Annotated in this window: 43 protein-coding genes (1 of these 43 running past the window's edge); 20 read left to right on the top strand and 23 right to left on the bottom strand. The window is 36.8% G+C overall.

The genetic code is table 11. From position 1 onward, the window contains the following. The 4 genes from AACZ30_RS00610 to AACZ30_RS00595 all read right to left on the bottom strand — a co-directional run. A protein-coding gene (locus AACZ30_RS00610) for a PfkB family carbohydrate kinase (protein WP_339646671.1) crosses the window boundary here: on the bottom strand, positions 1-651 show its 5' portion. 273 nt of this gene lie to the left of the window's left edge; the window shows 651 of its 924 coding nt (coding positions 1-651); the start codon lies at positions 649-651; its stop codon lies beyond the left edge, outside the window. Then, complete coding sequence (locus AACZ30_RS00605) at positions 641-1,804, bottom strand: SIS domain-containing protein (RefSeq protein ID WP_339646669.1); 1,164 nt, start codon at positions 1,802-1,804, stop codon at positions 641-643. The genes AACZ30_RS00610 and AACZ30_RS00605 overlap by 11 nt, the downstream gene beginning before the upstream one ends. A 145-nt stretch (positions 1,805-1,949) precedes the next feature. Then, a complete protein-coding gene (locus tag AACZ30_RS00600) occupies positions 1,950-3,362 on the bottom strand; it encodes an arylsulfatase (RefSeq protein ID WP_339646667.1) in 1,413 nt (470 codons plus the stop codon). A gap of 31 nt (positions 3,363-3,393) precedes the next feature. Then, positions 3,394-6,513 carry a glycoside hydrolase family 2 TIM barrel-domain containing protein gene (locus AACZ30_RS00595; RefSeq protein WP_339646664.1) on the bottom strand — a complete coding sequence of 1,040 codons (3,120 nt, stop codon included), beginning with the start codon at positions 6,511-6,513 and terminating at the stop codon, positions 3,394-3,396. 268 nt (positions 6,514-6,781) lie between these two features. Here AACZ30_RS00595 and AACZ30_RS00590 point away from each other — a divergent pair, with 268 nt between their 5' ends. The 8 genes from AACZ30_RS00590 to AACZ30_RS00555 all read left to right on the top strand — a co-directional run bounded on the left by AACZ30_RS00590 (position 6,782) and on the right by AACZ30_RS00555 (position 20,335). Continuing rightward, entirely contained in the window at positions 6,782-9,790 is a 3,009-nt protein-coding gene (locus tag AACZ30_RS00590) for a TonB-dependent receptor (protein WP_339646661.1), read from the top strand. Positions 9,791-9,801: 11 nt separating this feature from the next. Next, positions 9,802-11,496, top strand: a complete 1,695-nt coding sequence (locus AACZ30_RS00585; RefSeq protein ID WP_339646660.1) for a RagB/SusD family nutrient uptake outer membrane protein — start codon at positions 9,802-9,804, stop codon at positions 11,494-11,496. A 167-nt stretch (positions 11,497-11,663) separates the two neighbouring features. Continuing rightward, positions 11,664-12,965 (top strand): DUF3472 domain-containing protein, encoded by a 1,302-nt coding sequence (locus AACZ30_RS00580; RefSeq protein ID WP_339646658.1) that lies wholly within the window; start codon positions 11,664-11,666, stop codon positions 12,963-12,965. A gap of 42 nt (positions 12,966-13,007) precedes the next feature. Then, positions 13,008-13,952: an NAD-dependent epimerase/dehydratase family protein gene (locus AACZ30_RS00575; RefSeq protein WP_339646655.1), complete on the top strand. Its 945-nt coding sequence runs from the start codon at positions 13,008-13,010 to the stop codon at positions 13,950-13,952. 124 nt (positions 13,953-14,076) lie between these two features. Next, positions 14,077-14,733 (top strand): hypothetical protein, encoded by a 657-nt coding sequence (locus AACZ30_RS00570; protein ID WP_339646653.1) that lies wholly within the window; start codon positions 14,077-14,079, stop codon positions 14,731-14,733. A gap of 49 nt (positions 14,734-14,782) precedes the next feature. Beyond that, the gene (locus tag AACZ30_RS00565) at positions 14,783-15,898 is read left to right on the top strand and encodes a DUF4091 domain-containing protein (RefSeq protein WP_339646651.1); all 1,116 of its coding nucleotides are present in this window, start codon (positions 14,783-14,785) and stop codon (positions 15,896-15,898) included. Between the two features lie 186 nt (positions 15,899-16,084). Continuing rightward, on the top strand, positions 16,085-17,329 hold the full coding sequence (locus tag AACZ30_RS00560; RefSeq protein WP_339646649.1) for a sugar MFS transporter: 1,245 nt from the start codon (positions 16,085-16,087) through the stop codon (positions 17,327-17,329). 450 nt (positions 17,330-17,779) lie between these two features. After that, positions 17,780-20,335, top strand: a complete 2,556-nt coding sequence (locus AACZ30_RS00555; RefSeq protein ID WP_093302445.1) for an adenosylcobalamin-dependent ribonucleoside-diphosphate reductase — start codon at positions 17,780-17,782, stop codon at positions 20,333-20,335. A gap of 241 nt (positions 20,336-20,576) precedes the next feature. Here AACZ30_RS00555 and AACZ30_RS00550 read toward each other — a convergent pair whose 3' ends face one another. From AACZ30_RS00550 to pabB, 10 genes are all read right to left on the bottom strand, one after another. Next, a complete protein-coding gene (locus AACZ30_RS00550) occupies positions 20,577-23,147 on the bottom strand; it encodes a hypothetical protein (protein ID WP_339646644.1) in 2,571 nt (856 codons plus the stop codon). A 9-nt stretch (positions 23,148-23,156) separates the two neighbouring features. Further along, entirely contained in the window at positions 23,157-24,053 is an 897-nt protein-coding gene (locus tag AACZ30_RS00545) for a TIM barrel protein (protein WP_075326297.1), read from the bottom strand. A gap of 250 nt (positions 24,054-24,303) precedes the next feature. Then, entirely contained in the window at positions 24,304-25,008 is a 705-nt protein-coding gene (locus AACZ30_RS00540; RefSeq protein WP_339646640.1) for an NUDIX domain-containing protein, read from the bottom strand. Positions 25,009-25,067: 59 nt separating this feature from the next. Further along, positions 25,068-26,657, bottom strand: coding sequence for a solute:sodium symporter family transporter (locus AACZ30_RS00535; RefSeq protein ID WP_075326295.1), 1,590 nt, complete (start codon positions 26,655-26,657; stop codon positions 25,068-25,070). 70 nt (positions 26,658-26,727) lie between these two features. After that, the gene (locus tag AACZ30_RS00530) at positions 26,728-27,723 is read right to left on the bottom strand and encodes an aldose epimerase family protein (RefSeq protein WP_339646638.1); all 996 of its coding nucleotides are present in this window, start codon (positions 27,721-27,723) and stop codon (positions 26,728-26,730) included. Between the two features lie 10 nt (positions 27,724-27,733). Further along, a complete protein-coding gene (locus tag AACZ30_RS00525) occupies positions 27,734-29,557 on the bottom strand; it encodes a DUF885 domain-containing protein (RefSeq protein ID WP_339646635.1) in 1,824 nt (607 codons plus the stop codon). Between the two features lie 3 nt (positions 29,558-29,560). Then, positions 29,561-31,408 carry a CocE/NonD family hydrolase gene (locus tag AACZ30_RS00520; RefSeq protein WP_339646632.1) on the bottom strand — a complete coding sequence of 616 codons (1,848 nt, stop codon included), beginning with the start codon at positions 31,406-31,408 and terminating at the stop codon, positions 29,561-29,563. Positions 31,409-31,560: 152 nt separating this feature from the next. Beyond that, entirely contained in the window at positions 31,561-33,579 is a 2,019-nt protein-coding gene (locus AACZ30_RS00515) for a cytochrome c biogenesis protein CcdA (protein WP_339646629.1), read from the bottom strand. Beyond that, positions 33,576-34,886 (bottom strand): tRNA lysidine(34) synthetase TilS, encoded by a 1,311-nt coding sequence (tilS, locus tag AACZ30_RS00510; RefSeq protein ID WP_339646627.1) that lies wholly within the window; start codon positions 34,884-34,886, stop codon positions 33,576-33,578. Before tilS ends, AACZ30_RS00515 begins: the two co-directional genes overlap by 4 nt. Positions 34,887-35,007: 121 nt before the next feature. Next, positions 35,008-36,312 carry an aminodeoxychorismate synthase component I gene (gene pabB / locus AACZ30_RS00505; RefSeq protein WP_339646624.1) on the bottom strand — a complete coding sequence of 435 codons (1,305 nt, stop codon included), beginning with the start codon at positions 36,310-36,312 and terminating at the stop codon, positions 35,008-35,010. Between the two features lie 212 nt (positions 36,313-36,524). On the opposite strand from pabB, the gene AACZ30_RS00500 reads away from it, so the two are divergent. Further along, complete coding sequence (locus AACZ30_RS00500; protein ID WP_075326288.1) at positions 36,525-37,475, top strand: sterol desaturase family protein; 951 nt, start codon at positions 36,525-36,527, stop codon at positions 37,473-37,475. A 2-nt stretch (positions 37,476-37,477) separates the two neighbouring features. On the opposite strand, the gene AACZ30_RS00495 is transcribed toward AACZ30_RS00500, so the two are convergent. Beyond that, positions 37,478-38,014 carry an NAD(P)H-dependent oxidoreductase gene (locus tag AACZ30_RS00495; RefSeq protein ID WP_339646617.1) on the bottom strand — a complete coding sequence of 179 codons (537 nt, stop codon included), beginning with the start codon at positions 38,012-38,014 and terminating at the stop codon, positions 37,478-37,480. A 345-nt stretch (positions 38,015-38,359) separates the two neighbouring features. On the opposite strand from AACZ30_RS00495, the gene AACZ30_RS00490 reads away from it, so the two are divergent. The 3 genes from AACZ30_RS00490 to AACZ30_RS00480 all read left to right on the top strand — a co-directional run bounded on the left by AACZ30_RS00490 (position 38,360) and on the right by AACZ30_RS00480 (position 41,767). Then, positions 38,360-39,709 carry a DEAD/DEAH box helicase gene (locus AACZ30_RS00490; protein WP_339646614.1) on the top strand — a complete coding sequence of 450 codons (1,350 nt, stop codon included), beginning with the start codon at positions 38,360-38,362 and terminating at the stop codon, positions 39,707-39,709. Between the two features lie 8 nt (positions 39,710-39,717). After that, complete coding sequence (locus AACZ30_RS00485; RefSeq protein WP_339646612.1) at positions 39,718-40,590, top strand: aldose 1-epimerase family protein; 873 nt, start codon at positions 39,718-39,720, stop codon at positions 40,588-40,590. A gap of 82 nt (positions 40,591-40,672) precedes the next feature. Then, positions 40,673-41,767: a DUF748 domain-containing protein gene (locus AACZ30_RS00480; protein WP_339646609.1), complete on the top strand. Its 1,095-nt coding sequence runs from the start codon at positions 40,673-40,675 to the stop codon at positions 41,765-41,767. A gap of 105 nt (positions 41,768-41,872) precedes the next feature. Here the strand turns inward: AACZ30_RS00480 and AACZ30_RS00475 are convergent, their stop codons facing one another. Together AACZ30_RS00475 and ytxJ are read right to left on the bottom strand one after the other, a co-directional pair. After that, positions 41,873-42,121, bottom strand: coding sequence for a hypothetical protein (locus AACZ30_RS00475; protein WP_208224972.1), 249 nt, complete (start codon positions 42,119-42,121; stop codon positions 41,873-41,875). 92 nt (positions 42,122-42,213) lie between these two features. Then, entirely contained in the window at positions 42,214-42,603 is a 390-nt protein-coding gene (gene ytxJ, locus AACZ30_RS00470; RefSeq protein ID WP_339646605.1) for a bacillithiol system redox-active protein YtxJ, read from the bottom strand. A 181-nt stretch (positions 42,604-42,784) separates the two neighbouring features. Here ytxJ and clpB point away from each other — a divergent pair, with 181 nt between their 5' ends. After that, positions 42,785-45,391 carry an ATP-dependent chaperone ClpB gene (gene clpB, locus AACZ30_RS00465; RefSeq protein ID WP_339646602.1) on the top strand — a complete coding sequence of 869 codons (2,607 nt, stop codon included), beginning with the start codon at positions 42,785-42,787 and terminating at the stop codon, positions 45,389-45,391. Positions 45,392-45,462: 71 nt separating this feature from the next. On the opposite strand, the gene AACZ30_RS00460 is transcribed toward clpB, so the two are convergent. Next, complete coding sequence (locus AACZ30_RS00460) at positions 45,463-45,648, bottom strand: CsbD family protein (RefSeq protein ID WP_075326281.1); 186 nt, start codon at positions 45,646-45,648, stop codon at positions 45,463-45,465. Positions 45,649-45,767: 119 nt separating this feature from the next. Here AACZ30_RS00460 and AACZ30_RS00455 point away from each other — a divergent pair, with 119 nt between their 5' ends. Together AACZ30_RS00455 and AACZ30_RS00450 are read left to right on the top strand one after the other, a co-directional pair. Further along, positions 45,768-46,862: an esterase-like activity of phytase family protein gene (locus tag AACZ30_RS00455; protein ID WP_339646597.1), complete on the top strand. Its 1,095-nt coding sequence runs from the start codon at positions 45,768-45,770 to the stop codon at positions 46,860-46,862. A 2-nt stretch (positions 46,863-46,864) separates the two neighbouring features. Continuing rightward, positions 46,865-47,407 (top strand): phosphoglycerate mutase family protein, encoded by a 543-nt coding sequence (locus AACZ30_RS00450; RefSeq protein WP_339646594.1) that lies wholly within the window; start codon positions 46,865-46,867, stop codon positions 47,405-47,407. Between the two features lie 61 nt (positions 47,408-47,468). Here the strand turns inward: AACZ30_RS00450 and AACZ30_RS00445 are convergent, their stop codons facing one another. Then, positions 47,469-48,854 (bottom strand): NAD-dependent succinate-semialdehyde dehydrogenase, encoded by a 1,386-nt coding sequence (locus AACZ30_RS00445; protein WP_075326278.1) that lies wholly within the window; start codon positions 48,852-48,854, stop codon positions 47,469-47,471. Positions 48,855-48,984: 130 nt separating this feature from the next. Further along, positions 48,985-49,728, bottom strand: a complete 744-nt coding sequence (locus AACZ30_RS00440) for a DUF6503 family protein (RefSeq protein WP_208224965.1) — start codon at positions 49,726-49,728, stop codon at positions 48,985-48,987. 161 nt (positions 49,729-49,889) lie between these two features. On the opposite strand from AACZ30_RS00440, the gene AACZ30_RS00435 reads away from it, so the two are divergent. From AACZ30_RS00435 to AACZ30_RS00415, 5 genes are all read left to right on the top strand, one after another. Continuing rightward, positions 49,890-50,324: a lipocalin family protein gene (locus AACZ30_RS00435; RefSeq protein ID WP_075326276.1), complete on the top strand. Its 435-nt coding sequence runs from the start codon at positions 49,890-49,892 to the stop codon at positions 50,322-50,324. 89 nt (positions 50,325-50,413) lie between these two features. Beyond that, positions 50,414-50,878, top strand: a complete 465-nt coding sequence (gene smpB / locus AACZ30_RS00430; protein WP_208224964.1) for an SsrA-binding protein SmpB — start codon at positions 50,414-50,416, stop codon at positions 50,876-50,878. Positions 50,879-50,885: 7 nt separating this feature from the next. After that, positions 50,886-52,064 (top strand): MFS transporter, encoded by a 1,179-nt coding sequence (locus tag AACZ30_RS00425; RefSeq protein ID WP_075326274.1) that lies wholly within the window; start codon positions 50,886-50,888, stop codon positions 52,062-52,064. Positions 52,065-52,129: 65 nt separating this feature from the next. Continuing rightward, positions 52,130-54,619: a DUF5686 and carboxypeptidase regulatory-like domain-containing protein gene (locus AACZ30_RS00420; protein WP_339646588.1), complete on the top strand. Its 2,490-nt coding sequence runs from the start codon at positions 52,130-52,132 to the stop codon at positions 54,617-54,619. Positions 54,620-54,701: 82 nt separating this feature from the next. Then, on the top strand, positions 54,702-55,955 hold the full coding sequence (locus AACZ30_RS00415; RefSeq protein WP_339646585.1) for a hypothetical protein: 1,254 nt from the start codon (positions 54,702-54,704) through the stop codon (positions 55,953-55,955). Between the two features lie 113 nt (positions 55,956-56,068). On the opposite strand, the gene AACZ30_RS00410 is transcribed toward AACZ30_RS00415, so the two are convergent. Genes AACZ30_RS00410 through AACZ30_RS00400 form a run of 3 tightly spaced genes read right to left on the bottom strand, consistent with a single transcriptional unit; the run spans position 56,069 to position 57,558 of the window. Beyond that, the gene (locus AACZ30_RS00410; RefSeq protein WP_339646582.1) at positions 56,069-56,503 is read right to left on the bottom strand and encodes a DUF5606 domain-containing protein; all 435 of its coding nucleotides are present in this window, start codon (positions 56,501-56,503) and stop codon (positions 56,069-56,071) included. Between the two features lie 60 nt (positions 56,504-56,563). After that, positions 56,564-57,154 (bottom strand): peptide deformylase, encoded by a 591-nt coding sequence (gene def / locus AACZ30_RS00405; RefSeq protein WP_075326270.1) that lies wholly within the window; start codon positions 57,152-57,154, stop codon positions 56,564-56,566. Between the two features lie 41 nt (positions 57,155-57,195). Next, a complete protein-coding gene (locus tag AACZ30_RS00400; RefSeq protein ID WP_208224960.1) occupies positions 57,196-57,558 on the bottom strand; it encodes a four helix bundle protein in 363 nt (120 codons plus the stop codon). Positions 57,559-57,671 lie beyond the last annotated feature (113 nt).

The following is a 57,671-nucleotide window of genomic DNA, read 5'->3' as shown; positions in this document are numbered from 1 at the left end:
ACGGGTTAAAGCCACTAGCTCTACCCTGCCGTTCAATGTCTTCAACAAATCTTCCATATTAGCACTACCACAAAGACTCCTGGCTTCGTGCTCATTAAGGTGCAAACCAAAAAAACCTATTTCAAGTGCATTTTGAAGCTGTTTACCGGTACAATCAAGTATGCTTCGCTTGCCAAAATTCTTTCCTATCTGGATTAATTCTGCATAGGTATCTGCAGAAATTCCCCTGGGCCAGGAACCAGCCATACAAATAATGCTGGTATGTTCAATTAAACGTACATATCCCTGTTTAAAATCTTCCCAGTTCTTTTTGGTTAAGCTGGGTCCCGGTTCTAAAATCTCGGTATTATTAAATGATTTATTTTCCGATAAAAATGTATAACACTTCCTATTATTGTTTTTTAAACTAACTCCATTTATATAAACACCCCTCTTTAAGCATTGCTTTTTTATCCATTCTCCAGAGGATCCACCCCAAAAGGCGTATAACATAGATTCTGCTCCTAGTTCTGCAAGGGCAAGGGCTATATGGGTGGCTTTACCGCCTGGATATTCTTTTATATTTGATATTCTATTTGATTGCCCGGCGACAAGATTATTCATCCAGGCATAACTATCTATAGAAGGATTAGGACAAAGATTAAGAATCATGCTCTATTTTTTCAGGATATTCATATATTTTCACGCCTTGCACTACCCGGCTTATTGCTCCAGAAATCGAGGGGTTATCGGGATTTAGACCTAATTGTAAAGATTTATAATATCCCATAATCTGGCCTACCAGAGTTGCAGGTACAATATTTAACTGCTGATTTGAATTTAAATTTAAATCTATATTAAGACAGGAATGGAGGGCTTTATCTTCTGAACGACCAATATTTACACATTCTATCGTTCTGGGATCTTTTGCAATAGATTTTGCAAGATCTAATTCATATTTATAAACATGGTCACTAGGCGAGAAAAGATAAACCAATAAGGTTTGTTCATTAGTCACTGCACGCGGACCGTGTCTAAAACCTAAAAAGGAATCATGCTTACAAATAATCTGACCATCTGTTAACTCCTGAAGTTTTAAATGACATTCCCGGGCAATTGCTAGCATAGGTCCAGAGCCTAAAAATACCACACGTTCAAAATATTTAGCCGAAATTTCTTTAAATGCCTTTGCACTATCCAGAAGAAGATTCCCCTGGTTCATTATTCGTTGCAATTCCAGTTTATGACTTTCCAAATTCTTTAGATCACTAATCAGTAGTATACTTAGTAACATTGAAGTAAAACTCCCAGTCATTGCAAGGCTTTTGTCATTCGCTTTTTCAGGGAGTAAAATGGCTAAAGCGGTTTGTGTATTAGCTCTGGTATATTTAAATAGCTCCCCTTCTTTATTACAGGTAATCACTAAATGAAAAATTTCAGAGCAAAAACTATCGGCTAAATTTACAGTTTCAACACTTTCCGGACTGTTACCGGAACGAGCAAAAGAGATTAAAAGCACCGGATGATCTTTAGGAAAAAAAAGCTCAGGATGGGTGACTAAATCGGTTGTAGCAATGGCCCGTGTAGTACGTTTGCTGTTTTTTTGAACCAGCCCTTGAGCTGCTTCTCCTACAAAAGCTGAAGACCCCGCCCCGGTTAAAATTATTTCTAAACCATTCTTATTCAAGATGGGTTCTAAAAAAGCTTTGATTTCTTTTTGTTGTGTTTGAATTAGATCAAAAACCGATTGCCATAATTCTGGTTGACCTTCTATTTCTTGTTTGGTATGTGAGACACTTTGTTCTCCTGATTTATTCTCCTTCATATATGTTATAAGTTACCTCCAACTTTCTTTTTTCAAATAAAACAAAAAAAATTGAAAACGAAAAATTTTTTTTCGTTTTATAGATTTTTTTAGAGTTTTAATTAACGAAACGAAAGTTTTGTTTTAGATATTAATGGTATTTTTTCTAAAAATTAAAGTTCTTGTTCGGTGTTCTTACAGAATCCATTAATTGCGATAGTTCAAGAGTTTTTTGAGGATATACTTCTGCGAGATTCGTTTGTTCCCCTGGATCTGATTCAATATTAAATAGCGCTACCGGAGCATTTGGATTTTCATTTACATTAAGACGAATAACTTTCCAGTCTTCTTTTAATAAAGCTTGTTTCCCACCAAATTCGTGAAACTCCCAGTATAAATATTCATGTTCTTTTTGTTCTTCTTTACCTTGAAGTGTTGGTAAAAAAGAAAGGCCGTCAATTGAATTTCCTTTAATTTTGGCCTCCGTAATTTCTGCAAGAGTAGGATAAACATCCCAAAATGCTCCTTTAAAATCGCTGGTACTACCGGCTTCTACTACTCCCGGCCACTGAACAATAAATGGCTCCTTAATTCCTCCTTCATATAAATCTCTTTTCACTCCACGATAATCACCGCTACTTCTAAAAAAGTCAACATCAGCCTGTCGCCGCCCGCCTTCCAGGTGAGTACCGTTATCACTAGTGAAAATGACTATTGTGTTCTCTTCAAGCCCCTGTTTCTTTAGTTGTGTTATCACCTTCCCTACGTAAGCATCTATACTTTCCACCAACGCCGCATAGGCCGCTTTAGGATATTCTTGTGAACCGTAATGCCGTCCTTCAGGCCAGGCTTTCTCCGGCTCGTATTTGCTTGAGCCATCTTGGTTTAAATGTGCCTCCATATATGTGTTAGGGACAACAAGTTCTGCGTGAGGAATGGTAAACGATAAATACAGGAAAAATGGATTATTTTTTTTCCGTTCTTCAATAAAGTTAACTGCAGCATCGGTAAACAGTTCATTGGCGTAACTATTAGGAGGGGTTTTCTCTTTAGTTAACAGTCCGTTTTCTATCACATCCAACGAATCGGGTTGTTGATAATGGGCGTCTACGTGGTGCAAATGGCCAAGAAATTTATCCCAGCCCCTTTTTTCGGGTGAACCAGTGCTGCCGGCAAGTCCTAGCCCCCACTTCCCATACATTGCAGTGGTATATCCCTGCTTCTTTAAAATTTCGGGGATAATTTTCTTGTCGGGATCTAGCGGAAATTCTCCATTCCCTCTTACTTCTGTATTCCCAGTATGTTGCCCTGTTAATAAGGCTGCTCTAGACGGTGCACAAACGGTACTACCGGCATAAAAATTTTCAAATTTTCTCCCATTTGCCGCCATTTGGTCAATATTGGGAGTTTTAATAATATCCTGACCATAGACCCCAATATCTCCAATACCTAAATCATCAGCCATAATAAAAACGATGTTAGGCATTTGTTTCTGTGATTTCTCTTTTTGCTGTTTACCTGTGCCTCCACAAGCCATAAAAAGAAGACTTAACAACAATAGACGAATTAGTTTTTTCATTTTAAATTTTTAAGCCTGTTAATAATCCTTGTTATTCCAGGGGAGAAATTATATAGCTATACTCATAATCCTGAAAAGGTATGCGGTATTTTTCTAAAGCAAGACTACCCCAGCTATTAATGCCTGCCACGCCCATTTGTTTGAGATCTACATCGAGATGAATTACATCATCTTCTTCCAATAGTCGCGAATGCTCCTGGCTCTTTTTTGCCGATGGATAAAGTTGTTCTAATGAATAAGGCAATGCGGAAACATTTAATAGCTTATCAATATAATCTATTTTTATTCCTTTTTTCTTTCCTTGAGAAACTGTTGCCCAACGTACATCTGTTTTATTCCCCGATTCCTGCGGACGGATATATGGATGATATTGATCTTTTACCAGGCCTTTATAAATTCCTACCATAGCGCTAAATTTTCTATCGGCATAGCTTTCCCAGGGGCCACGTCCATACCAACTGAAGTCTTCCAGGTCCTTAGGTAATTGCATAGAATTTCCTACCTTCAACAATAATTTATGATCTCCCCCAAGGGCTTTAAAACTATTCGTTACTTTTATTTTCGCGTTATCATATAACTCGAATGTTTGAATAAATTCAGCATCATCATTGAGTAAAGAATAGTGTACTTCTATTAGATACTCTCCACTTTTAAGGTTTTCATGTCTAAAATTCTTAATTTTTAAACCAGGGACTTTGAGATAATCCAAACTTTTATTTAAGCCTGCACCAAAATCATTATCAACTAAGGGTCGAAAAAGAGAAAGTTCAGGTCCTTTTTCAATAAGGATATCTCTCTTATATTCATAATCAAAAAATCTACCTGTTTTTTTATCAAATTTCACAGAAAACCTTCTTTTTGAGATTTTCAAAATTTCTTCAGTTTCTTCTACATTAAAGGTCGTCGGGTTTAATTTAGGCGCAGTAGATACGGGTTTAGTAATAGCAAATTCATCTTCTGCTAAAAGTGTACCTGCTTTCATTAAATTTTCATCACTGGCAAGTTTAGCTTTAATATGTACTCTGAATTCGGCAGTGGTATCCGTTGGAATTTCAAAATCTAATGGAATTTCAGTTATATTTTGCGGAGCAAGAGATATGGGCGTCACATTAGTTGAGTTTACTATTTCTCCATTTTTAAGCAAATCTATTTCATATTTAAAATTAGCTAGATCACGAAAAAAATGCTTATTAGTAATTTCTATACTTCGATTTGCATTATTAAATTCGAAGCCAATTTCCTGATGTACTTTTCTAACCTCATACGCATGAGGATTCCAGGTACGATCTGGCATAATCACCCCATTAACTAAAAAGTTATTATCGCTGGGGGTTTCTTCTGGACCCCAATCGCCACCATAACTAAAAATTTTCTTTCCATCTACTTCTTTGTAAACCCCCTGGTCTACCCAATCCCAGATATAACCGCCCTGTAAGCCATCATATTCTTCGATAACCTCCCAGTATTCTTTAAAGTTACCCATACTATTACCCATGGCATGTGCATACTCACTCATAATATACGGACGTTCCAAACCATTTTCAGCATAATATTTCATGGTATTGGGGTGAGGATATTGCGGGACAATTATATCTGTATTCCATTCGGTAGTGGAACGTTCGTATTGAACCGGCCGTGTAGGATCAAAAGCTTTAATCCAATTGTAAGCTTTATAAAAATTATAACCATTCCCGGCTTCGTTCCCCATACTCCAGGCCACAATAGAAGGAAAGTTTTTATCCCTCTCTACCATCCGTTTAATTCTAAGCATATGCGCGTGCTCCCATTCAGGATCATTTCCCAGGGTACGTTCAGGATCATAATACATCCCGTGAGATTCTATATTTGCTTCATCAATGACGTAAAAACCGTATTGATCACATAACTCGTACCAACGAGGGTCATTGGGATAATGAGAAAGTCTAACCGCATTTATATTAAGCTCTTTCATTATTCTTATATCGGTAAGCATTTGCTCCTCGGTAACCACATGGTGAGTTTCAGGATGAGATTCATGCCTATTTACTCCTTTAAACAAAACAGGCTTCCCATTAACCAAAAATTGATTTCCTTCTACTTCATAAGTTTTAAAACCAACTTTTTGGTTAATACTTTCTATAGTATTTCCTTTTGGTGATTTTAAATTAATAATGAGATCGTATAAATAAGGAATCTCCGCCGACCAGGAATTCACATTCTTTATTTCCTCTTCAAAACGCAGCATGGTTTTCCCTTTTTTACGCTTTAAGCCAATAGTGGGTTTTTCTTCTTTATAGAGAAGAATACCATTCTTGTCCTTTAAAAGAACCTCAACAATATTCTCACCCTGATCGGTATTAGTTCGATTCCAGAGTTCAATATCAAAGTTCAATTCTCCGTCTCGATAATTATTAATTAACCCACTTTTTACAAAAAGATCGTAAAAATGTACCTGGGGACGCGAATACAAATAAACATTCCTCTGAATCCCACTAATTCGCCAAAAATCCTGCGCTTCCAGATAACTACCATCACTCCAACGTCTTACTTCCAGCGTAATTAAATTTTCACCTGATTGAAGATAATTTGTCAATTCAAACTCTGACTCCAGCTTACTATCTTCCCCCATACCAACATACTCACCATTCACATACAGCTTAAACGCAGATTTTACTGCTCCTAAATGGAGAAAAACTTGTTGATCTTTCCAGGATTCCGGCAGTTTAAAATTACGACGGTAAATGCCTGTTGGTTGTTTTTTGTTTTCTATAAATGGAGGATTTGGATTATCTACCGCAAACTCAAAAGGATGGTTCACATATATGGGAGTGCCATACCCATTAAACTCCCAATTAGCTGGAACTTTAAAATCATCCCATTCTGAATCATCGAAACTTTCGCTTTGAAAGTTTTCAGGAAGATATTTATAATGTTCTTTCCAGAAAAACTTCCAGGTGCCATTAAGATCTAGAAATCTATTTGATTTTGATTTATCTCTGAGATGGGCAAGTTCTTCATTTTCAAAAGGAAAATAGGAAGCCCGCATAGGTAAGCGGTTCTCTTCCTGATAATTCGGATTTTGGAAGACATCTACATGATTTTGGTGTTGGGCAAATATCGATGTGAAACAAAACAGAAAGAAAAAGGAAACAGAAAAAATTATCTTTATCATTACAAAATATTTTAAAAAACAATGTTACGAAATTTTTTATTTTTCATTATATCAATTTTTTAAATTTTACAAATACTTTTCTTATACATACTATTATTATTCTTCCGAAACTATGACTAATAGACCCCAACCATCTTTATCTTCTATTTTTTTTGTTAATTTTTTTGTTAATAAATTATTATCAATATATTATCGAAAGTTTTCGAAGGTTTTTATTTGCTTTTATAGATAATTACCGCTAATTTACTAACAAAAACAAAATTATATCATGAAAAACTGCTATTCATTAATACTTTTTTTCTGCATAATGTTTTCTTCTTCGGCTTACAGTCAGGAGAAAATAGAGGTAGAAGGAACAGTTCTGGATGCTGAAACGGGTATTCCCGTACCTAGTGCCAATGTTATTGAAAAAGGTACAACAAACGGGGTTTTAACAGATTTTGACGGTAACTTTAAAATTGAAGTTTCCAGAGATGCAACGCTGGAAATTTCTTTTTTAGGGTATGCTACGCAAGAAGTAAAAGTGAATAGCCAAACCGAAATCCAGGTTTCGTTAGAACAGGACGCCGCGGCACTGGATGAAGTTGTTGTGGTTGGGTATGGCTCACAGAAAAGAGAAAGTTTAACGGGATCATTGCAAACCGTGGAAGGAGATGAACTTAGAGACATCACAACACCTTCGGTTGAAAACATGCTAAACGGAAAAGCGGCAGGAGTATACGTAGCGCCAGGATCTGGCCAACCTGGGTCCAGAGGAAGTGTGGTAATTCGGGGACAGGCAACCTTAAGCGGAACTACCAGCCCACTATGGGTTATTGATGGGGTTATAGTTGGATCAGGGCCTGGAGAATTAAACCCGGATGATATTGAAACTATGACTGTACTAAAAGATGCAGCCTCAACTGCTATTTACGGTTCTCAGGGTGCTAACGGAGTTGTTGTGGTAACCACGAAGAGGGCGAAACTAGGAAAAACAACCATAAGCGCCTCTTCTAATATAGGTTTTAATGAATTAAATAATGGGAATTTAGAAATGATGAATGGGGCGGAGTTATATGATTATTACGCTTCATTTGAAAACGCTGATCAAATTTCATTTCCCCGCTGGAACGAAGAATTACGCAACAGTAATTTCGATTGGTGGGATCTAGCCACCACTACCGGGTTTACACAAAATTACAATGTTTCTGTTCAGGGTGGTTCTGAAACACTTAGGTCTTATATGTCTGTAGGTTTGTATGATGAGCAGGGCGCTGTTAAGGGCTATGATTATACCCGTTACAATTTCCGATTCAGAACTGAATATAAACCTACTGATTGGTTGACTATTAAACCATCAATAAATGGTTCACTTCGAGATGTGGAAGATCGGCAGTATTCTACAACGGCTATGTACTCTAACTTTCCCTGGGACAGTCCTTATGATGAAGACGGGAATTTAGAACCTCATCGTTCTAGCAACTGGGTAAATAGTGCCAGCACGAATTACCTGTATGATCTTCAATGGAATCATTCCTCAAACAAAAACTATGAGTTTATGGGGAATATGGATTTTGATATTAAACTGACCGATTGGTTAACATTTTCTTCTGTTAATAACTATCGCTACAATAGTTATAAATCTAAAGGCTATACCGACCCGCGTTCTAATGGAGGCCAGAGTGTTAATGGGCGAATAACCGATTATCGATCGGAATCCACACGCAGATACACCAACCAAATTTTACGATTTGACCAAAGCTGGGGCAAGCATGAACTTAACGGAATTCTTGCTTATGAATTCAATGACTACCGCGGTGAAACCCTTGATGCTTATGGAACCGGATTTATACCTGGTTTTGAGGTATTAGACGTTGTATCTGTACCGGAACGAACCAGAGGAGGTATTAGTGAATGGGCCGTACAGTCAGGTCTTTTTAACGCAAATTATTCCTATGACACCAAGTACCTCGCTCAGGTTTCTTTTCGTAGGGATGGCGCATCCAATTTTGGAGATAATGCTAAATATGGAAATTTCTACTCGATTAGTGGAGGATGGAATATTCACAAAGAAAATTGGTTTAATGCAGATTGGGTAGACGCACTAAAACTACGTCTTGCGTACGGTTCTGTAGGAAACCGTCCAGGTTCCCTTTACCCGCAATACGATCTATATTCAATCTCAACTAATGCGAGTTACAATGAGAATCCAGGAGCATTAATTAGTCAGATAGGAAACGATGACCTAACATGGGAAAAAACGTTTACCAGCGGTGTAGGATTTGATGCAAGATTTCTTAATGACCGAGCAAGGCTAACCTTTGATTATTATGAAAAGAATACTGAAAACATTCTGTATCGGGTTCCTATTACGGGATTAACAGGGGTGACCAGTATTTGGCAAAATATAGGGGAAATGGAAAATAAAGGAATTGAAATTGCCATTGGCGGTGATATAATCCGAAACGAAGACCTAACCTGGAGTGTAGATCTAAATTTAGGGCATAATGTAAATAAACTTACAAAACTCTATCAAACAAAAGATGCCAGCGGAAATTATACTGTAAGACCAATTATCATAAGTGATGGGTTGGGAATTGCCGGTTCTGCACAACGCATGTTAGAACCCGGAAAGCCTATAGACACCTATTACTTAAAAGAGTGGGCCGGGGTAGATCCTGAGAATGGAGCTCCACTGTGGTACAACGTGGAAAGGGATGATCAGGGAAATGAAATTTCAAGAACTACCACTTCCAACTACTCAGAAGCAAGCTTTGAAAAAACAGGAAGAGTATCTCCTGATGTTTTTGGTGGATTTTCTACTGGACTATCATACAAACAATTCGACCTTGATGCTATGTTCGGTTATGCTTTAGGTGGTAAAATATATAACTATTCTCGTCAGGAATATGATTCAGACGGAACATATACAGATCGTAACCAAATGAAACTTAGACCTGGATGGAGCCGATGGCAACAACCAGGGGATATAGCCACTCATCCAATCGCTAAGTACAATAATCCTGATCAAGGTAATGCTACTTCTACTCGCTATCTGGAAAACGGTGATTTCTTAAAACTACGCTCACTAAGCCTGGGTTATAATATTGACCTTAGCCAGTTTGCTATAAGTAATGCACGTATTTCCTTAACTGGTGAAAACCTGTTCGTTATAACAGATTATTCAGGAGTAGATCCTGAAATTCCCGCGAGTAATGGTGCAGTGATGGGCTCTACCGGACCTGGAGTTTACCCGTCCACACGTAAATTTATGCTGGGACTTAACTTAACATTTTAATAAAAAATATCATGAAAAAAATACTTATAGCCTTTTTGGCCACGACAGTACTTTTAGCCTGCGATATTGACCGTCTACCACAAGGAAGCCTGGATTCCGAGACCATAGTCAATGATCCCGATGCTTCCCTTGAATCTCTGCTGAATGGGATGTATGCCCAGTTAAAAAGCTGGTCAGATCCTATGCACCGTATGGGTGAATATGCAGGGGACAATATGATGATTCGCGGCTCATCTACTGATGCGTTTTATGAATTTATATCATATTCTCGCACCCCAAACAATTATCGTTTGACACAATTTTGGGACTCAGGCTATAAAGCCATCGCACAAGCTTCAAATATTATTGATATGATTGAAGAGGGACAAAGTGAAGAGATAGATAACAACCTTGGCGAAGCTTACTACGTTCGGGGAATGATGTACTTCTACTTAACCCGTGCTTTTGGCCGTCCTTACTATCAAAATCCTCAAACAAACCTTGGTGTTCCTATTGTGAATGGTACACCTGATGATGTAATAAATTTAGAGCTTGAAGATCGTGCTACAGTAGAGGAAAGTTACCAACAAGCTATTACTGATCTAAAAAAGGCTGAAGAATTACTTACAATAGAAAAAGAATCGATTTATGCCACAAAGGAAGCAGCACAAGCTATGTTATCCCGGGTTTATCTTTTTATGAGTGGCACCTATGAATCTCCTAATACTGAATATGCTCAACTGGCTGTAGATTATGCAACCGAAGTGATCGGTTCGGGCAAGTATTCGTTATTGCCAAGAGAGGAATTTATGGAGTATAACACCTTTATTCCCGAAAATAATGCAGAAACCATATTCGCAATAAAAAGAGTTGCATCAGAATTTTCAGGTTACGACCACTATTATGGTGTTGGAGGCATGTACGCCAATATAGGCGGTATGGGCTGGGGCGAAATGTATGCCAGTGCAAAATATATTGATTTATTAGACGAAACAGGTCGTAATGACTGGCGCCCGGAAAGCTACAATTTAGTAGATGCTCGTGCAGCCTTTATCCAGCCAACCTATGATAATAGTGCTCCAGAAGTTTTCCGCTTTATTAAGGAAGATGGTGACGATTTAAATTATGTACAGGCAGAGATTACTCGTAGTGGGAACACGATAACTGCGGAAGACGACACAGATTCTTATACGCTCACTCCTGTTGACGCTAATCAGGAGATTTATTCTATTCAATATAGAGATGGAAAGACTTATACAGGTGTGATAGACAACTATATTTCACTAAACCGGGTTTACCCACAATTTTACATTACTAAAGCATCGCTTGAAGGAGAAGAATCTCACTTACACTCTCCAGTCATTAGTCGTTTAGGTGAAATTTACCTGAACCGTGCTGAAGCTTATGCAAAACTTGGTAATTATAGCGCAGCACTTGACGATTTAAATATGATAAGGGAGCGTTCTATTGTAGACGGAGGTTACAGCTCGCTAGATGCATCCAATGCCAGTGAAAGAATTGATAAAGAACGTCAGCTTGAATTAGCTTATCAGGCTGAACGAAGCTATGATGTTTTCCGAAATGGGAAGGCACTAACACGGGAATATCCAGGACCACACAACCAAAATGAGGTGATTCCCGCTACCGATTTCCGCGTGCTGTTTTATATTCCGCAGGATGCCATCAATTCATACCCGGGTACCCTTACACAAAATCCAACCCAATAGTAAGCGTACATATTTAATTGCAACCTGTTAAGACTTGTTGCTTTAAAAGAAGATAACGTTTTACTTTCAAATATAGAATTAGCCAAATTCTATTCTTTCTAAAAAGCGTCTCGTTTAAAATTTTAACGAGACGCTTTTATTAAAATGTTCATCCAATTATAATTCATATGAAGCTATTAAAAACCGTATGTAAAGGATTTTTTCTAATTTTAGTTTTTAGTTCTTGCCAGGATAATTATTTCAAAGAAATTCCTAAAAAGTATACCTACCCAATTCCTTTAGGTAAAAATTCCTGGATTTCCAACAATCAGGAAGAAGATAGAAAAATTATTAAAAAGGAAGGGATTCATAATTGGGATGGCAAAAAACCTATTCAAAGTTATTTTAGAACCAACAAATCAGGATTGATAGAACTTGGGCTTAACCTTAGATCGGCCACAGGAAATACCGAACTAAAAGTATCACTTGCGGGAGAAAGCCGTAAGGTTCAGGTTAAAAACAAAGACTTCCAGGAAGTGTATTTAGGAGAATTTAAACTTAAAAATTCCGGTTACCAGCAAGTAACTATTGAAGTTATAGAACCGGAATCAAATGAAAATTTAACAATTAAAGAACTCCTATTGGCCGGGCCTGTTACCAGTGGGGAAGTGAATTATGTAAAAGATAATTTCCATTTTGGCCGTCGTGGACCTTCAGTACATTTGCGTTACCCCATCCCGGAAGAAAGCAAAAAACCAACTTATTTCTACAATGAAATATTTGTTCCCAAAGGCGAGGATGTTATAGGTTCCTACTATATGGCAAATGGATTTTCTCATGGTTATTTTGGTATGCAGGTAAATTCAGAAAATGAACGTCGAATCCTATTTTCGGTTTGGAGCCCTTTTGACACACAAGATCCTGCTGAAATCCCTGAAGATCAAAAAATTATTATGCTCAAAAAAGGAGATGATGTCTATACCGGCGAGTTTGGCAATGAAGGCTCCGGAGGACAGAGTTTTAAAAAATTTATGTGGAAAACCAATACCACCTACAAATTCCTACTGAAAGGTGAACCTGCAGGTCCAAATCATACAGATTATTCCGCATATTTCTATGCGCCAGAAAATGACGAATGGGAACTTATTGCTAGTTTTAGAAGACCAGAATCAAGTAATTATTTAGGTAGTTTATATTCTTTCCTGGAAAATTTTGTGCCTGCTACCGGAGACCTTTCTCGTAAGGCTCACTATACAAACCAATGGCTATATGATGAAGAAAAGGGCTGGATAGAACTCACTGAGACCATTTTCACAGCTGATGCCACCGCTAATCAAAAACATAGGTTAGATTATGAGGGTGGAGAGACCACAGGAGGATATTATTTGAAAAATTGTGGCTTTTTTAATGAAACAACCGAGGTCAATACTAATTTTAAAAGGGAAGCAACCGGGAATGCACCACAAATAAATTTTGAAAATTTACCTTAACAACTATAAATCAATCTTAAAAATACTTTCACTACTTTTTTAATGGAAAAAATATTAATTACGGGCGCAGCGGGACAATTAGGAGTTGAACTCACCACTGCTTTAGCTTCAAAATATGGGGCCAGTAATATTCTGGCCAGTGATATTAACTCAGAATCAGCTAAAAAATTTAGTTCAGTAAAATTTCTAACCTTAGATGCTACCGATTCTAAGCACATTGAAAATATTATTGTAACTGAAAATATTACCCAGATATATCATTTAGCTGCTATCCTTTCAGCCAAAGGTGAAGATAATCCTCTTTTTACCTGGGATTTAAATATGAAGAGCCTTTTAGGGATTTTAGAGGCAGCCAGGAAATACCAGCTTAAAATTTTTTGGCCATCATCTATTGCTGTTTTTGGAAAAGACACGCCGCGTAACAATACACCCCAAAATCCGGCAATGATTCCAGGTACCGTATATGGTATCTCTAAGCAGGCCGGTGAACAATGGTGTAATTACTATGCTGAAAAGTTTAAAGTTGATGTGAGAAGCGTGCGTTATCCTGGCTTAATATCTTATTCAGCCCAACCTGGTGGTGGTACTACCGATTATGCTGTAGATATATTTTATAAATCTAAAGAAGATAAAAAATACACCTGTTTTCTTAGTAAAGATACCCGTCTACCCATGATGTATATGCCCGATGCCATAAGAGCCACATTGGAATTGATGGAAGCACCTGCTTCAGAAATTAAAACACGTACCTCCTATAACGTTTCCGGAGTAAGTTTTACACCGGCTGAACTTGCTGAAGAAATCAGTAAACATATCCCAGATTTCAAAATTTTATATGAACCTGATTTTCGACAACATATTGCAGACAGCCGGCCCCAGAGCATTAATGATGATGTAGCCGAACAGGAATGGGGTTGGGAACCTAAATACGATCTTAAAAAAATAACCGTAGATATGCTTAAAAATATAAAATGTGAAGCCTATTAACCTGGTGAACGGTTGTACTATTAATACCAAATTGAGCGTCTAAATCAGTATGGATTTTAATCCACTAAAAGCAGTATTTAGCGTTACAAGAAGCTAAATTGATTATAATATTCAATTTCATCATATGACTTTCAAAAAATTCGGAATAATAAAAACCTGGAGCGCTATTATTCTCCTGGGTTGGTTTAATTTTTCTCAGGCACAAAGTCCGGAAGGAGTCACTCACTCCGGGCAACACACAAACCAGATGCCTTTTCCAGTTGATTCGTATCACGAATTAGCAAACCCAACTCCCACTCCTGTTAAACTTTGGAATAATTCTCAAAAAACTATAATTGGATGGGGTAAAACCAGTAAAAGGTACGAGAAAGAAAAACCGGTATCGAAAGATTCACTTTCAACTGATTTAAACCTGCAAGGCTGGAGAGGAGAAAAACTTTCTGCTCAATGGGTAGTTTCAGCAGGAAAAAAAGATTTAAACCTAAGTGTAGAAATATCAGATTTAAAAAACAGAAATAATAACCAGGTTATTTCAAAGGAGCAAATAGAAAGTGCATTTGTTCGCTATGTATTAACAGATGAACTTAATAAAGATCAAAAAGGAGCCTGTGGCCATCGCGTCCCGGCAAACTTTGATTCAACTTTAGTGGCCGATGTTATAGATCATAAAAGAATTCAAGGTATTAAAACGAACCACAAGACCCGGCTGGTTATCCATTCAGGTTCCCCAAAACACCGAACCAGGTCTTTATTCGGGAACTTTAAAAATAAAGGATGGTAGTAAAATTTTAAAAAAGTCAATTATAACTATTACGGTAGAAGAACGTCTTTTGTCAGCTCCAAAAGAATGGAACTTCCATCTGGATCTATGGCAAAATCCATATGCTGCAGCCCGATATTATAAAACCGATTTATGGAGTGATGAACACTTTAAAGCTATGGAAGAGGATATTCATCATTATGTGAATGCTGGAGGAAAATCTATTACAGCAAGTATTATTGACCGTCCCTGGGATGGCCAAACACAGGATGCTTTTCATTCTATGATTCGGTGGACTAAGAAGCTTGATGGCACATGGGATTTTAGTTTTGATGTCTTTGATAAGTGGGTAGAATTTATGATGGATTTAGGCGTGACCAAACAAATTAATGCCTACAGTATGATTCCCTGGAAACTAAGCTTTGCTTATTTTGATGAAGCTACCAATACTACAAAACACCTTAAAACCAAACCCGGAGAGGAAGAATACAAAAATTCCTGGACAGCTATGCTTAAAGCCTTCGCTGCCCATTTAAAAGAAAAAGGATGGTTTGATAAAACTTATATCGCTATGGATGAACGCCCTATGGAATCTATGGAAGCGGCTATGAAAGTTATAAAAAATGCTGATAAGAATTTTAAAATATCTTTTGCAGGTAATAGTCATCCTGAATTGTTTAATGCTATAGATGATTATTCAATTACATTAAGTGAAAATTATCCCGATAAAATTATTGAATCCCGTAAAAAACAGGGAAAAACAAGTACTTTCTATACCAGTTGCTCCCATCCCTATCCCAATAGCTTCACTTTTAGTGAGCCTTCAGAAACCGAATGGTATGGCTGGTATGCCGCCAATAAAAAGTTAGATGGTTATTTACGTTGGGCATACAACAGTTGGGTTCTGGAGCCACTTTTAGACAGCAGGTTTACCACCTGGGCAGCTGGAGATACCTATTTTATTTATCCCGGCGGAAGAACATCTATACGCTTTGAAAAGCTATTAGCTGGAATACAAGCCTATGAAAAAATTCAAGTCCTAAAGTCTGAATTTAAAAGGAATAATAATACTGAAGCACTTTTACAAATTGATAAAATATTGTCCTCTTTCACAATAGATGAGCTTAACAATAAATCAGCTTCTGTAATGATAGATAAAGCTCAAAAGGCTTTACAAAACTTATAAAAATATTGCTATGAAAATTTTAAGTTTATTCTTTATAAATCCAGTAACCGTGGTTACTGGTAAATTTCACGCTTAAAATTACAATATATACCGATTATCATAAAATAAACAAAAGGCAAATTGAGAAATGAGCTAAGCCTTTATCACAATACTGTTTTAAGTAAATAGAATATTAAAAATAAATCCATGACTAAAGAAACAAACAAATCCATAATAATAATTGGAGTATTATTTTTCATTTTTGGCTTCGTTACCTGGTTGAACTCTGTCTTAATTCCCTATCTTAAAATAGCGAGTCAGCTCAATAATTTTGAATCTTACCTTGTAGCTTTCGCTTCATACATTTCCTATCTGGTTATGGCAATACCTTCGGCGTGGGTTCTAAAAAAAATAGGATTTAAAAAGGGTATGTCTACGGGATTAGTTGTTATGGCCATTGGTGCCCTAATTTTTATTCCAGCGGCTATATCAAGAACTTACGTTTTATTTTTATTCGGATTATTTGTTCAGGGCACTGGTTTAGCACTGCTGCAATCTGCTGCTAACCCTTATATTACCATTTTAGGTCCCATTGAAAGTGCGGCAAAACGGATGAGTATAATGGGAATCTGTAACAAACTTGCAGGAGCACTGGCCCCAATCATCTTTGGTGCTATTTTGCTTAAAAATATGGACAAGGTGGAAGCGAGTCTTACTGGGATGAATGCGGTAGAAAAAGCCGCTGAATTAGATGCGCTTTCAGCACGGGTAATAACACCATATATTGTAATGGCTATAATCCTTATAGGACTTTCTGTTTTAATTTACTATTCATCATTACCTGAAATTAAAACTGATGAAGAAGATGAAACTCTCGCAGCCGCCAATAAAAATAAAACCAATATTTTACAATTTCCTAATTTATTATTGGGTACCCTTGCAATGTTCCTTTACGTTGGTGTGGAAGTAATCGCCGGGGATACGGTGATTAGCTATGCCCGAGATGCCCACGATATCCCTACCAATGTAGCTAAATTTTTCACCACTTATACATTAATTGCAATGATTGTTGGTTATCTAATTGGTACCGTAACGATCCCAAAATATATTAGTCAGCAGAAAGCCTTACAGCTCTCTGGGATATTAGGAATAATATTGGGCCTGGTCGCCATTTTTACAAATGGCTACATATCGGTCTTAAGTATTTCTTTGTTAGGTCTTGCTAATGCCCTGGTATTCCCGGCCATATGGCCCCTTGCACTACACGGGTTGGGTAGGTTTACTAAAATAGGATCTTCATTTTTAATTATGGCCCTGGCGGGAGGTGCAATCTTACCACTTATTTATGGCTATCTTGCTGATACCTTTGATCCACAATCAGCTTACTGGATAGTTATCCCAAGTTATTTATATATATGGTTTTTTGCAGTTAAAGGACATAAAATTAAATAATAGCTTTCTATAAATCTTTTTGGTTATGTAATAGCATCTTTGAAGAAAGATGCTATTACATAAGTGACCGTTTTTGCGTAATTTCAACTAAAATATTCGTAGATTTTAAGCAATATTTCAGTAAACAACTTTAAAGCAAGCTCACGCATTATTATTGAAAAATTTAATTTGATTTCGAGGCAGTCCTCGGAGCATTTAGTATCGTTTATCCAGTAAAAAAAAACTTTCTCTACTTCAGCTTCAGCAATTTACTCCTGCACAAACTTTAATTCTATTTTTTTACAAATTTGTCAACTTTCGAATGTTGATAAATTCATATTTAACTGATAATAAGCTTATTAACAATTTTTGTTTGATAACTTTTTTTAACAAGATTTTATATTCTTGTACTTCTTTGTCTATATTTACATTCCGCTTGAAACTATTACTAATCCAAAATCTAAAATTAATATGGGTGTGAACACTACTACCGCCGCTCCTAAGACTTATAGCCAGGATGAGGCTTTTAAAGCTTCGTTAGACTATTTTAAAGGAGATGATTTAGCCGCACGGGTGTGGGTAAATAAGTATGCGCTTAAAGATTCCCAGGGGAATATTTATGAGCTTACGCCAAACGATATGCATCGTAGAATTGCAAAAGAAATTTCCCGTGTAGAGCAACGCTACCCAAACCCAATGAGTGAAGATGAGGTTTTTGACCTTATTAAAGACTTTAAATATATTGTCCCTCAAGGTAGCCCAATGGCCGGTATAGGTAACCCTTACCAAATTGCTTCCCTTTCTAACTGTTTCGTAATTGGTAACGATGGCGATTCAGATTCTTATGGAGGGATTATGAAAATAGACCAGGAACAGGTTCAGCTTATGAAACGCCGTGGTGGTGTTGGGCATGATCTTTCCCACATTCGCCCAAAAGGCTCGGCGGTAAAAAACTCTGCCCTTACTTCTACCGGTATTGTTCCTTTTATGGAACGTTACTCCAACTCCACTCGTGAAGTTGCCCAGGATGGGCGTCGTGGAGCGCTTATGCTCTCAGTTTCTATTAATCACCCAGATTCTGAAGATTTTATAGATGCAAAAATGGAGCAGGGAAAAGTAACCGGCGCCAATGTATCGGTTAGAATTGATGACGAATTTATGCGCTCGGTTAAAGAAGATCGCAATTACGTTCAGAAATATCCAATTTTTAGCGAAAATCCGAAGAAATCTAAAGAGATCGAAGCTAATAAGCTTTGGAAAAAAATAGTACATAACGCCTGGAAATCGGCTGAACCTGGAATACTTTTCTGGGACACCGTAATTAACGAGTCGGTGCCAGATTGTTATGCAGATCTTGGATACAAAACGGTTTCTACCAATCCATGTGGTGAAATTCCGCTTTGCCCTTATGATTCTTGTAGACTGTTAGCTATAAACTTATTTTCTTACGTAGAAAATCCGTTTACTAAAGAGGCTTCTTTCAATTTTGAACTTTTCAAAAAACATATTGCCGCTGCACAGCGCATTATGGACGATATCATTGATCTTGAATTAGAAAAAATTGATGCGATTCTTGCTAAAATTGAAGCAGATCCTGAAGGTTCAGAAATTAAAGGTGTAGAATATAATCTTTGGAAAAACATTCAAACCAAAGCTAAAGAAGGTAGAAGAACCGGAATTGGCATCACTGCTGAAGGTGATATGCTTGCCGCTTTAGGTATTAAATACGGAAGTGATGAGGGTGTAGATTTTTCAGTAAAAATCCATAAGCACATCGCTATTGAAGCTTACAGAGCTTCAGTTTACGCAGCAAAAGAAAGAGGTGCTTTCGGAATATTTGATTCAGAAAGAGAAAAAGAAAATCCTTTTATTCTTCGACTTAAAGAGGCCGATGAGAAATTGTATTACGATATGCTTGAATATGGCCGCCGTAATATTGCTTTACTTACTATTGCCCCCACAGGAACTACCAGTTTAATGACGCAAACCAGTTCTGGAATTGAGCCGGTATTTATGCCTGTTTACAAACGAAGAAGAAAAGTAAATCCTAACGATAAAGATTCCCGCGTAGATTTTGTAGATGAAGTTGGCGATTCCTGGGAAGAATACGTGGTTTTCCACCATCGATTTAAAGAATGGATGAAGGTTAACGGCCACGAAATAACCGATGATTATACACAAGCCGAACTGGACAAACTTGTAAAAGCTTCTCCTTACTACAAAGCCACTTCTAACGATGTAGATTGGTTGAGTAAAGTAAGAATGCAGGGAGCGGTACAAAAATGGGTAGATCACTCCATTAGTGTGACCATTAACTTACCAAACGATGCTACCGAAGAATTGGTAGGTCAACTATATTTAGAAGCTTGGCAAGCGGGTTGTAAAGGAGTGACTGTGTATCGTGATGGTTCTCGTTCTGGAGTTCTAATTTCTAACGAAGAGAAAAAAGAAGAGGCTGAAGAAGAAAACAATACGCCATTCCCAACTACACGTCCGCAAAGCTTAACTGCAGATGTGGTTCGTTTTCAGAATAACAAAGACAAATGGATTGCTTTCATTGGCTTAATTGACGATAGACCTTACGAGATCTTTACCGGTTTTGCAGATGATGAAGAAGGAATTCTGCTTCCACGCTGGGTGACAGAAGGTACTATTATTAAAGCCAGAAATGAAGATGGAACTTCTCGTTACGATTTTCAATATGAAAACAAACGAGGTTACAAAACAACTATAGAAGGATTATCGCATAAATTCAACCCGGAATACTGGAATTATGCTAAATTGATTTCTACCACGCTTAGACACGGGATGCCAATTGAAAAGGTAGTAGATTTAATAAGCAGTTTACAGTTAGACAGTGAATCTATAAACACCTGGAAAAACGGAGTTGCGAGGGCGCTAAAACGCTTTATCGCCGATGGTACCGTTGCCAAGAAACAAAAATGTACAAATTGTAATTCATCTAATCTTATCTATCAGGAAGGCTGCCTTACCTGTCAGGATTGTGGTTCTTCCAAATGTGGATAGATAGCTCTTGTTAGATTAGATAAAAAAGGCCTTTTGAATTATTTCTAAAAGGCCTTTTTGTTTATAGAAGTGAAATGTGTTTAACTAAAGATGTTTGATGAGGTTTTCAACTCGTCATTCTGAATTCATTTCAGAATCTAAGATGTTAGCAATAAGAACAAGTTTGAAGCTGAAACAAGTTTGAAGCTGAAACAAGTTCAGCTTGACGAATGAAGTTTTTCAAACTTCCTATTTCATTTTATTATTCCAAACTCACCGAAATAATCCCAACTCCCTGCGGCTTTTCCAGCTTAATATCTTCAATTCCCGGGCCGATTGAAAATTGCAGCGCTTCTGTATTTTCTAATTCAAAATCGCCTTCATAAGAATGTTCGAAATAATACGGTAAAAATGAAGGATAAGGTCTTGGCAGACTCACTGTTTTAACCGGTTTTAAAGCGGAAAGATCAATTTTATAAGTTTTGGTCTCCTGGTCAAGATCTAATGTAGTTCCAAAAGCCGCTCCGTTTTTCATTACCAAGGCAATTTGAAGTTTATCTGTTCTTTCGGTTAATGCTCTGGCTTTGATCACAAGGCTATTTTTGGAATTTAACTCGCTTTTACGACCGGTAATTTTTCTATTGAAATTATATCGAAAAGAGTAATCGTAAACCGGTTCTGCCTCAGGGTTTTCAACATCTTTTTCAAAAAGTTTCTCCACTTTTACCTGATATTCTGCTTCGCCCGGAATATCAGTTGGCACGAGCTTATTTTCAGGGCTCCACTCGCCTACTACATAATCTTCGTCTTCTGAAGCATTAAAAATATAAAGCGGTTTAGTCTCTTTTACAATTTGTGTGGTATATACCTCTTCAAAATAAAAATCCCAATCTTCAGGACTTCCAGAAACTTCACCGGGGAAAGTTTCTTTTCCTTTATTAGTAGTAACGATAATTCGATACTCCAAAAAGCCATTTTTCAACACATTTTCCGGAATTTCCGCCGAATAATTATAAGCGTTATTATTTTTAAGCTCAATAGCTTCATAAGTATTCCCGTTTTGCAACCAGGCTTCTACTTTTTCTATTTCTTTGTCTGAAACGATCTCTGCAGTAATTTCAGATGAAGAATTTTCCCTAAGTTCTTTTATCGGCTCGTGCATAACATAAGTTTTCGCTACGGTACTTTCCGGAGCGGTAAACTCTTCCAGCTCGAACCTTAAATTTATATCTGAATTTTCATCAATTTCGGCTCCTTTATTTTTCAAAAGATAAGTTCCGGGACGAATTTTAAAAGTTTTCCCGTTAACTTCAGGTGTAAACTCATTGTCTTTGTTTAAAACTTTCAGGCTAAAGTCTTCATTTAAACCGGCAAGATCTAAAGTCATTTCCCATTTATTCCATTTGATCACCGCAACGGTTTTTTCAAGGCTGTTGCTTCCAAAAGGATTATCGACCAAAATAGCATCAGGCATTACTTCCAATCTCCAAACACCGTCGTCTAATTTATCGAGAAAATAGGCGCCTTTACCTTCATATTTAACCACTTCAGAATTACCAAAACCGGCAACTTGCTTGAGGTTTTTTAAGGATTTTGGCTGATTATCATTCGTATTGGTATAAATAAATTTTTCTTCAGAATTTAATACCGCGAGATCTTTTTCATAATCAATCGTAAAATCCTGAAATTCCAGGTTTTCTGGATAAATACCTAAATCACTATTTACAGGAACCTGATGAAAAATCTCCCCCACAATCATTAAGGAGAGGGCTTTTTGTGGCGTGTAGGCCAGGTTCATATAGTGCGTATTGTATTCGGTATTTCCAAACGCCAAATAAGTAGGATCGTAAGCGAAGTGAGTTCCTATCTGGATTCCGGCTTCCCGGAAACTCCTTGCCATTGCAGGATAGATATAAGATTTCATCACATCGGCGGCATCAAATTCGTACACGAGCTTCGCCGCGTTATTTTCTTCAATTACATCATTAAACGGAATATAATAATCGTTTACATTTGGTAACAAATTCCCTTCCAATTCCTTCTGAAACCCCAATCCTGTTGGGTACCATTGAAAAGTTCCGCCATCTATTCCAGCATCAAAATAAGATTCGGCGAGATGAATACTATGACTTACATTATAGAAAATTGGTTTCTTAGAGCCGGTGCTTTTCATTGATTTCACCATTTTCTCAATGAATTCCTGCACTTCTTCAGGCTCTCCTTTATGGTGCGGTTCGTTGCTAATTTCAAAAGCAATAAGGTTTGGCTCATTTTTATAAGCTACGCCCGTATGCGGATTCACGTGATTCAGGAATTGCTTCAAATAATTTTCCTGAGCTTTAATAGCACCGGGCTCAGTTAAGCTTCCGGCTTTTTCGTATTTGTTAGAAAATCCGGGAGTATCTTCATCGGGTTCCGGCCAGCCATTTCCCCAATAAGCAATGGGTGTAACCACGAAATTTATATCACGTTCCTTGAGCTTTTTCAATAAATAATCAAATAACTCGAGATGTTCGTTTAATATTAAATTGCCTTCTTCATCACTAATTTCAGTATCCCAAACGTGAATTCTATAAAGATCAAAACCGAGTCGGGAAAAATGATAAACATCCTTATCTATCGCTTTTTTTAGATCTATACCTAATTTCTCACCACTTCGATAGCCGTGCGCAAAAGGTACCGAATAATTGACTCCAAAACCTTTGACTTCTGCATCGTTATGCCCCCAACGCATCAGGCCTTCATTATCTACGTAAACATCTTCTTTTTCCTGGGCAAAACTTATAAAACTGATTACAAAAAATATAAAACTCAGCAAAAATCTCTTCTTCATATATAAATTTTAAACATCACAAATTTCAATAGCTTTCTTTAATGAAGAAATTTCATCGGAATTGGTAGGAATAAATTCCTGGGCAACAAAACCTTCAAAACCGGTTTCTACAATGGCTTTCATAATTGCAGGATAAAAAAGTTCCTGGGTATCACCAATTTCGTTACGACCGGGAACTCCGGCAGTGTGATAATGATTTATGTGTTTATGGTGCTTTTTAATTGTAGCAATAATATCTCCTTCCATTACCTGCATATGGTAAATGTCGTAGAGCAATTTAAAGTTATCTGCTCCCATTTCTTCAGCCAGGGCAACACCCCATTCGGTATGATCTGCCATATAATCTGGATGATTAACCTTACTGTTAAGCAACTCCATTACCAGGTTTACATTTTTCTTTTTAGCGTATTTAAGCAGCGGCTTTAAACCTTTTGAGCAATTTTTAATTCCGGTTTTCTCATCCATTCCGCGTCTATTTCCCGAGAAAACAATTACGTTTTTAATGTTATGTTTTGAAGCTTTATCAATTAAACCCTTATATTTTTCCTGAAGATCTTTATGGTTTTTTGGCTCATTAAATCCATTTTCAATACTGGCAAAATCGTCTGTTGCCATAGAACAAACCAGGCCATATTTTTCCACTGTATCCCATTCTGAAGGTTTTAAAAGATCTATTGCCTGAATTCCCATACTCGCACAGGTTTTTGCAAATTCATCTAAAGGAATATTCTGAAAACACCATCGGCAAACCGAATGCTTAACATTGTTCTTTTTTCTATTAGGTAAGCTGTTGTTATCTATATATTTCATAGCAGCAAAAGAAGATGCTACTCCACCCAGGCTCAAAATCCCTGAACCAATGGCTATACTTTTTAACGCATTACGTCTTGTGAATTTCTTGTCCATTATTTATATATTAAGTTGGTATAATAAAATAGAAAAGTCAAAATTCAGGTGAAACTCACCGGGAATAAGACTTTAATTATAAAAACAAGGCTGAAGGAAAAACGATTGACTCAAATATGTATTCCACAACTATCTTTTCTTAGCAAATTATTATAAACGTAAAAATTACAATTAATTTTCAGAAAACAAATTTTTCGGAAAAGATTTTTTTAAAATTTTCTTAACACATTTTTAGAAGAAAAAACTTCACTTACGCGATTTCAAAATTGAAGCCGGACTCTTGAAGTTTCAGGTATTTTTTGCGGTCAAATTTGTATAAAAATGCACCTCGCCGCGAAGTAGACATATCTTTTTCGTCTAATTTAACCAACACATTTAAGGAAAGTACTTTTTTTCTAAAGTTTCGGGAATCGATTTCTTTATGATAAACGGCCTCATAAAGCTTTTGTAATTGCGGAATGGTAAATTTCTCTGGAAGTAATTCGAATCCTATGGGTTTATACCTGGCTTTTCTGCGTATTCTAACCAGGGCATCTTTTACCATCTGGTTATGTTCCAGCACCAAATCTGGCACATCTTCTAAATCATACCAATGCGCTCCATGTCTTTCTACCAGTTCCTTATCATACTCGCCAATTCTTATTAAAGCATACTGGGCAATAGAAATAGTTCTATATCCAGGATCGCGAAACGTGGTCCCATAGGTTTTTAGTTCTTCCATAAACACGTTTTCCAGGCCGGTTATTTCCTTTAAAACACGTTTTGCGGCTTCTTTCACATCTTCATCCAATTTCACAAAACTTCCTATAAGAGACCAGGTTCCCATAAGTGGTTTAACCCTTCTTTTAAAAATGAGAAGCTTCAGGTTTCCTTCATCAAATCCAAAAATTACGCAGTCTGTAGCAACGTACATTTTATCTTCCTGAATGTAGAAATCCTTTTGAAACGGTTTCATTAAAAATTGATGTTTAGACTAAGATATGAAAATTCTTAAAGCTCATATTTTCAGCATGGTTATTGGGCAAAATAAGCATAAATAAATACTACAAGCACCACAATTCCCAGCCCAACTGGTTTTACCAATTTCCATGGCTGGATATCTACCTGCTTTGTATAATCTAAAATAAAAGGTTCAATTCTTGGCTTCCATTTCCCTATTATAAACATAATTAGCACGTTTAGAACAAATAATATCGCCATTACGTGAAGGTAATGCGGTAGTGCATCTTCTCCAACCACAAAATATTTTAATCCCAAATAGATTAAATAGAACCCAACCCCACTAAAAATTGCCACTTTAGCCGCAATCGCAGGAATTCGTTTAGTAAGATAACCTACAATAACAATAGTTAAAATTGGAATACTGTAACTTCCGTTTACTTCCTGCAAATACCCAAAAAGCCCCTGGGGCGCATTGGCTATAAAAGGCGCAATAAGCATAGCGCCAATGGCCAGGAATATTCCGAAGCGTTTTCCTTGTTTTACTACTTTGGCTTCACTGGCTTCCTGGTTAAAATATTGTTTGTAAATATCTATTCCAAAAAGGGTAACCGAACTGTTTAATGCTGAATTAAAAGAACTCAAAATTGCACCGAAAAGTACAGCCGCAAAAAATCCTGTAAGTACCGGTGGAAGTACCGCATTTACCAATGCAGGATATGCCTGGTCGGCATTATCTAAATCGCCCTGAAACATATGCCAGGCAATAATACCCGGAAGAACCACAATAATTGGCCCGAGGATCTTTATAAAAGCAGCTAGCATTAAACCTTTTTGGCCTTCCCTAAGGTTTTTAGCCGCCAAAGCTCGCTGAATAATTGCCTGGTTGGTTCCCCAGTAAAATAATTGCACCAGCATCATTCCGGTAAATATTGTTGAAAAAGGAACCGAAGCTTCAGGCCCTCCAATAGAATTAAACTTCTCGGGATTAGAATCTACTAAAACTTCCAGCCCATTAATAATTCCGCCATCTCCAATAGCCATAAGTCCAAAAATGGGAATTAATAAACCTCCTACGAGTAAACCTACAGCATTAATAGTATCTGAAACTGCTACAGCTTTTAATCCTCCAAAAATTGCGTAAATAGATCCTACGATCCCTATCCCCCATACAGTAAGCCATAAGGCGGTATTTGCACTAACTCCCAGCATTTCAGGAATTCCAAACATCGTACTAATTGCTAAAGCACCAGAATACAAAACAATAGGTAAGAAAATGATCATATACCCTGATAGGAATAGTGCCGAAACCAGGGTTTTTGTTCCTCTATCAAATCGTTTTTCTAAAAATTGTGGTACTGTGGTTAGCCCTCCTTTTAAATAACGTGGTAGTAAGAATAATGCGGTTATTACTATGGCTATGGCTGCTAGGGTTTCCCAGGCCATTACTAAAATTCCTTCGCTAAAAGCCTGGCCATTTAAACCTACAATTTGTTCTGTAGATAAATTTGTGAGTAAAACCGAACCTGCAATAACTCCTGCCGTAAGACTCCTTCCGCCAAGAAAATATCCATCACTTGTACTTTCATCGGTTTTTCTGGTGGCTAAATAGGCAATTACAGCCACTAATAGGGTAAAACCAATGAATGATAAAATTCCAACCATAGCTTATTTAAAAATTTTGTTAAATATAAAATTATATATGAGTTTTGATCCTACTTAAGGTATAAACTTATTATTGACCGCTAACCGAGAAGTTATAGGAGATCCAATTGTAGTACTGATCTCCCGGTTTTAAAACGGCTTCAGGAAAGTTTCTAAAATTAGGAGCATCAGGGAAATTTTGGGCCTCTAAACATAACGAAGGATATTCTTCGGCGATTTCGGTGTGGTAATTCAAATCTTCCGGAAGGTTTTCTGGAGCATAAGCCACCAGTGCTTTTTGATTGGTTTTTACTTCCATTTTTATTCCGGTTAAAGGAGCAAAAAGCCTTGCAGCAACTTCATCTATATCAGATTTTAAAACATAGGTATCATCCAAGCTCCGGTTTCCAATTAATTTACCTTCAATAAAGTTTTTTGGGTGTTTTTTAAGTTTGGTTAAATTACCGGTAGGCAATAAGTTTTTGTCTACTTCAAGGATTTTTTCAGCTTCAATCTTTAAAAAATGATCGCTTATACTGCCACCTCCATTAAGGTTAAAATAAGTATGATTGGTAAGATTAATCACAGTTTTTTTATCGGTTTTAGCCGAATATTCTATAAGCAATTCATCATTTTCTGTAAGCGTATATTTAACCTCAACCTGTAAATTCCCAGGATAATATTCTTCCCCGTCCTTGCTGAAATAAGTTAGTTTTACTGAAGGATTGGGCGCCACTTCCTCTTCTTCAATTTTCCATACCTTATACTGAAATCCATTCTCGCCCCCGTGAAGATGAACATTATTGGTTTCATTTAATTTATAGGTAATATTATCCAGCTGAAACTCCCCATTAGAAATTCTACCGGCATAACGCCCCACCGAAGCACCAAAACATTTATTATTCTCTTTATAGGCCGAAGTTATAAATTCTTCTGCCCGCGGGCTAACCACCACATTCACTTTATTCCCGGCCTTATCTTTTATTTTAAGGCTTATAACAGCAGCACCATAGTTAAGAACCTGGAGTTCATTCCCGTTATTATTAGCAAGAGTTACCGTTTTTAAATCTTCTTTTTGAGTTTTCAAATTAATTTTTTTAGTTGGTTCTACCGGAAATCCAGTTATCTACTTTTTCTTCCAGAATATTCAAAGGTAAAGCTCCATCTAATAGAATTACATCATGGAATTCCCTAATATCAAAATCATCACCCAGTTTTTCTTCTGCTTCTTTCCTTAACTCCAGTATTTTATTCATCCCTATTTTATAGGCTGTAGCCTGCCCCGGCATAACAATGTGTCGTTCTACCATTTTCACGCAGTCACTTTCTGCATTGGGCGTATTCGCTTTATAATATTCTATTCCTTCCTGCCTGGTCCATTTTTTAGCGTGAATTCCTATGTCTACCACTAGCCTGCAAGAACGCCAGAGTTCCATTGCCAATCTACCAAAATCGGAATAAGGGTCTTTGTAAAATCCTATTTCCTTTGGTAATAATTCGCTGTAGAGCCCCCAACCTTCCACATAAGCTGTATAAAAACTAAACTTTCTAAACTGCGGAATATCCTCCAACTCCTGGGCTATGGCAATTTGCATATGGTGGCCTGGGATACCTTCGTGGTATGCCAAAGCTTCCATCTGGTAAGTAGGCATAGCAGCCATATCGTATAAATTAGCATAATAAGTTCCCGGCCTTGAACCATCTTTTGCAGGTTGTTGGTAAAATGCTTTCCCGGCACTTTTTTCTCTGAAAGGTTCTACCGCTTTTACTACCAATTCTGCTTCAGGTTCAGTTAGAAAAAGTTCGTCTAAATTCACCTTCATTGTATTTATAATTTCGGTAGCTTCAGCAAGATATTTTTGCTTGCCCATAGAATCGTTGGCATAATAAAATTGCTCATTAGTACGCATAAACTCAAAGAAGTCCTGTAGTGTGCCTTCAAAGCCTACCTCTTCTTTTATTTTTTCCATTTCGCCGTGAATACGTGCTACCTCATCCAACCCAATTTGATGAATTTCCTGAGCCGAAAGATTAGTAGTTGTAGTTCTTTTAAGAGCATTGGCATAAAACTCTTCTCCTTTTGGAAATTTCCACGCTCCAGCATCATTATTTGCACGTTTTTGTTGAGTTTCCAGGAAAGAAATTAAATTTTCGTAAGCGGGTTTTACTTCTTTAACCAGAGCATTTTCAGCTTTTGAAATGAGTTCTTTTTCCTGCGCTTTTGTAAGTTCCAGCTTAGATAGCTTGGATTTAAAGTCGTTGAGTAAGGCACTGTTTTCTACAGATTTGCCGAAGGGTTTGCCTTTAATTACGTTTCTACTGGATTCCAAAACCCTGTCAAAAACAAAAACCGGCGGAACAATCCCATTTTGTTCCCTAATTTTTAGATTTCCAATAACTTCTTCCATAACCTTGGGAATCCCCTTCAGCCTGGCTATATAAGCTTCGGCATCGCTTATAGAATCTATACGGTGCATATTAATTAAAAAAGCTGGCAGCTCGGCATGGCGCCCAAACATCTGGTTTACCGGATAATTATAAAACCGAAAATCATAATCGGCGACTTCATTTTCTAATTTCTGAAGGTATAAATCGTAACTCAAACGCGTTTGCTCGTTTAGGGCTGAAGCATCTACTTTCTTTAAATATTCTAAACGCTTTTTAGCTTTTTTTCGATCTTCGGCATATTTAAGGTGTGAAAAATCGTCCCACTTCCCATAATTGGTTTTTTGTCCCAATTGGGTTTGCATCATAGGCGATTCTTCCACGTCTTTTTGAAATTCTTTTTCAAAATATTCATTTAATTCTGCCGAATGTTCTGCTATTTCTTCTTCGGAATAATTTCCTTCTTTTTGACTACATGAAATCCCTAAAAACAGGAAACTGATTAGAAGGATTTTATGAATAAATCTAATACTCATAGGCTATTCTTTTAATATTGAAAATTCTATTGCAGAATCTCCATAAATGGTGTGGGTTTGTTTCTGAAAATCTTCTTCTTCGGCTTCAAAAATATTTGGCACAAAAGTTTGAGGATTTCTGTCTATAAGCGGAAACCAGGTACTTTGCACCTGAATTTGTAATTTATGTCCTTTTTTAAAGGTATGGTTAATATCCTGCAGCGTAATATTTACCGGAGTCTTCTTGTTAGGCTCAAATGGCTCGGGATTTTCAAAACTGTTTCTAAATCTGCCCCGCATCACTTCACTACGCACCATCATGTGGTAGTTGTCCATATCAAGATGGTCCATGGTTTCTTCGTAATCTTCTGAGTCGGCCGGGTAAACATCTATTACCTTCACCACCCAATCTGCCGCAGTTCCAGTGGTTGCCACGCTTAAACGTGCCAAAATCTCACCGGTAAGTTTCATATCTTCTTCCAATACTTCGGTTTCAAAAACCAGAACATCTGGTCTCCTGGCAGCAAAACGTTGGTCGCCCGTCATATATTCTCTTGGGGTGAAGACTGCTTTAATTTCATTATTATAAGAAACAGGTTTTGCCGGGTCACTTACAAAGCTTTCTTCATTATTGGTTGCTTCGTTGGTTAACTCCTGGTTATCTCCCAGGTAAAAAATCTTTTCTTCCGTATTTTTTGGAGGCCAGGCTTCATAAGAATTCCATTTTCGGGCACCGGTATCGTAAACATAGGCTTCAGCTAGATCTACATCACCATCGCCCTTTTCTTTTAGAAAGTGGTTAAAGAACTTTGTTTCAATATTTCTTTGATAATCTTCAGAAATATTATCGCCAAAATAAACATTTCCTACTGCCTGTCTTTCGGTTTGTCTCGCCCAATCGCCGTGGCTCCAAGGACCAAAGACCATGATATTATAATTATCGCTGGTTTCTTCAATTTTCTTGTAAGTATTAAAAGGGCCGTAAAGATCTTCAGCATCAAACAATCCGCCCACAACCATTACGGCAGGTTCGATATCTTCTAAATGCTGAATAATCCCGCGGCTCTGCCAAAATTCATCATAATTTGGATGCTCTTTTAGTTGTTGCCAAAATATATTGTCTTCTCCATAATATTCGTCCAAATTACTAAGTGGTCCCACATCTAAAAAAAACTGGTACTGATCCTGGGTCCCAAGACCTGGCAATTCGTACCAGGCTTCGGTAGTAGGGCCGGTTTTATCATATCCAAAAAGTCCGGTTGCTCTCCAGTAACTCAATAAATAAGCCCCATTGTGATGAAAATCGTCAAAAAAGAAATCCCCAATTCCGGCTTGTGGAGATGAAGCTTTTAGAGCAGGGTGAGCATCTACTAAAGAAGCAACAGCGTAGTGACCGGGATACGAAATTCCCCAGGCTCCTACCCTCCCATTGTTGTTATCTACATTCTCAATAAGCCATTCAATAGTATCATAAGTATCGCTGGATTCGTCAAATTCATTTCCAGATTTATTTGGAATAATTGCCCGCATATTATCATACTTCCCTTCACTCATCCAGCGGCCGCGTACATCCTGGTAAACCACAATATTCCCTTCTTTCATTAAATATTCATTGGGACTAATAAGCGAACGAAATTGATCTTTTCCATAAGGCCGGGAGCTATATGGAGTTCGCTGCATTAAAATAGGATATTCTTTAGAAGTATCTTTTGGGGAATAAATGGTAGTGTGTAACAAAGTTCCGTCCCGCATTGGGATATCTACTTCTGTTTTATTATAATGTTCTTTTACATCATATTCTTCTTGTGAAATAAGATGAACGGGTAAAAAACTCAAAAACAGAAGGATAAAACTTAAACGGAGTAATTTCATAGTTAAGGGATATTTTAAGCCCCTAAGATAGAAATTACCCCGACAAACTTAAAGGAATTTTAATCGATAATCGAGTTTTAAATGCATCAAGGCCTGCTTATAAATTAAAAACATTTTCCCTTCTATGCCTTCCTGGCTTAACCCGTTTTAGATTATTTTACCGCTGTCTCCTGGAATTTAGTAAGACCTTCCTGAAGCCAGGTAAGATATTCTGACTCGTTTGGCGTGTAACCAACAGGTTCGTTAAGAAGATTTACATCATTATCCAGCAACACATAAAATGGTTGGGAATTATTTTTAAAATTAAGGGTTTGAAAAGTTGCCCATTTATCACCAATAGTTTCAATTGATTTTATTCCGCCTTTTGGTTTTAGATAATTAAACTGCGCTGCCTCCGGCAATTCTTTTCTATCGTCTACATAAAGGGATATGAGAATATATTCTTCATTTAAAACATCAAAAACTTCTGGATTACTCCAAACCTGCTCCTCCATTTTCCGGCAGTTTACACAGGCCCAACCGGTAAAATCCAGGATAATAGGTTTGTTTTGCTCCCGGGCGGCTTCCAGGCCTTTATCCCAGTCTTTATAAGCTTCCAGGCCTAAAGGTGCTTCGGTACCTTTGTCATAAATACTATAAAATAATGGGGGTGGAAAACCGCTTAGAAGTTTAAGATTCGCTGCAGAAGTATTGGTTAAACCGGGAATTAAATAAAGTACAAATAAGAAAGTAAGCACACCAACACCAAATCTAACTTTACTGATTTTCCTTTTAGGCCCATCGTGAGGAAAACGAATAAATCCGAATAAATAAGCCATAAGTCCTAAACCTACAAGAATCCATATTCCAAGGAAAATTTCACGCTTTAGAAGTCCCCAATGTTCCACAAGATCGGCGTTAGAAAGGAATTTAAAGGCCAGTCCTAATTCTATAAAACCTAAGGTTACTTTTACCGTATTTAGCCAACCGCCACTTTTTGGCAAAGAATTAAGCCAGTTAGGAAATAGAGCGAAAAGTGCAAAAGGAAGCGCCAGCGCAAGACCAAAACCACCCATTCCCATAGAAAGCTGCATCGCACCGCCATCGCTAGTAAGCGATCCACCAAGCAGTGAACCTAAAATAGGGCCGGTACAGGAAAAAGAAACTAAAGCTAAAGTAAGCGCCATAAAAAAGATGCCTACAAAACCGCCTACGCTAGAAGCTTTATCATCCATCTTATTGCTCCAGGAACTCGGTAAGGTGATCTCATAATAACCGAAAAAAGAGAACGCGAAAATGATGAAAATGATAAAGAAAATAATATTCAGCGTAACATTTGTGGAGATATTATTGAGAATTTCAGGATTTACACTGTCCAGTAAATGAAAAGGTAAGCTGAGCAAAACATAAATAATGAATATGAAAAAACCGTATAAAATCGCGTTAACTAATCCTTTTTGTCGGTTTTTAGCGCCCTTGGTAAAAAATGAAACCGTAAGTGGAATCATAGGAAAAACACAAGGTGTAAGCAAAGCGATTAAACCACCAATAAAACCAAGTAGAAAAATATTTAGAAAATTATTACCCTCTTTCTCTTCAGGCGCAAATTTCTCCATTCCTGAAACATTAATGTTTAATGCTTCGGTAAGTTCTTTGTCTTTTTCAGAAATTTCCAGATCGGTAAAACCTGCGGTTATTTCATTGTCTTCAAGAGAAATATTGAAACGCTCGGTTTCCGGAGGCAAACATTTTTCATCATCACAAACAGAGAAATAAATTTCGGCAATAATTTCAGGATCACTTTCAGGCTGTACTTTAATTTGCTGCGTAAAAACCGCTTCATCTTCAAAATAGGTAATATCGGCTTCAAAAACCTTGTCGTAAATCGGTTCAATATCTGGCTCTGTAGTTTCACCAATAAGTTCAAAATTTTCTTCAGCATTATTATAAGAGAAAGTCGTGGCGATTGGTGCAATATCAATATCGGCTTCTTTTTGCGAATATAAATGCCAGCCATCTTCAAGATTTGCAGTAAAAATAAGCGTGAAGATACTATCGTTTTCCTTTTCTACGGAAGCTTCCCAGCTTATGGGATCTGCCATTTGGGAATCCCCGCTCCCGTCGTCAAAATATTGTGCCTGTAATTGGATAAATGGAATAAAAAATAAGAGCAGACTCGCCAGATATTTCATAAACTGAAAGTAATTTTTATAATTTTTTGATCGGGTGAAATAATTGAAAAACGCCTATCGGCACGCTGATTAATCACCCAAACAATTTTTTCGCCAGAGCACAGCAACCAGCTGTTTTCTTTCTCGGGCAAAGATAATTTTTTGTCTTTAAAGAAGTCGCTTAACTTCTTCTTTCCTTTCATCCCAAAAGGATAAAATATATCGCCCTCCTGCCATTTTCTTACCGTGAGCGGATAATCCAATTTTTCAGGATCTACATAAATACAATTTGAAGTTTTTTCTGTTATTTCTTTAACTCTTGAAAATGAAAAAGTTCCCATTGGCAACATTGCAAAATCTTCATTTTTCGCAATTTTATAAGTTTTATTTTCAGTTTTATCAATTTCGGTAAGCAGTAAATAATCCCGGTCTTTTATTAACCTGTGTGAAGCTGAAAAAACCATTTTTCCCGGTTGTGCATCTAATAAGTGGTATACATCGTTCCATTCGGTAAAGCCGAAAGATTTAAGCAATTGGTATAAAATGGCTGAAGTATTCGGTACTTTTTTAAGATAATTTATATCCAGGCTGTAACCGTATTTTGTTTTACCTATAATTTTTGGGTAGAGCAAACTCATATAATCCTCTACCAATTCCTCATTTTCTTTTAAATGAGATTGGGTTTTTAAAAAAGTTTCTAAAAACTGCGGATTCAATTCTTCAAAAATGGGAACAATCTCGTGCCTAATTTTATTCCGAAGATATTTTGTAGATACATTAGTGCTATCTTCTCGCCAGGCAATATTATTATCTCTCGCGTAAGCTTCTATTTTCTTTCGGGAGAAATTAAGCAAAGGCCTTATTATCTTATTACTGTCAGCATTTATACCGCTTAAACCTTCCAGACCGGCACCTCGTAATAAATTAATAAAAAAAGTTTCTAAACTATCGTTCGCGTGATGAGCCGTGAGAGTATAATCAAACTGATGTTTTATTCTTAATTCTTCAAACCACTCATACCTAAGATCTCGTGCCGCCATTTGGATAGACAGACCATTATCTTTAGCGTACTGCTCGGTATCAAAATTCTCTACAAAAAGCTTCACTCTTAACCTTTTTGCAAGATCGGTTACAAAATCTTCATCGGCGTCACTTTCTTCATCTCTAAGGTTAAAATTGCAATGTGCTACAGCAAAATCAAGTTTAGCCGAATTGCATAAATGAGCCAGTACCACGCTATCTACCCCGCCACTTACTGCAAGCAAAAGCCTGGTGTTACACAGGTACGGAAATTGAGATTTGATCTCATTTTTGAAAGCTTTTTCCATAGAAAATCAAAGATACGAAAAGAGTTGGCAGTGTTTAAGTAAGCAGTATGCAGAATCTTATGATTACTATTTGGGACGGAGCAATCCACGACTGATTTAAGACATTTTTTAATTAGGAATTCTAAGAAAGGACCTTTCTCATAGCGGACGCTTTTAGTAAACATTCTTCGTACTCTTTTTCTGGATCTGAACCGACTGTTATTGCTCCACCCACCGAAAAAGACACATATTTTTTAGCCGAATTATATAAAATACTGCGTATAACCACGTTAAAATCGAAATCGCCGTTTGGAGTAAAATAACCTACGGCGCCACTGTAGAGTCCGCGTTTTGTTTCTTCCAGTTCTTCTATAATTTTCATTGCTGAAATCTTTGGCGCACCCGTCATACTTCCCATAGGAAATGTTGCTCGCAAAGCTTCTACCGGCGGAATGCCGTCATCAAGTTCGGCAGAAACTGTAGAGATCATTTGATGCACTTGTTTAAAAGAATATACCTTGCAAAGTTCATCTACATTTACACTGGCCTTTTTCGCAATTTTAGAAAGGTCGTTTCGCACCAGGTCTACAATCATCACGTTTTCAGATTGTTCCTTTGGATCTTTGGCAAGCTCCTCTGCAATTTTGATATCTTCTTCTCGATTCTGTGAGCGCCTGGCTGTTCCCTTTATAGGTTGGGAAATTAATTTTGCTCCTGATTTCTTTAAATAGCGCTCTGGTGAAGCCGAAAGTAAATAATGTTCTTCCAGTTTGAGAAAAGTAGCAAACGGAGGACCAGAAAGTTCATTAAGATCCTGAAAAACTTTAAAAGGCTCAATCTCTCTATCTTCAGCAAAAAATTCCTGGCAGAAATTTGCTTCATAAATATCGCCGCGCTGAATATAAGCGAGCATTTTTTCGACTTTTTGAAGGTATTCTTCTTTAGAGATTCGGGCTTGTATTTTTGATTCTGAATTTTCGGTTTCCGGTTGTCCTTTCCCAATCTGATTTATTGGAAGATCTGAAATTTCGGTAAAATCTTCTTCAATTTCATCGTCCAGCATATTTAAATATCGCATTTCCAACTGGTCTCCTTTCAGCAAGAATAATTTTTGAGGCTGAAAAAAATAGAGATCCGGGAAATCCAGTCCGTCGTGGTTTTTAGAAGAAAGTCTTTCCACGTCATTTTTAAGGTCATAAGAAAGGTAACCAAAAATCCAATCTTTGGTAGTTTGTTGGTATTCCTGCAGTTTGGAAAAAGCCTGGTGGTAATCGGTTTTTATAGCGGTAAATGCACCCACGGCAAGCAAAGCATCAAATTCGCCGTGCTCCTGATGGAAATTATTGCTGTCCAGCCAGGCAATTTCTTCAAACTGCTTACTCCATTGCAATAGCTGCTGTTTGAATTTTAATGGTTCCTCTAAAGTGTAAGTTAATTTAGTACGCACCTGGCTTCAATTTTGGGCGCAAAGGTAAGAACAATTTAACGTAGCACATATTTAAAATCTTTTGTGATTTTGCCAAAAATTTAAATGAAAACAAAGCCTTGTAAAAGCAGAAAAAAATTAACTAAAAATACTTTTGAAATCGCAGGAAAAAAGTTTAATATTAAGTCAAGTCCTTCCAGGAGCAAATTCAAGATAAAGATTTAATACTGCCAATGTTTACAGATTCAGAAAAACTTACTTTAGCCGATATAGAAAACCTTGATTTCACTACTGTTATTTGGGTTGTGGCTCCGCTTATGTTCTTTTTTGTTCTACTTGAATTCCTTATTGGTAGAAAAAAGTACAAAAATCTTTATTCGGGGAAAGACTTTCTAGCTTCTACAGCTATCGGGATTGGTAATTTAATCCTGAACGGGTTTATGAAAATAGGAGTCTTTATGGTGTTCCTTTTCTTTTTCAATCTGGCGCCATTTAAAATTCCACATACCTGGTGGTCTTATGTTTTGTGTTTAATATTATTGGATTTTAGCAGGTATTGGGCACATAGGTTTGCCCACGAACAACGTTTCTGGTGGTCTACACACGTGGTTCATCATTCTTCTGAACATTATAATTTATCAACTTCTTTTAGATTATCCTGGACGCAGAATTTAAAGATCATCTTCTTTTTACCGGTAGTTTTGTTGGGCTTTCATCCATTGGTATTCTTTATTGTGCATCAACTGGAAGTGCTTTATCAATTCTGGATTCATACCGAATTAATAAAAAAATTACCGCGGCCAATCGAGTATATTTTTACCACTCCATCGCATCATCGGGTACACCATTCGGTAAATGAAAGATACCTGGATAAAAATTATGGTTCTACTTTTATCTTTTGGGATCGTATTTTTGGAACTTTCCAGGAAGAAGATGAAAAACCCCGTTATGGTATTACCAAACCGGTAAATTCCTACAATCCTTTTTTCCTCGTATTCCACGAATGGATTGAGGTTGGCAAAGATATCTGGAAGGCTAAATCACTAAAAGAAGCCTGGCTTATATTATTCGGAAGCCCGGTAGACAAACACAAGGAAGATATGGGACTTACAGGGAAATCTGAAACTGAATTGTCCAGTATTGGCAAGGCCAACGAAGAATTCAATATAAAAAAAGCGAGATAATATTATTCTTCCAGTTGATGAGAAAAAGTGGTTAACACATCTTCTATTCCCATATCCAGTACTTCATTTAGCACCTTCCCTTCTTTAAAATTATCATTAAAAGAAGGTAAACTGAAGCTTTCTATAATCTCGCCGCCAAATCTTGGTAAAATTCCTTTAGTATATTCTAAAGCTGATGCGGCTCCACGCTTGCCGGGAGAAGTACTGATCAATAAAATCTTTTTTCCCTCAAGGAAATTACGGTCTAATCGGGAAAGCCAATCGATTATATTTTTAAAGTAAGCTGAGACATTGCCGTTATGTTCATTCACCGCAATTACCAATGCATCATGGTCCTTAATAATATTATTAATTATGGTGGCGCCTATAGGCATACCTTTCTCTTTTTCTCTATCGGCGCTATAAATTGGTAATTCATACTGGGTAAAATCCTGAACTTTCACCTCGTGCCCCTGTATGCGACTGGCCACGTATGTCAATAACTGAAAATTAATGGAAGTACTACTATTGGAACCGGCAAAGGCAAGGATCTTTTTCATTTAAATGATTTTTACCAAAAATACCGAAATAAATGCAATGATTCCTTATTGATAGAATTGAAAAACTTGTGAGTTTTCATTATTCTTAGTTTCATCGTCACCCTGAACTAGTTTCAGAGCCTGCTCCGATTTCTATCGGAGGTCTAAGTTGAGTTTTACATTTATTCATCTTAGATGCTGAAACAAGTTCAGCATGACGGTTTTTGAAAATAAAATAATTCAGAACCTTTAAAGATTATTTTCCATCCTGCGGCGGGATTAGTTCAACTAACTAATTTAAAATTGCCAGAAGCAATTTTAAATTAGAGTTTCACTAACTTTGCCGGTTCATAAAAACTTCATTTAGTGACTTTTCAGGATTTAAATATTACCACTCCCCTGCGCAATGCGTTGGAAGATATTGGCATTAACACGCCCACGCCCATTCAAGAGGAATCTTTTTCTACAATTATGTCTGGGAAAGATATGGTGGGAATCGCGCAAACCGGTACCGGGAAAACCTTTGCCTATATGCTTCCAATATTACGGATGCTTAAATATTCGGAACAAAAAAATCCGCGGGTCCTGGTTTTGGTGCCTACACGGGAACTTGTGGTGCAGGTAGTTGAAGAAATTGAAAAACTAACCGCTTATATGAATGTTCGTATCACCGGTATTTATGGTGGTGTAAATATGAACACGCAGCATCAATCGCTTTTACAGGGGCAGGATATTGTGGTAGCAACTCCGGGCAGATTGTACGATCTTGTGCTTAGGCGCGCGCTTCAGTTAAAATCTATTCAGAAATTAGTGATAGATGAAGTAGATGTGATGTTAGACCTGGGCTTTAAATTTCAGATCAATAATATCTTTGAATTGCTTCCGCAGAACCGACAAAACATTATGTTTTCAGCAACAATTACTGAAAATGTTGAAAATCTAATCGAGGCTAATTTTAAAAGTCCGCAAACTATTTCTGTAGCTGCCAGCGGAACACCGCTTGATAATATTAAACAAACCGGTTATAAAATCCCGAACTTCTATACTAAAGTAAATTTACTGAGACATCTTTTGGCCGATAAAGAAACTTACTCCAAGGTGTTGATCTTTGTGGCTTACAAAAGAATGGCCGACCGACTTTACGCGGAATTAGAACAGTATTTCCAGGATGAATGCACGGTGATTCACTCCAATAAAACCCAAAATTATCGTTTACGCAGTATCAAACAATTTGGCAGTGGATTTTGCCGAATTTTAGTTGCAACCGATGTTATGGCGCGAGGTCTTGATATTGAATCGGTAAGCCATGTGATTAATTTTGATACGCCAAAATATCCTGAAAACTATATGCACCGAATTGGGCGTACCGGAAGGGCCGAAAAGGAAGGGAATTCGATATTGATGACTACGGAAGCTGAATTGGAATCGCTTGAAAAAATTGAAGCTTTGATGAAAATGGAAGTTCCGCAGGAAGAATTACCGGCGGAAATAGAAATTTCGTCAGAATTAATTCCGGAAGAGCAACCTAAGGTTTTTGAAATTAATAACCCCGGAAAGAAAAAGGACGAAGACGCTCCCGGCCCTGCTTTTCACGAGAAAAAAGAAAAAAACAGGAAAGAGAATCTTGGTGGATCTTACCGAAGAGAAATTGCCAAAAAGTATAAAAAGCCAAAAACTCGCGGGGATAAAAATGCAAACAGAAGAAAGAAAAAATAATTTTTGAAATGTACGAGTTACAGAACGAATTCTTAAGCATAAAGGTAAATCCCATTGGCGCAGAATTATCCAGCCTTAAAAGCCTGGAAACAGGTATTGAACATTTATGGCAGGGAAACCCTGAATTTTGGGCAAGCCAGTCTCCTAATTTGTTTCCGGTAATTGGTGTCTTAAAAAACGGGGAATATATTTTTGAAGGAAAAAGTTACAAAATGCCTAAACACGGGTTTATTAGGTATAATGAAGAAATTAAATTCAAGGAAAAAACTTCAAATTCTTTAGCATTTCAACTGGAATATTCAGAAAAAACTTTAGAAATCTATCCATTTAAATTCAGGTTTGAAATTTCATTTATTCTGAATAAAAAAAGCCTGGAAATTAAACATCAAGTTTTCAATTTAGATGAAAAACCCCTTTACTTTTCACTGGGCGGTCACCCCGCGTTTAATGCTCCTATTAGCAAAAATGAAGTTTACGAAGATTATTACCTGGAATTTGACCAGAAAATGGACTTAAGAACCCATGTTTTAAGCGAAGATGGACTAGTAAGTAACAACACCGAGGGAATATTAGACAATGAAGATAAAATTAGACTACATAAAGAGCTCTTCGCTAAAGACGCACTGATTTTCAAAAATATTCGGTCTAAAAAAGTTGCATTAAAAAGTAAAAATTCTGGTGCAATTTTATCAGTAGAATATCCAGATTTTAAAAACCTGGGAATTTGGGCAAAACCGGGCGCACCCTATGTTTGTATTGAACCCTGGCTGGGAATTGCCGATATTGAAGGCACCGATCAAAACCTAAAAACCAAAGAAGGGATTGAAATTCTAGAAACCAATAAAACTTTTGAAGCTTCCTATACGGTTAATATTCATTAGCTTTTTTTTGCTGATGCATTTTTAAAAATTTTTTAACTTAACATACTGATTTTTAATCTCATTTTAGCATAAACTTCTCGGCATGAGTAAAAATGAGAAAAGAAAAAAGTACACTAAGAAAAGGTATGTCTTACCAGTTCTTATCGTCGTGCTATTGATTATTGGTAGGATTGCACTTCCCTATATTTTAGAAAATTATGTTACTAAGACCCTCAATAATATTCCGGGCTATGAAGGTAGTGTTTCAGATGTTGATCTTTCTCTTTGGCGTGGCGCCTACCAAATTGAAGGTTTAATCTTACGGGAAGAAAACTCCCAGGGAGAAAAACCGCTGTTAGACTTTCCATATAGTGATATTTCTATAGATTGGCGCTCTTTATTTAAAGGTAAAATTGTGAGTGAAATTGAGATGCAAGATCCTAATTTCAATTACATCTTTGAAAACCAGGAAAAGAAAGATGAAGCAGATGTTGAAGATTGGACAAAAGCTCTCACCAATTTAGTACCTATAGATATAAACCATTTTGTAGTACATAACGGAACTGCGAATTTTGTAGAAGTATCTGCAGATCCTCAAATTAGTTTGTTTTTAGAAAAAATTAGTTTAGAAGCACATAATCTTAGCAATGTTGTAAACAGGGAAAAAGAACTTCCTTCCCATTTATGGGCCAATGCTGTTTCTATGGGCGGTGGCGATGTAGAAATTCATGGAAACCTAAATTTGCTAAAGCAAATTCCCGATATGGATATGGAATTTAGTCTAAAAAAAGCTGAGGCTACATCGTTAAACGAAATTACCCGCCGCTACGCGGGAGTGGATTTTGAAAGTGGAACCTTTGAATTATACAGTGAACTTGCTATAGCCAATGGATTTCTGAAAGGTTATATAAAACCCATGTTGATTAACACTAAGCTTATTGAAAAAGATGATGATGGCGGAATTTTCAAGAAGTTATGGGAAGGTTTTGTTGGTTTTTTTAAGTTCGCTCTCAAAAACCAGGGCACTGATACTTTGGCCACCCGTGTTCCTTTAGAAGGAGACCTAAATAATGTTGAATCTGGCGTTTGGACAACAGTCTTGAATATCTTTAAAAATGCCTGGATTGAAGCTTTTAAAGGATCTATAGACTCAGATATTGAGTTTGAAGATGCAAAACAGGAAAGTGCAAAAGAATAACTCTTAATCGTTTTCCTGAAAAAAATAAATGCAAGACCTGCTCCATTGAATAATCTGGGCAGGTCTTATAAAATTTTGAACTAAATATAAAGTATTCTACGGCCTTTACAGTTTATCTTTCTTTGCGGTTTTCTCTTTCTGGGTTTGATCCATAAACTCGCGCTCTTCACGGGCATTAGCTTTCCCGGTTTTTGTAGAATCTTCTTTATTCGGTTGCTTCTTGGATTTGCTTTTATCCCTATCGCGTTCTTTTTGCTTAAGATCACGAAATTCTTCCTGCTCCCGGTTTTTATCCTCCTTTTTTAAAGACTCCCAGTTCTCCTCCATTTTTTTAATATCTTCCTTCTTAGCCATTACAATTTAATTTATTGGTTTTTGTAGATAAAAGATACAAATGGAATTTCATCAAACTCAGCTTACTGGCAGTTTTAACAAGAATTTATTTCTTAGGTTAACTCTTCAAATTTCGCTGCATCAATATCCTGGTGGGAAGCATGGTGCACCACTTCTTCACTTTTCAGAATAATTAACTGCGGACTTTCGTGCCTCACGTTCAAGTCATCTGCTACCGCGTTAGAAACATCACGATGTTTTCTTAAATCCAGGAAGTAGAGTTTTGCATTTTCATTTTCCTCATACTGCCTTTCAAAATTTTTCAAAACCATTTTACTAATCCCACAACTTGTAGAATGTTTAAAAATTCCTATCGTTTTTTCTTTAGATTCTTCCTTCGCGATGGTAATTTGGTCTTTATCGGTTAAATCTGTCCAGGGAAATTCAGCTTTTTCTTTCGCTTCATCTCCATCACTTTTAAAAATTTTATCTAGTAATCCCATAGTTATTTCTTTCGTATAAAATTAATTCTTAATAAATTTAATCTCCTTCTCAAATCAAAATTATTTTCAAAACTTTAACCCAAGTGCCAATTTGGCGTTAATTTCTGAATAATAACAGCCATTTTGTCTTAATTTTTTAATGGTATATCAATTGCTTTATTCTTTCAAAAAATAAACGACTATGAATTTTAATAATTTTACCATAAAATCCCAGGAAGCCCTCCAGCAGGCACAACAACTTGCTCAGGAGTTAGGCCATCAGCAAATTGAAAATGAACACATTTTTAAAGCAATAAGTATTGTAGACGAAAATGTAGCGCCTTTTCTATTGAAAAAATTAAACATAAACGTCAACCTCTTCAACGAAATTTTGGATAAAACCTTACAGAGTTTTCCAAAAGTAAGCGGAGGTGATATTATTCTCTCACGCGAAGCAGGAAAAGCGGTTAACGAAGCTTCTACAATCGCCAAAAAGATGAATGACGAGTATGTTTCTATTGAGCATCTTATTCTCGCAATTTTTAAATCTTCCAGTAAAGTAGCCCAGATCTTAAAAGACCAGGGCGCGACTGAGAAATCTTTAAAAGCAGCAATAGAAGAATTACGAAAAGGTGATCGTGTAACTTCACAAAGCGCAGAAGAAACCTATAATTCTTTAGATAAATACGCCAATAATTTAAACCGAATGGCCCAAGAAGGAAAACTGGATCCTGTAATTGGCCGTGACGAAGAAATTCGTAGAATTTTGCAAATCCTTTCCCGAAGAACCAAAAACAATCCTATGTTGGTTGGAGAACCGGGAACCGGTAAAACGGCAATTGCCGAAGGTTTGGCACATAGAATTATTGCTGGCGATGTTCCAGATAACCTAAAAAATAAGGTGATTTATAACCTGGATATGGGAGCGCTTATAGCCGGGGCAAAATATAAAGGCGAGTTTGAAGAACGCCTTAAAGCAGTTATTAAAGAAGTAACTTCCAGTGATGGGAATATCGTGCTTTTTATAGATGAAATCCATACCCTTGTGGGTGCCGGTGGCGGCCAGGGCGCTATGGATGCAGCGAATATTTTAAAACCTGCTTTGGCGCGTGGTGAATTACGTGCAATTGGAGCCACTACTTTAGATGAATACCAGAAGTATTTTGAAAAAGACAAAGCCCTGGAAAGAAGGTTTCAGAAAGTTATTGTAAATGAACCAGATACTGAAAGTGCAATATCTATTTTACGCGGAATTAAGGAAAAATATGAAACTCACCACAAGGTTAGAATAAAAGACGAAGCAATTATTGCCGCGGTAGAATTATCTCAGCGTTATATTACTAACCGCTTTTTGCCCGATAAGGCCATAGATTTAATGGATGAAGCGGCTTCTAAATTACGTATGGAGATCAACTCCAAGCCTGAAGAACTAGACGTTCTGGATAGAAGAATTATGCAGCTGGAGATTGAAATTGAAGCAATAAAACGCGAAAAAGATGAAAATAAGCTAAAAATACTGCGGGCTGAACTGGCAAACCTAAAAGAAGAACGAAACGAGTTGCACGCGCGCTGGCAGAATGAAAAGGGCGTGGTAGATAATATTCAGAATTTAAAATCTGATATTGAAAACTTTAAAGTTGAAGCAGAACGTGCAGAGCGTGAAGGCGATTACGGGAAAGTAGCTGAAATTCGCTACGGAAAGATCAAAGAAGCCCAGGAGAAGCTGGAAGAATTGCAAAAAACCGTAGCCGAGAATCAGAATGAAAAATCACTTATCCAGGAAGAAGTAACCAACGAAGATATTGCTGAAGTTGTGGCAAAATGGACCGGAATCCCGGTGACTAAAATGTTGCAAAGCGATCGTGAAAAGTTATTAAAACTTGAAGACGAATTACATAAACGTGTGGTTGGGCAGGAAGAAGCCATAATTGCTGTAAGTGATGCGGTACGAAGAAGTCGCGCCGGTTTACAGGATCAAAAACGGCCAATTGGTTCTTTCTTGTTTCTTGGAACCACGGGAGTTGGAAAAACCGAACTAGCCAAAGCTCTTGCGGAATACTTATTCGACGATGAGTCAGCAATGACGCGAATTGATATGAGTGAATACCAGGAAAGACATTCTGTGAGTCGTTTGGTAGGAGCGCCTCCAGGGTATGTAGGTTACGACGAAGGTGGCCAGCTTACCGAGGCAGTGCGAAGAAAACCTTATTCTGTAGTGCTTTTAGATGAAATTGAAAAAGCCCACCCAGATACTTTTAATATTTTATTGCAGGTGCTGGATGAAGGAAGACTAACCGATAATAAAGGACGCCTGGCCGATTTTAAAAACACCATTATTATTATGACTTCCAATATGGGAAGCCATATTATTCAGGATAAATATGAAAATATGAAAGACCTGGATACCGCAATGGAATCTGCAAAAACAGAGGTGCTGGCGTTACTGAAGCAAAACGTAAGACCAGAATTTATAAACAGGATAGACGATATTATTATGTTTAGTCCTTTAACGCAAAAAGATATCAGGAAAATTGTTTCACTTCAGCTTAAAGAGGTTAAGAAAATGCTTGAAAAACAGCACATTGTTCTGGATGCTACAGATGAAGCAATTAGTTTCCTTGCCAGTCGCGGTTTTGATCCACAGTTTGGCGCAAGGCCGGTAAAAAGAGTAGTTCAGCGGGAAGTTTTGAATAAACTATCTAAAGAAATTCTCGCGGGAAATATTAAAACCGACAGTATTATTCTAATAGATGAGTTTAACGAAGAGTTGGTATTTAGAAATGAAACCAACCCGGTAGAAACCGAATAATTTTAGATGAGAATCAAAAAAAAGGCTGGATAAAAATTTATCCAGCCTTTTCTCTTTTTCATAGTTGCAAATTACATACTATCAATTTCTCTTTTTAATTCTTCTTTAGTCTTACCGGTTTTTTCCTGTAAACGACCAAGCATTTCATCAAATTTTCCTTCAGAATAAGTGGTATCATCATCGGTCACATCACCATACTTTTGCTTAAACTGACCTCTAACTTGTTTCCACTTTCCTTCTAACTGATCATTATTCATAATATATGGTTTTAGGTGTTAATAATAATTTCAATTTACAATATGAAGCCAGCTTAAACTCTCAATAAACTCCCATATTTCTCTTAAGGATTTGTTATTTTTGAAGCTAAAATCCCTTGATGAAAAAACTCCTTTTACTCCTGGTGGCTGTAAGCTTTTTTGGCTGCGCTACAACAAAAAATATTGACAATTCAAATATTAAATTGCGCTATTTAGACGATGTGGTACTCCCGCAAAATCTTGAAGTTGAAGAAACCAAAGTGGGCGGACTTTCAGGTATAGATTTTTACAATGGCAAATATTACCTGGTTTGCGACCAGGCTTCCAATCCGCGAGTTTATAAAGCTGAAATTCCCTTGTTGAACCGATCTATAGACACAGTTTTAATTACTGAAGTTATTAAATTGAATAGAAACCATGAGTTTTACAAACAACACACGCCCGATCTAGAAGGATTTAGATTTGATGCTGAAAAAAATGAATTAGTATTATCAGCCGAAGGTTCTATTCAAAATGGGAAAGATCCCTCCGTTTTTCATATTTCTACCAAGGGAGAATTTTTATCAGCTTACGAAATTCCGGAATATTTTAAAGCTTCGGGAGAACAAAAACCCAGAAATAATGGAGTTTTTGAAGGTTTAGCCGAAAGTTTTGATAAAAAAGCTTATTGGGTAGCAATGGAACTTCCACTGGAAAAAGATGGTCCTAAACCTAAAATCTATGCTACAAACTCGCCGGTAAGAATTACCAAATACAATAAAAATACGCAAAAGCCAGAACGACAATTCGCATATAAATTAGACGGAATTTCAAAGTTTCCAATTAACTGGTTTGCTGTAAATGGGGTTACCGAAATTTTGGAATATGCTGAAGATAAATTTCTTGTTCTGGAACGCGCTTATTCTGCCGGGTATGGCTCTAACGGGAATACGGTCAAGATTTTTGATGTAGATGCTTCAGAAGCTACCAATACTTTAGCACTGGAAAATCTTCGTAAATCTAATTACCAGTATGCTGAAAAAAGACTGGTTTTCGATTTTAAATCGGTTAAAAATTTCCTCACCGAGGAAACTATAGATAATATTGAAGGAATGACCTTTGGCCCCGATTTACTAAACGGAAAAAAATCTTTGTTGCTGGTTTCAGACGATAATTTTAGTAGCTTTAGTGATCAAATTACGCAGTTTATTCTTTTAGAACTGGAAATAAAATAAATATGAAACGATATCTTTTAGTTTTGAGTCTTATTTTTTTAACCTCCTGCAATTTTGGAGATAAAGAACCAGAGGAAATTATGGAAGCTGCCAAAGATCCTTCAGAAGCAATCACCACCTATTATTTTATTCGTCATGCTGAAAAGGATACCACAGATGTTCAAAACGAAGATCCCGAATTAACCGAAACAGGTGAAAAAAGAACCCAGGATTGGGTAAAAACCTTCAAGGATATAGATTTTGATCTTATATATAGTTCAGAATACAAAAGAACCTTAAATACCGCCCGGCCTATAGCTGAAGCTAAAAACAAAGAGGTTAAGTTCTACAATACTGAAAAATTAAACGATAAAGATTTTCAGAAAAACACAAAAAATAAAACAGTTTTGGTAGTTGGGCATAGCAACCTAAACCCCGAATGGGTAAATTACATCTTAGGAAGAAAAAAATACCAGGATATTGATGAAAAAGTTTACGGTAGTTTATTTATAGTAACCGTACATCCAGACGATTCAAGAACTTCACAAGTTTTATATGTGAATTAAAAAATGTAGTTTAAAAACTAAAAGCTTTCAAACTACATTTTTATATAATTATTACGAAAAATTATCCGTTTAGAATATTAATCGCTTTGGCGTTTACAAATTCTTTAAGTCCGAAGCCACCGTGTTCACGGCCGTAACCTGAATTTTTCACTCCGCCAAAAGGCATATTTGGTTGTGCAAGCCCGAATGAATTAATAAATACCATCCCGGTATCAAAGTGCTTACTGGCCAATTCTACGGCCTTATCTACATCTTCAGAGAAAATTCCCCCTCCAAGTCCAAAACGGCTATCATTAGCAATTCGCATTGCATCTTCATCATCTTTAGCTTTTATCAACGAAGCCACGGGTCCAAAAAGTTCATCGTCGTAAGCAGGTTGGCCCGGCTTTACGTTTGCCAAAACGGTAGCAGGATAATAAAAGCCATCACCATCGGGAATTTTACCGCCGCACAGTACTGCCGCTCCTTTCTTCACACTGTCTTCAACCTGTTCGTGCAATTCTTCGCGAAGATCTTCTCGTGCCATTGGCCCAAGGTCGCTCTCATCACTGGTTGGATCTCCAGCTTTTAAATTCTTCATCTTTTCTACAAAAGCTTCTTTAAATTCATCGTAGACTTTCTCTGTAACCACAAATCTTTTGGCAGCCACACAGGTTTCGCCATTATTATAAACTCTACCTTTTACGCACCATTCCACAGCTTTCTTAATATCGGCATCTTCAAGTACTAAATAAGCATCATTAGAACCGAGTTCCAAAACAGTTTTCTTAAGGTTAGCGCCTGCTTTTTCACCAATTATTTTCCCGGCTCCCGGGCTTCCGGTTAAGGTTACACCCCTCACAAGATCGTGTTCAATTATAGAATCTGACTGGTCGTGGTCTATTAAAAGCACTTTAAAAAGGTCTTTGGGCAAACCGGCTTCTTTAAATATTTTTTCGAGAAGTAATCCTGAACCGGTCACACTTTCAGCGTGTTTCAGTAAAACTCCATTTCCAGCCATAAGGTTGGCGATTGTATATCTAATTACCTGGTAAGCGGGGAAATTCCAGGGTTGGATTCCGTAGATTACTCCAATAGGTGAGTAAGTGATTATTCCGCGACCGCCATCTGGCAACTCACGTTCTTCATCTTTTAAATTTTCGGGACCATTGGCTGCTGTCCATTCACAAATTCCTGCACAAAGATCAATTTCCTGTTCTCCTTGCTTGAGTAATTTACCCATTTCGGCAGTCATTAATTTTACCAATTCGGCTTTGTATTCGGTTAGCTTCTCCCCTATTGCTTTAATTACCTCAGCTCTTTGTTTTGGAGATTTTTCACGCCATTTTAAAAATGCCTGGTGACATTCTTCCACGGCATCTTTTGCTTCCTGGTCTGTAAAATATTCGTAAGTGTCTAATTCTTTACCCGTGGCCGGGTTAATGGTTTTCAATGTTTTCTCTTTCATAACTATTTTTTTGGAAATTTAAAGTTATGAACTGAGGCAAAGAATGTGAACTAAGGCGTTGTTAAAGCTTTTAAAACAACACGTTAATTAGGAAGAATTAACAGGTGTGCGTAAGAATATTCTTCAGAATTTAATTCAAAAGATTGACTTCTATATTTCTGTTTTCAATTTTGGAGAGTAATTCCAGTTGCCGGGCTTCGTAAAGATCATCTAGTTCATTCAGAGGAGTATCCAAATCATCGGTTTTGTAATTCTCATAATCTACAAACCGAATGCCCTCTATAGTTCTGGGGTTGTAAGCCTTTCTAAATCGCAACCCGCCCTCATTAACTTCAAAACTATATGCAAGATAATCTACGTGGTAATTTTGGGTATTAATCCAATACATATAAACATCTTCGTGATCTGTACCACCACCTTCTGCATTAAAAGTAACCTTTATTTCATAATATTCTTTATCGTTAATGGTGTCTTTTCCTATTAATTCTTTATTTACTGCGGCATCATTTAAACCAAAAGGCAGCTGCACAAAATAATGAACCGAATTCACTGAATTTGCATAAACGTTTTTCATAGAATCTGAAAGTTGTACTGCGGTATCTTTGTAATAACGGGTAAAACCTTCATTCTTTACTACGTCCCGGTATTGGGTGCCGGTAGAATCGGCCAGGATGCGCTCTAATTCAAATTTCCCACCTTTTCTACTACTGCTATAGGAACCTTTTCTAAAATCGAAACTTATTTCGGCCTTTTTATAATTTTCTCCGCCTGCATTTTCAATGGCTTTATCTATAATTTGCTGCGCAGTTTCTTCATTAGAATTACATGCAAAAGTGAGTGCTATAATAAGTGCTCCTAAAAAGTATTTTTTCATCTTAAAAATTATAAAGATTACAGGCTGTTGAGATAACAAAATGGTTTGCAAAGGTAAATAAAATGATGAATTGACGGGTAACATTAGTCACACATAGCAGTTGTGATTTTCCTTATTTCATTTTCATTTTACTATTTTGCGGCTTCAAACTAAATACACCTATGAAAAAACAAATTTTACTTTTAGCATTTTTAAGCTTTGGATTATTCACAGCCTGTGACACAGATGATGATTCACCAAATGAAACACCGCAAATTAATGAAGAATTACTGGGCATCTGGTATATAGACGCTCTAATTGTTGAAGGTGAAGAAACACCTTATAACGACCACGAAGATTGCGGTAAGGATTATGTTGAATTCAACGAAGACGGAACTTACAGACAGATTGATATATGGGGTTGTGAAGAAGACGTTGATGAGGAAGGAACATACACCGCGACTGGTAACACCATTAGTCTTACCGTTTCTGGAAATGATGTGGTTGTTATGGATATTGTTACCCTAAATTCTGAAACGCTCCTCGTAGAAGGAATGGATGATGTTGATGATGACGGGGAAGAAGAAGTGGTACAACAGAGGTTTACAAGGGAATAACGGCTAATCCAACGGAAATTCGATATAAAGTGTTACGAATTCTGTAAATACAGGTAATGTTTCTGTAAAGCTTCCTATTTTTGTTTCTTATGAAGAAGACCAGCAATACCATAAATATAAAAAATCGAAAGGCTCGGTTTGAATATGAAATCCTCGATAAATATGTGGCCGGGATAAAACTGGCCGGTACCGAGATAAAAGCCATTAGGCAGGGAAAAGCTTCTATAGCCGAAAGTTTTTGTGAATTTCAGAATCACGAATTATTCGTGATTAATATGCACGTTGAAGAATATTCTCACGCCACTCATTTTAACCATAATCCAAAAAGTGAGCGGAAACTCCTTTTGCAGCGCCGCGAATTACGAAAACTAGAAAAAGAAGTAAATAATTCCGGACTTACCATTATTCCGCTGCGAGTTTTTATTAACGACCGCGGACTCGCGAAAATGCAAATAGCGCTTGCAAAAGGTAAAAAACTCTACGATAAAAGAGAGACTATTAAAGACCGCGAAAGCAAACGAAAATTAGACAGGATTAAGAAAGAATACAAATAAATCCTGGATGCAGCCGGCAAAACAGATTCTACCGCTAATCGTTTTTTCCCAGTTTTGCTGCACCTCGCTTTGGTTTGCCGGTAATGCGGTGATGCCTGAGCTTTACCTCAATTTTAATTTACAAGACGAAGCTTTAGGACATTTAACCTCTGCGGTACAATTCGGTTTTATTCTGGGCACGCTCTTCTTTGCTTTTCTTAGCCTTGCCGACCGGTTTCCACCTTCAAAACTCTTCTTTATCTCTGCGGTTTTTGGAGCAATTTTTAACCTAGGAATTGTTCTCGAAAACAACAATTTAAACTCCTTACTTCTACTGCGTTTTCTCACAGGATTTTCCCTGGCTGGAATTTATCCTGTAGGAATGAAGATCGCTGCAGATTATTATGACAAGGGCCTCGGGAAATCGCTCGGTTATTTGGTTGGAGCCCTGGTTTTAGGTACTGCTTTTCCGCATTTTTTAAAGACTTTCACCGGTACCGAAAACCTACCCTGGCGTTATGTTATTATTGCCACTTCCGGTTTCGCATTTCTGGGCGGATTTTTAATTTTTCTATTTGTTCCCAACGGTCCATTTAGAAAAGCAAAGGGCAAGTTTAAAGTTGATGCTGTTTTTAGCGTTTTTAAGAATAAAAATCTGCTTAGCGCTGCTTTTGGTTATTTCGGGCATATGTGGGAGCTCTATACTTTTTGGGCTTTTGTTCCAATTATTTTAGCGACTTATAAAATTTCGTTTCCCGAAAGTAATTTTGATATTCCGTTTTGGTCATTTATAATTATTGGAATTGGCGGACTTTCCTGTGTTTTGGGTGGTTATATTTCAGAAATTGCCGGGATAAAACGAACCGCTGCGACCGCTTTACTCCTATCGGGTTTATGTTGTATAATTTTTCCTTTCATTTTTCTACAGCCTTCAGCAACAATACTCATCTCATTTTTATGCTTTTGGGGAATTATGGTAGTCGCCGATTCACCTCTATTCTCAACATTGGTAGCTAGAAACGCCCCACCGGAAATTAAAGGCACAGCCCTTACCATTGTAAATTCCATAGGTTTTGCCATTACTATTGTGAGTATCCAGTTAATTACTTATTTGAATCAATTGGAACCGGTGTATAGTTTAAGTTTGCTTGCTATAGGACCTGCCCTGGGTTTGTGGGGATTATTTCAGAAAAAAGTACAGCTTTAGCAAACAGATAAATAGACTAAGCATAATTATTTTGCCTAATTTGGCCACTTCTTAAATTCATCATCATGCATCAAAAAATCATCATCATTTTTCTTATTCTTTCATCAATTAACTTAACTGCCCAAATTACCGGCAAGGTTACCGAAACGGAAAACGAAACGCTCCCCTATGTCAATATTTATACTGAAGATGGGAGATTTGGAACTACGACTAATGAAAATGGCGTTTATGAACTAAAAATAAATAGGCCGGGAGATTACAATTTAGTCTTTCAGTTTTTGGGTTATCAAACTCAGAAAAAAACTATTTCAATTGAAGAATTTCCCCACGAATTAGATATAAGCTTAATACCCGAAACTACCAGTCTGGATGAAGTAAATATTTCTTCAGGTGAAAATCCCGCAAACGCGATAATCAGAAAAGCGATAGATTTCAGAAAACGAAACGCCGAAAAACTTGAAGCTTATACCGCCGATTATTATTCCCGCGGATTATGGCGAATTAAAAATGCCCCGGAAAAAATACTGGGACAGGAAGTTGGCGATCTTGGCGGCGGACTCGACTCTACCCGAAGCGGTATCGTTTATTTAAGTGAAACAATTTCTGAAATTTCATACAAACGTCCCGATGATTTTAAGGAAAAGATTATTGCTTCTAAAGTGAGTGGCGACGATAATGGTTTCAGTTTAAACTCGGCGCAGGAATCTTATTTTTCATTTTATGAAAATACCATTGAGATTAATAGTGAAATGGTTTCTCCAATCGCAGAATATGCTTTTAACTATTACGATTATAAGTTAGATGGAATTTTTTATGATGAAAATGGGAACCTCATCAACAAGATAAAAGTAAGTCCGAAGCGTGAAAAAGACCGTGTTTTTTCAGGCCATATTTATATTGTTGAAGGGCTTTGGCAAATTTTTGGTGTAGAATTGCAAACCACCGGTCAGGCCATACAGGTGCCTCCCATTGAGACTTTAGATTTTAAACAGAACTACCGCTTTTCTAAAGAAAACGGGTTTTATGTTCAAATTTCACAAACGGTAGATTTTGAATTTGCCATGTTTGGAATTTCAGGAGATGGAAGATTTACAGCGGTTTACAGCGATTATAATTTTGACCCAGAATTCAATAAAAATGATTTTGGCAGAAAGATAATGTCTTTTGCCGAAGCTGCCAATAAAAAAGATTCGGCTTACTGGGAAAAATTGCGACCGGTGCCTTTAACAGATGAAGAAATTAACGATTATGTAAAGAAAGACAGCATTCAAACACTTAGAAATTCTATGCCCTATTTAGATTCTATAGATAACGTGCGAAATAAATTCAATTTAACCGATCCTGTTTTCGGTTATTCCTGGCAAAATTCCCACAAAGACAGGTATTTTAATATAAGTTCCCCGCTTATGGGTACACACTTTAATACCGTGCAGGGCTGGAATACTTCTACCACCATTTCTTACCGCCAAAATGATAATGAAAATGAGAATTCCGGGGAATTCTGGCGTTTGTACTCTACACTTAATTATGGATTCAGTGATGACCGCTTTAGGATAAAAGGTGGGTTTCAGAAACAATTTAATAATTCCAGCAGGCCAGTTTTAAGTATTTCCGGCGGAATTGAAACCGCACAAATTAATGACAGAACTCCAATTTCTGAACGATTAAACGATATTACCACTATCTTTTTTGAAAGAAATTACCTGAAGCTTTACGAACGTTCCTTTGCTGAAATTGCTTATCAGCAGGAAATAATGAACGGGCTCTATTTTTTTGGAGACTTTAGTTATGAAAGCAGGAACCCATTAATCAACACTACCGATCAGGTAATCATTGATAATGACGATGTGCAATACACTTCAAACAATCCTCTGCAACCCGATAATTTGGGTTCGGTGCCATTTAGAGAACACGATATTTTTAAACTAAACCTTAATACCCGAATTAGGTTTGGACAAAAATATATGAGTTATCCAAGTGGGAAATTTAATATTAACAACGAGAAATATCCTACACTGTATTTAGGCTATGAAAAAGGTTTTGGTGCAAGTATAGAAGAATATAATTTCGATCAATTTAAAGCTTCGGTTACACAAACATTTAAACTGGGCAATAAAGGTGAATTTGGTTATAACTTAAATGGGGGAACGTTTTTAAATGCTGAAGATATGGCGTTTGTAGATTACCGCCATTTTATTGGCAATCAAACGCGGGTAAACAATGGATTCATCAATTTATCAAGGTTTAATCTTTTACCCTATTATGCGATGAGTACTAATAATACCTATGCTGAAGCTCACGCCGAACACGATTTTAAAGGCTGGATTTTAGGGAAAATTCCCTTTTTAAATCAGTTGAATTATAATTTAGTTGTTGGGGCGCACGCACTTTATACAGAAGACCAAAAACCTTATTCTGAATATTCTGTAGGTATAGATAATCTCGGTTTTGGAAAATACAGACTGCTAAGATTAGATTACGTGATCTACAATATGGATGGCCAACGGGAAGGCGCTTTTATTTTTGGACTGAAGTTTTTGGGGGTATTGGACTAATTTTCTTAAAATTAAAGCCTTAATTTTTTGTTAAAAAAAGATGTATAGATATCTTCGCTATCACTAATCATCTTCAAAAAAAATGAAAAAATTATTATTAAGCTTTACACTTTTATGCTTTAGCCTATCATCTTATTCACAAAATTTTCAACCGGGATATTTTATCGATAATGAGGGAGAAAAAATAGAATGTTTAATTGATAATCCTGAAGCAATAAAAAATCCAGAAGGTTTTCAATATAAATTATACCAAAATGATGAAATTAAAGACAAATCAATTGAGGAAGTAAAAGTCTTTGAAATATTAAATACACCCTATAAATTTGAAAGAGCCATCGTAAATTTAGATCTTTCTAAAGATGACCATAAAAATTTGGATGATAAGAGAGATCCTAACTACACTCTGGATACACTATTCCTGCAGGTTGCTATAGAAGGTAAAGCAAGTTTATATTCTTACAAATCTAAAAATCTCCCTGCAAGATTTTTCTATAGTATGGATAAGGGAAAAATCGAACCGCTAATTTTTAAAAAGTATTTAGTTGATGATACAAAAATAAGAACCAACAATAGATACAAACAGCAATTAATAAATAATCTGGAATGCCATTCTATAGATCCGGTACAATTCTCTAATTTAAAATATAAAGACAATTCATTAATTGAAATATTCACTAAATACAACAATTGTCAAGAAGAAAAATTCGTGAATTTTACCGATAAAAGAAGAAAAGGAGAATGGAACCTGGCCGTAAAAGCGGGAGTATATTATTCGGCTATAAAATTTGTACAAATGGGATCTTTTTCAAATGAACAAGATTCAGATTCATTCTTATCGCCACGATTAGGTGTAGAAATAGAATACATATTCCCCTTCCTTAATAATAAATTTTCTATTTTATCTTCTCCGTCTTTTCAATACAGCAAAACCTCAAATGAAACATTAATTTACAAAAAAGGATTTACACCCTCCAATCCAGACGCCTGGGCAGGAGAAAAGGAAGACTTATTTATAGATTATTCTCGTATAATAATTCCTTTGGGAATTAGGTATTATTATCATCTGGAAAAGGATATAAACCTATATCTTCAGGGTGCTGCTGTTGCCAATATCCTAACAGACCCTTCTGGAGCCTATAATTTGGAGAACTTTCAATCGAATTTTACATTTGAGAAAACTATTGCAGATCCTAATATAGATCTAGGGACTGGGATTAGGTACAAGAAAATGAGTTTAGAAATTATTTATTCAATAAATAATGTAATGAGAAATGAGGGCTTTAACGGTAAACTAAAAAATCCAATCACCTTAAATTTTGGTTATAATATTTTATAAAATAAAAACCTCACAGATTTTGAACCTCTGAGGTTTTTTTGAATGTCATAGAAATGAAAAATCTTTAAGAAGGTTGCTTCGTTCCTCGCAATGACGAGTGGAACATAGATCGCCTATTCTTCTTCAGAATTATCTTTATCGGCTGAATTTTCTTCTTCAGTGGTAGTAAAATCGGTGATGCCGTTTTTAACTAAAAGATTGTACCACTGGAAGATTTTCTTCATATCACTGGCATAAACCCGGTCTACATCATAATCTGGAAGAATTTCAGCGAAATAATTCTCCAATTCAGTTTTATTAGATTTATGGCTAATTGCTTCTCCTCCATCTTCCTTTTCTTTGATCTTTTTAAAGATTTCTGCAAGTGGAACTTCTTCCGTGTACGTATAAATAGCAATTTCGCTCAATAAACTTACGTTATGGCGAATATTCACGGCCATTTTTTTTCCGTCAGGAATTGATTTTACAATAAATCCGCCACGACTTTGAGCGGTTAATTCATATAAACCGGGTTTTCCCGAAATCGCTAATATTTTATCTAATCCCATAAAGTGTGTGTTAAATTTTGGCTGGCAAATATCAGCTGCCAGAACTAATTATCAAAGTGATTACCGGCCTTTTTTCATTTCCGGAAAACGCATTTTATACTCTATTTTTATTTTCCCTTTTGAAATGCCGGCGAGTTTTCCTTTTAGCAAACGCTTTTTTAAGCTGGAAAGTTTATCGGTAAATAAAATTCCTTCAATATGGTCGTATTCGTGCTGAATTACCCGCGCTGCCAAACCGGTAAAAGTATCTCGATGTGAATTAAAATTCTCATCCTGGTACTCTATAGTAATCTTTGGCTTTCTAAATACGTCTTCTCTAATTTCAGGAATACTTAAACAACCTTCGTTAAAAGCCCATTCTTCCCCTTCTTCTTCCACGATCTTAGGATTAATAAAAACCTTTTTAAGTTTTTTGAGTTCTTCCCGTTCCTGCAGTTCCAGTTCTTCATCTTCTGCAAACGGACTTGAATCTACAAGGAATAACCGAATAGGGCGACCAATTTGTGGTGCTGCCAAACCTACTCCAAAAGCATTATACATGGTTTCCCACATATTATCTATTAACTCATCCAGTTTTGGATAATCTTCCGGAATTTCTTTACATTTTTTTCGTAAAACCGGATCTCCGTAAGCTACAATTGGTAAAATCATTCTTCTTAGAATTTATATTTTATAATGAATAATTTATAATATTATTTTCCGGAATTTTGGTTTCTTACCGCGGTGATTCTAGACGCGATAAAGATCGATGTCAACTCTTTGGCTTCAATTATCAATTCTTTTGAATCTTTCTCATTTAGCAGATATTCATCCTTCGCGAATTCTATCCAGAAAATACATTCATCAGCTTCTTCAATTACTATTCCTAATTTTGAAATAAAAGCTTTTTTTGATTGCCCCAAACATGCGGCCCTGTAATTCGCTGCAACCGAAGTACTACATCTAATTAACTGACCCTCAATATGGCTTCCTAATTTATTTTTTGGAAGATTTATCGCTAGTTTTACACATTTATGCGCAAACACGTTGGAACGATTAATTAAGTCAGTTTTCATTAAATTAAACAACTTAAATTATAAATTATTCAATAGGCATTATACATTTTAAGCCTACTCGTATAAATAAGTTTGCAGAATAATCGTCGCGCTTATTTCATCTATAAGTGCCT

This window comes from uncultured Salegentibacter sp., from assembly GCF_963972535.1.
In the GTDB taxonomy this organism is placed as follows: Bacteria; Bacteroidota; Bacteroidia; order Flavobacteriales; family Flavobacteriaceae; genus Salegentibacter.
The sequence above is the reverse complement of the archived record's forward strand: the minus strand, read 5'-3'. Positions and strand labels throughout refer to the sequence as shown.

Excerpts from the sequence above, each read along its gene's own strand:
- tilS (WP_339646627.1), bottom strand. The coding sequence starts at position 34,886 with ATGGAAAAAGCTTTCAAAAATGAGATCAAATCTCAATTTCCGTACCTG.
- AACZ30_RS00540 (WP_339646640.1), bottom strand. The coding sequence starts at position 25,008 with ATGAAACCGTTTCAAAAGGATTTCTACATTCAGGAAGATAAAATGTAC.
- AACZ30_RS00480 (WP_339646609.1), top strand. The coding sequence starts at position 40,673 with ATGAGTAAAAATGAGAAAAGAAAAAAGTACACTAAGAAAAGGTATGTC.
- AACZ30_RS00560 (WP_339646649.1), top strand. The coding sequence starts at position 16,085 with ATGACTAAAGAAACAAACAAATCCATAATAATAATTGGAGTATTATTT.
- AACZ30_RS00450 (WP_339646594.1), top strand. The coding sequence starts at position 46,865 with ATGAAACGATATCTTTTAGTTTTGAGTCTTATTTTTTTAACCTCCTGC.
- AACZ30_RS00535 (WP_075326295.1), bottom strand. The coding sequence starts at position 26,657 with ATGGTTGGAATTTTATCATTCATTGGTTTTACCCTATTAGTGGCTGTA.
- AACZ30_RS00545 (WP_075326297.1), bottom strand. The coding sequence starts at position 24,053 with ATGGACAAGAAATTCACAAGACGTAATGCGTTAAAAAGTATAGCCATT.
- AACZ30_RS00605 (WP_339646669.1), bottom strand. The coding sequence starts at position 1,804 with ATGAAGGAGAATAAATCAGGAGAACAAAGTGTCTCACATACCAAACAA.
- AACZ30_RS00495 (WP_339646617.1), bottom strand. The coding sequence starts at position 38,014 with ATGAAAAAGATCCTTGCCTTTGCCGGTTCCAATAGTAGTACTTCCATT.
- AACZ30_RS00520 (WP_339646632.1), bottom strand. The coding sequence starts at position 31,408 with ATGAAATTACTCCGTTTAAGTTTTATCCTTCTGTTTTTGAGTTTTTTA.
- AACZ30_RS00585 (WP_339646660.1), top strand. The coding sequence starts at position 9,802 with ATGAAAAAAATACTTATAGCCTTTTTGGCCACGACAGTACTTTTAGCC.
- AACZ30_RS00460 (WP_075326281.1), bottom strand. The coding sequence starts at position 45,648 with ATGAATAATGATCAGTTAGAAGGAAAGTGGAAACAAGTTAGAGGTCAG.
- AACZ30_RS00445 (WP_075326278.1), bottom strand. The coding sequence starts at position 48,854 with ATGAAAGAGAAAACATTGAAAACCATTAACCCGGCCACGGGTAAAGAA.
- AACZ30_RS00595 (WP_339646664.1), bottom strand. The coding sequence starts at position 6,513 with ATGATAAAGATAATTTTTTCTGTTTCCTTTTTCTTTCTGTTTTGTTTC.
- clpB (WP_339646602.1), top strand. The coding sequence starts at position 42,785 with ATGAATTTTAATAATTTTACCATAAAATCCCAGGAAGCCCTCCAGCAG.
- AACZ30_RS00475 (WP_208224972.1), bottom strand. The coding sequence starts at position 42,121 with ATGGCTAAGAAGGAAGATATTAAAAAAATGGAGGAGAACTGGGAGTCT.
- AACZ30_RS00455 (WP_339646597.1), top strand. The coding sequence starts at position 45,768 with ATGAAAAAACTCCTTTTACTCCTGGTGGCTGTAAGCTTTTTTGGCTGC.
- AACZ30_RS00435 (WP_075326276.1), top strand. The coding sequence starts at position 49,890 with ATGAAAAAACAAATTTTACTTTTAGCATTTTTAAGCTTTGGATTATTC.
- AACZ30_RS00410 (WP_339646582.1), bottom strand. The coding sequence starts at position 56,503 with ATGGGATTAGATAAAATATTAGCGATTTCGGGAAAACCCGGTTTATAT.
- AACZ30_RS00485 (WP_339646612.1), top strand. The coding sequence starts at position 39,718 with ATGTACGAGTTACAGAACGAATTCTTAAGCATAAAGGTAAATCCCATT.
- def (WP_075326270.1), bottom strand. The coding sequence starts at position 57,154 with ATGATTTTACCAATTGTAGCTTACGGAGATCCGGTTTTACGAAAAAAA.
- AACZ30_RS00440 (WP_208224965.1), bottom strand. The coding sequence starts at position 49,728 with ATGAAAAAATACTTTTTAGGAGCACTTATTATAGCACTCACTTTTGCA.
- AACZ30_RS00515 (WP_339646629.1), bottom strand. The coding sequence starts at position 33,579 with ATGAAATATCTGGCGAGTCTGCTCTTATTTTTTATTCCATTTATCCAA.
- AACZ30_RS00590 (WP_339646661.1), top strand. The coding sequence starts at position 6,782 with ATGAAAAACTGCTATTCATTAATACTTTTTTTCTGCATAATGTTTTCT.
- AACZ30_RS00555 (WP_093302445.1), top strand. The coding sequence starts at position 17,780 with ATGGGTGTGAACACTACTACCGCCGCTCCTAAGACTTATAGCCAGGAT.
- AACZ30_RS00420 (WP_339646588.1), top strand. The coding sequence starts at position 52,130 with ATGCATCAAAAAATCATCATCATTTTTCTTATTCTTTCATCAATTAAC.
- AACZ30_RS00525 (WP_339646635.1), bottom strand. The coding sequence starts at position 29,557 with ATGAGTATTAGATTTATTCATAAAATCCTTCTAATCAGTTTCCTGTTT.
- smpB (WP_208224964.1), top strand. The coding sequence starts at position 50,414 with ATGAAGAAGACCAGCAATACCATAAATATAAAAAATCGAAAGGCTCGG.
- AACZ30_RS00550 (WP_339646644.1), bottom strand. The coding sequence starts at position 23,147 with ATGAAGAAGAGATTTTTGCTGAGTTTTATATTTTTTGTAATCAGTTTT.
- AACZ30_RS00400 (WP_208224960.1), bottom strand. The coding sequence starts at position 57,558 with ATGAAAACTGACTTAATTAATCGTTCCAACGTGTTTGCGCATAAATGT.
- AACZ30_RS00600 (WP_339646667.1), bottom strand. The coding sequence starts at position 3,362 with ATGAAAAAACTAATTCGTCTATTGTTGTTAAGTCTTCTTTTTATGGCT.
- AACZ30_RS00415 (WP_339646585.1), top strand. The coding sequence starts at position 54,702 with ATGAAAAAATTATTATTAAGCTTTACACTTTTATGCTTTAGCCTATCA.
- AACZ30_RS00575 (WP_339646655.1), top strand. The coding sequence starts at position 13,008 with ATGGAAAAAATATTAATTACGGGCGCAGCGGGACAATTAGGAGTTGAA.
- AACZ30_RS00500 (WP_075326288.1), top strand. The coding sequence starts at position 36,525 with ATGTTTACAGATTCAGAAAAACTTACTTTAGCCGATATAGAAAACCTT.
- AACZ30_RS00570 (WP_339646653.1), top strand. The coding sequence starts at position 14,077 with ATGACTTTCAAAAAATTCGGAATAATAAAAACCTGGAGCGCTATTATT.
- AACZ30_RS00580 (WP_339646658.1), top strand. The coding sequence starts at position 11,664 with ATGAAGCTATTAAAAACCGTATGTAAAGGATTTTTTCTAATTTTAGTT.
- AACZ30_RS00425 (WP_075326274.1), top strand. The coding sequence starts at position 50,886 with ATGCAGCCGGCAAAACAGATTCTACCGCTAATCGTTTTTTCCCAGTTT.
- ytxJ (WP_339646605.1), bottom strand. The coding sequence starts at position 42,603 with ATGGGATTACTAGATAAAATTTTTAAAAGTGATGGAGATGAAGCGAAA.